This is a genomic window from Arthrobacter sp. UYEF21, from assembly GCF_040546085.1.
Lineage (GTDB): Bacteria > Actinomycetota > Actinomycetes > Actinomycetales > Micrococcaceae > Arthrobacter.
Window position 1 is genome coordinate 1 of sequence record NZ_JBEPNF010000005.1, and the last position, 56001, is coordinate 56001.

At 63.8% G+C, this 56001-nt stretch carries 53 protein-coding genes, 7 tRNA genes and 1 riboswitch (1 of these 61 only partly in view); of the genes, 25 read left to right on the forward strand and 35 right to left on the reverse strand.

Features of this window, described 5'->3' with window-relative positions:
- The first annotated feature begins 897 nt into the window (after positions 1-897).
- The 3 genes from ABIB27_RS07315 to ABIB27_RS07325 all read left to right on the forward strand — a co-directional run bounded on the left by ABIB27_RS07315 (position 898) and on the right by ABIB27_RS07325 (position 3265).
- Entirely contained in the window at positions 898-1251 is a 354-nt protein-coding gene (locus ABIB27_RS07315) for a tetratricopeptide repeat protein (RefSeq protein ID WP_354253778.1), read from the forward strand.
- A 160-nt stretch (positions 1252-1411) separates the two neighbouring features.
- Positions 1412-1606, forward strand: a complete 195-nt coding sequence (locus ABIB27_RS07320; protein ID WP_354217680.1) for a hypothetical protein — start codon at positions 1412-1414, stop codon at positions 1604-1606.
- A 216-nt stretch (positions 1607-1822) separates the two neighbouring features.
- The gene (locus tag ABIB27_RS07325; protein WP_354217679.1) at positions 1823-3265 is read left to right on the forward strand and encodes an IS1380 family transposase; all 1443 of its coding nucleotides are present in this window, start codon (positions 1823-1825) and stop codon (positions 3263-3265) included.
- A gap of 920 nt (positions 3266-4185) precedes the next feature.
- Here the strand turns inward: ABIB27_RS07325 and ABIB27_RS19435 are convergent.
- Positions 4186-4410: a DUF7793 family protein gene (locus tag ABIB27_RS19435; protein ID WP_502909149.1), complete on the reverse strand. Its 225-nt coding sequence runs from the start codon at positions 4408-4410 to the stop codon at positions 4186-4188.
- Positions 4411-4506: 96 nt separating this feature from the next.
- Here ABIB27_RS19435 and ABIB27_RS07330 point away from each other — a divergent pair.
- The 4 genes from ABIB27_RS07330 (at position 4507) to ABIB27_RS07345 (ending at position 9222) form a co-directional block, all read left to right on the forward strand.
- A protein-coding gene (locus ABIB27_RS07330; protein ID WP_354217678.1) for an IS3 family transposase occupies positions 4507-5932 on the forward strand; the annotation gives its coding sequence in 2 pieces (ribosomal slippage) (positions 4507-4859 and positions 4858-5932; 1428 coding nt in all).
- A gap of 509 nt (positions 5933-6441) precedes the next feature.
- Positions 6442-6969 carry a hypothetical protein gene (locus tag ABIB27_RS07335; RefSeq protein WP_354253743.1) on the forward strand — a complete coding sequence of 176 codons (528 nt, stop codon included), beginning with the start codon at positions 6442-6444 and terminating at the stop codon, positions 6967-6969.
- Positions 6970-7203: 234 nt separating this feature from the next.
- On the forward strand, positions 7204-7623 hold the full coding sequence (locus ABIB27_RS07340) for an SRPBCC family protein (protein ID WP_354217676.1): 420 nt from the start codon (positions 7204-7206) through the stop codon (positions 7621-7623).
- Positions 7624-7770: 147 nt separating this feature from the next.
- Positions 7771-9222, forward strand: a complete 1452-nt coding sequence (locus ABIB27_RS07345; protein ID WP_354217675.1) for an amidase — start codon at positions 7771-7773, stop codon at positions 9220-9222.
- A gap of 274 nt (positions 9223-9496) precedes the next feature.
- Here ABIB27_RS07345 and ABIB27_RS07350 read toward each other — a convergent pair whose 3' ends face one another.
- The 3 genes from ABIB27_RS07350 to ABIB27_RS07360 all read right to left on the reverse strand — a co-directional run bounded on the left by ABIB27_RS07350 (position 9497) and on the right by ABIB27_RS07360 (position 12089).
- A complete protein-coding gene (locus ABIB27_RS07350; RefSeq protein ID WP_354253744.1) occupies positions 9497-9919 on the reverse strand; it encodes a hypothetical protein in 423 nt (140 codons plus the stop codon).
- Positions 9920-10246: 327 nt separating this feature from the next.
- Complete coding sequence (locus ABIB27_RS07355) at positions 10247-11065, reverse strand: hypothetical protein (RefSeq protein ID WP_354253745.1); 819 nt, start codon at positions 11063-11065, stop codon at positions 10247-10249.
- Between the two features lie 478 nt (positions 11066-11543).
- Positions 11544-12089 carry a hypothetical protein gene (locus tag ABIB27_RS07360; protein WP_354217673.1) on the reverse strand — a complete coding sequence of 182 codons (546 nt, stop codon included), beginning with the start codon at positions 12087-12089 and terminating at the stop codon, positions 11544-11546.
- Positions 12090-12498: 409 nt separating this feature from the next.
- Between ABIB27_RS07360 and ABIB27_RS07365 the strand changes: the two genes are divergently transcribed.
- Positions 12499-12669, forward strand: a complete 171-nt coding sequence (locus ABIB27_RS07365) for a hypothetical protein (protein WP_354217672.1) — start codon at positions 12499-12501, stop codon at positions 12667-12669.
- Positions 12670-12816: 147 nt separating this feature from the next.
- Here the strand turns inward: ABIB27_RS07365 and ABIB27_RS07370 are convergent, their stop codons facing one another.
- Positions 12817-13095 (reverse strand): putative quinol monooxygenase, encoded by a 279-nt coding sequence (locus ABIB27_RS07370; RefSeq protein ID WP_354253746.1) that lies wholly within the window; start codon positions 13093-13095, stop codon positions 12817-12819.
- A gap of 146 nt (positions 13096-13241) precedes the next feature.
- Entirely contained in the window at positions 13242-14099 is an 858-nt protein-coding gene (locus tag ABIB27_RS07375; protein ID WP_354217670.1) for a hypothetical protein, read from the reverse strand.
- 237 nt (positions 14100-14336) lie between these two features.
- Here ABIB27_RS07375 and ABIB27_RS07380 point away from each other — a divergent pair, with 237 nt between their 5' ends.
- Positions 14337-14708: a recombinase family protein gene (locus ABIB27_RS07380; protein WP_354217669.1), complete on the forward strand. Its 372-nt coding sequence runs from the start codon at positions 14337-14339 to the stop codon at positions 14706-14708.
- An 838-nt stretch (positions 14709-15546) separates the two neighbouring features.
- Here the strand turns inward: ABIB27_RS07380 and ABIB27_RS07385 are convergent.
- Positions 15547-15735: a hypothetical protein gene (locus ABIB27_RS07385; protein ID WP_354217668.1), complete on the reverse strand. Its 189-nt coding sequence runs from the start codon at positions 15733-15735 to the stop codon at positions 15547-15549.
- Between the two features lie 79 nt (positions 15736-15814).
- Positions 15815-16948, reverse strand: coding sequence for an ROK family transcriptional regulator (locus tag ABIB27_RS07390; protein WP_354217683.1), 1134 nt, complete (start codon positions 16946-16948; stop codon positions 15815-15817).
- Between the two features lie 207 nt (positions 16949-17155).
- Between ABIB27_RS07390 and ABIB27_RS07395 the strand changes: the two genes are divergently transcribed.
- The 8 genes from ABIB27_RS07395 to ABIB27_RS07430 all read left to right on the forward strand — a co-directional run bounded on the left by ABIB27_RS07395 (position 17156) and on the right by ABIB27_RS07430 (position 25825).
- Positions 17156-18322 (forward strand): Gfo/Idh/MocA family protein, encoded by a 1167-nt coding sequence (locus tag ABIB27_RS07395; protein ID WP_354217667.1) that lies wholly within the window; start codon positions 17156-17158, stop codon positions 18320-18322.
- Position 18323: 1 nt separating this feature from the next.
- Complete coding sequence (locus ABIB27_RS07400) at positions 18324-19751, forward strand: ABC transporter substrate-binding protein (protein ID WP_354217666.1); 1428 nt, start codon at positions 18324-18326, stop codon at positions 19749-19751.
- 39 nt (positions 19752-19790) lie between these two features.
- Positions 19791-20771, forward strand: coding sequence for a carbohydrate ABC transporter permease (locus ABIB27_RS07405; RefSeq protein ID WP_354217665.1), 981 nt, complete (start codon positions 19791-19793; stop codon positions 20769-20771).
- Positions 20771-21631, forward strand: a complete 861-nt coding sequence (locus ABIB27_RS07410; protein ID WP_354217664.1) for a carbohydrate ABC transporter permease — start codon at positions 20771-20773, stop codon at positions 21629-21631. Before ABIB27_RS07405 ends, ABIB27_RS07410 begins: the two co-directional genes overlap by 1 nt.
- Positions 21632-21652: 21 nt before the next feature.
- Positions 21653-22681 (forward strand): zinc-binding dehydrogenase, encoded by a 1029-nt coding sequence (locus tag ABIB27_RS07415; protein WP_354217663.1) that lies wholly within the window; start codon positions 21653-21655, stop codon positions 22679-22681.
- 37 nt (positions 22682-22718) lie between these two features.
- Positions 22719-23579, forward strand: a complete 861-nt coding sequence (locus tag ABIB27_RS07420; protein ID WP_354253747.1) for a sugar phosphate isomerase/epimerase family protein — start codon at positions 22719-22721, stop codon at positions 23577-23579.
- A 140-nt stretch (positions 23580-23719) separates the two neighbouring features.
- Entirely contained in the window at positions 23720-24715 is a 996-nt protein-coding gene (locus tag ABIB27_RS07425; protein ID WP_354217661.1) for a sugar phosphate isomerase/epimerase family protein, read from the forward strand.
- A 75-nt stretch (positions 24716-24790) separates the two neighbouring features.
- On the forward strand, positions 24791-25825 hold the full coding sequence (locus tag ABIB27_RS07430) for a Gfo/Idh/MocA family protein (protein ID WP_354217660.1): 1035 nt from the start codon (positions 24791-24793) through the stop codon (positions 25823-25825).
- A 391-nt stretch (positions 25826-26216) separates the two neighbouring features.
- Here the strand turns inward: ABIB27_RS07430 and ABIB27_RS07435 are convergent.
- Positions 26217-26298 (reverse strand) — tRNA-Leu (locus ABIB27_RS07435).
- Positions 26299-26502: 204 nt separating this feature from the next.
- Here ABIB27_RS07435 and ABIB27_RS07440 point away from each other — a divergent pair.
- On the forward strand, positions 26503-27108 hold the full coding sequence (locus tag ABIB27_RS07440; protein ID WP_309819760.1) for an ANTAR domain-containing response regulator: 606 nt from the start codon (positions 26503-26505) through the stop codon (positions 27106-27108).
- A gap of 114 nt (positions 27109-27222) precedes the next feature.
- On the opposite strand, the gene pyk is transcribed toward ABIB27_RS07440, so the two are convergent.
- From pyk to hisI, 11 genes are all read right to left on the reverse strand, one after another.
- On the reverse strand, positions 27223-28701 hold the full coding sequence (pyk, locus tag ABIB27_RS07445; RefSeq protein ID WP_354216695.1) for a pyruvate kinase: 1479 nt from the start codon (positions 28699-28701) through the stop codon (positions 27223-27225).
- Positions 28702-28773: 72 nt separating this feature from the next.
- Positions 28774-30231, reverse strand: a complete 1458-nt coding sequence (locus ABIB27_RS07450) for a glutamate synthase subunit beta (protein WP_354216694.1) — start codon at positions 30229-30231, stop codon at positions 28774-28776.
- The gene (gltB, locus tag ABIB27_RS07455) at positions 30224-34834 is read right to left on the reverse strand and encodes a glutamate synthase large subunit (RefSeq protein WP_354216693.1); all 4611 of its coding nucleotides are present in this window, start codon (positions 34832-34834) and stop codon (positions 30224-30226) included. Before gltB ends, ABIB27_RS07450 begins: the two co-directional genes overlap by 8 nt.
- Positions 34835-35098: 264 nt before the next feature.
- A complete protein-coding gene (gene lgt, locus ABIB27_RS07460) occupies positions 35099-36277 on the reverse strand; it encodes a prolipoprotein diacylglyceryl transferase (protein ID WP_354216692.1) in 1179 nt (392 codons plus the stop codon).
- 5 nt (positions 36278-36282) lie between these two features.
- Positions 36283-37089, reverse strand: coding sequence for a tryptophan synthase subunit alpha (gene trpA, locus ABIB27_RS07465; RefSeq protein WP_354216691.1), 807 nt, complete (start codon positions 37087-37089; stop codon positions 36283-36285).
- A complete protein-coding gene (trpB, locus tag ABIB27_RS07470; RefSeq protein WP_354216690.1) occupies positions 37089-38474 on the reverse strand; it encodes a tryptophan synthase subunit beta in 1386 nt (461 codons plus the stop codon). Before trpB ends, trpA begins: the two co-directional genes overlap by 1 nt.
- A 75-nt stretch (positions 38475-38549) precedes the next feature.
- Positions 38550-39371, reverse strand: a complete 822-nt coding sequence (gene trpC, locus ABIB27_RS07475; RefSeq protein WP_354216689.1) for an indole-3-glycerol phosphate synthase TrpC — start codon at positions 39369-39371, stop codon at positions 38550-38552.
- A complete protein-coding gene (locus tag ABIB27_RS07480) occupies positions 39371-39658 on the reverse strand; it encodes an HGxxPAAW family protein (RefSeq protein WP_354216688.1) in 288 nt (95 codons plus the stop codon). The genes trpC and ABIB27_RS07480 overlap by 1 nt, the downstream gene beginning before the upstream one ends.
- 117 nt (positions 39659-39775) lie before the next feature.
- On the reverse strand, positions 39776-40378 hold the full coding sequence (locus ABIB27_RS07485) for a Trp biosynthesis-associated membrane protein (RefSeq protein ID WP_354216687.1): 603 nt from the start codon (positions 40376-40378) through the stop codon (positions 39776-39778).
- A complete protein-coding gene (locus ABIB27_RS07490; protein ID WP_354253748.1) occupies positions 40375-41943 on the reverse strand; it encodes an anthranilate synthase component I in 1569 nt (522 codons plus the stop codon). Before ABIB27_RS07490 ends, ABIB27_RS07485 begins: the two co-directional genes overlap by 4 nt.
- Positions 41944-42053: 110 nt before the next feature.
- Positions 42054-42461: a phosphoribosyl-AMP cyclohydrolase gene (gene hisI, locus ABIB27_RS07495; protein WP_354216685.1), complete on the reverse strand. Its 408-nt coding sequence runs from the start codon at positions 42459-42461 to the stop codon at positions 42054-42056.
- Between the two features lie 134 nt (positions 42462-42595).
- Between hisI and ABIB27_RS07500 the strand changes: the two genes are divergently transcribed.
- On the forward strand, positions 42596-43240 hold the full coding sequence (locus tag ABIB27_RS07500; RefSeq protein WP_354216706.1) for a TIGR03085 family metal-binding protein: 645 nt from the start codon (positions 42596-42598) through the stop codon (positions 43238-43240).
- Between the two features lie 65 nt (positions 43241-43305).
- On the opposite strand, the gene hisF is transcribed toward ABIB27_RS07500, so the two are convergent.
- From hisF to ABIB27_RS07570, 14 genes are all read right to left on the reverse strand, one after another.
- Positions 43306-44082: an imidazole glycerol phosphate synthase subunit HisF gene (hisF, locus tag ABIB27_RS07505; protein WP_164200665.1), complete on the reverse strand. Its 777-nt coding sequence runs from the start codon at positions 44080-44082 to the stop codon at positions 43306-43308.
- Positions 44083-44155: 73 nt separating this feature from the next.
- The gene (hisG, locus tag ABIB27_RS07510; RefSeq protein ID WP_354216684.1) at positions 44156-45016 is read right to left on the reverse strand and encodes an ATP phosphoribosyltransferase; all 861 of its coding nucleotides are present in this window, start codon (positions 45014-45016) and stop codon (positions 44156-44158) included.
- 93 nt (positions 45017-45109) lie between these two features.
- Positions 45110-45373, reverse strand: coding sequence for a phosphoribosyl-ATP diphosphatase (locus tag ABIB27_RS07515; protein ID WP_028270786.1), 264 nt, complete (start codon positions 45371-45373; stop codon positions 45110-45112).
- A 97-nt stretch (positions 45374-45470) separates the two neighbouring features.
- Entirely contained in the window at positions 45471-45956 is a 486-nt protein-coding gene (gene ribH, locus ABIB27_RS07520) for a 6,7-dimethyl-8-ribityllumazine synthase (protein ID WP_354216683.1), read from the reverse strand.
- Positions 45957-45973: 17 nt separating this feature from the next.
- A complete protein-coding gene (gene ribA, locus ABIB27_RS07525; protein ID WP_354154271.1) occupies positions 45974-46705 on the reverse strand; it encodes a GTP cyclohydrolase II in 732 nt (243 codons plus the stop codon).
- A gap of 10 nt (positions 46706-46715) precedes the next feature.
- On the reverse strand, positions 46716-47432 hold the full coding sequence (ribB, locus tag ABIB27_RS07530; RefSeq protein WP_354216682.1) for a 3,4-dihydroxy-2-butanone-4-phosphate synthase: 717 nt from the start codon (positions 47430-47432) through the stop codon (positions 46716-46718).
- On the reverse strand, positions 47429-48064 hold the full coding sequence (locus tag ABIB27_RS07535) for a riboflavin synthase (RefSeq protein WP_354216681.1): 636 nt from the start codon (positions 48062-48064) through the stop codon (positions 47429-47431). The genes ribB and ABIB27_RS07535 overlap by 4 nt, the downstream gene beginning before the upstream one ends.
- The gene (ribD, locus tag ABIB27_RS07540) at positions 48064-49182 is read right to left on the reverse strand and encodes a bifunctional diaminohydroxyphosphoribosylaminopyrimidine deaminase/5-amino-6-(5-phosphoribosylamino)uracil reductase RibD (protein WP_354216680.1); all 1119 of its coding nucleotides are present in this window, start codon (positions 49180-49182) and stop codon (positions 48064-48066) included. Before ribD ends, ABIB27_RS07535 begins: the two co-directional genes overlap by 1 nt.
- A 176-nt stretch (positions 49183-49358) precedes the next feature.
- Positions 49359-49511, reverse strand: a riboswitch (FMN riboswitch).
- A 40-nt stretch (positions 49512-49551) separates the two neighbouring features.
- The gene (gene rpe / locus ABIB27_RS07545; RefSeq protein ID WP_354216705.1) at positions 49552-50232 is read right to left on the reverse strand and encodes a ribulose-phosphate 3-epimerase; all 681 of its coding nucleotides are present in this window, start codon (positions 50230-50232) and stop codon (positions 49552-49554) included.
- A gap of 18 nt (positions 50233-50250) precedes the next feature.
- Positions 50251-51822: an RsmB/NOP family class I SAM-dependent RNA methyltransferase gene (locus tag ABIB27_RS07550; RefSeq protein WP_354253749.1), complete on the reverse strand. Its 1572-nt coding sequence runs from the start codon at positions 51820-51822 to the stop codon at positions 50251-50253.
- Positions 51819-52739 (reverse strand): methionyl-tRNA formyltransferase, encoded by a 921-nt coding sequence (gene fmt / locus ABIB27_RS07555; protein WP_354216678.1) that lies wholly within the window; start codon positions 52737-52739, stop codon positions 51819-51821. Before fmt ends, ABIB27_RS07550 begins: the two co-directional genes overlap by 4 nt.
- Complete coding sequence (def, locus tag ABIB27_RS07560; RefSeq protein ID WP_354253750.1) at positions 52736-53299, reverse strand: peptide deformylase; 564 nt, start codon at positions 53297-53299, stop codon at positions 52736-52738. Before def ends, fmt begins: the two co-directional genes overlap by 4 nt.
- A gap of 94 nt (positions 53300-53393) precedes the next feature.
- Positions 53394-54254 carry a cytochrome gene (locus tag ABIB27_RS07565; RefSeq protein ID WP_354216676.1) on the reverse strand — a complete coding sequence of 287 codons (861 nt, stop codon included), beginning with the start codon at positions 54252-54254 and terminating at the stop codon, positions 53394-53396.
- Positions 54255-54347: 93 nt separating this feature from the next.
- Positions 54348-54419: transfer RNA gene (locus tag ABIB27_RS07570), tRNA-Val, on the reverse strand.
- 228 nt (positions 54420-54647) lie between these two features.
- Here ABIB27_RS07570 and ABIB27_RS07575 point away from each other — a divergent pair.
- The 6 genes from ABIB27_RS07575 to ABIB27_RS07600 all read left to right on the forward strand — a co-directional run bounded on the left by ABIB27_RS07575 (position 54648) and on the right by ABIB27_RS07600 (position 55619).
- A tRNA-Gly gene (locus tag ABIB27_RS07575) sits at positions 54648-54720 on the forward strand.
- A 47-nt stretch (positions 54721-54767) separates the two neighbouring features.
- A tRNA-Cys gene (locus tag ABIB27_RS07580) sits at positions 54768-54838 on the forward strand.
- 39 nt (positions 54839-54877) lie between these two features.
- Positions 54878-54952, forward strand: a tRNA-Val gene (locus ABIB27_RS07585).
- Positions 54953-55007: 55 nt separating this feature from the next.
- A tRNA-Gly gene (locus ABIB27_RS07590) sits at positions 55008-55080 on the forward strand.
- A 43-nt stretch (positions 55081-55123) separates the two neighbouring features.
- Positions 55124-55195 (forward strand) — tRNA-Val (locus tag ABIB27_RS07595).
- Positions 55196-55361: 166 nt separating this feature from the next.
- Positions 55362-55619: an antitoxin gene (locus ABIB27_RS07600; protein WP_354216675.1), complete on the forward strand. Its 258-nt coding sequence runs from the start codon at positions 55362-55364 to the stop codon at positions 55617-55619.
- Between the two features lie 228 nt (positions 55620-55847).
- On the opposite strand, the gene zapE is transcribed toward ABIB27_RS07600, so the two are convergent.
- Positions 55848-56001: the 3' end of a cell division protein ZapE gene (zapE, locus tag ABIB27_RS07605; protein ID WP_354253751.1), read on the reverse strand. The gene runs 884 nt beyond the window's last position; 154 of the gene's 1038 nt are visible here — the last part of the coding sequence; its start codon lies beyond the right edge, outside the window — the gene reads right to left on this strand; the stop codon is at positions 55848-55850.

A 56001-nucleotide genomic window follows, 5' to 3' on the forward strand; every position in this document is an offset into this window, starting at 1 on the left:
CCCCGACGCGGCCTGGATCAACAAACCCGCCGAGAAAACCGACACAAAAGCAGCAGCCTAACTCCCACTGGCCTCATTCACCTTGACAAATTCCGACCCGGCATTGTCGGCGCGAGTAATGAAGTCCGCGTCGATGGGGGTCCACAGGATGGCTGCGGCGCTTGTTGTCGCTAAGGCGCAGAGACTGAGGACAAGGTAAACGACGGACATTACTGGTGGCTTTTCGGTGTGATGTGTCGGACGTTGGCGCAAAGCTTCCCCCGCTTTTTCGGTGACGGCCGGCCGTTGGAGCCGCTGTCGCTATGTTGTCCCTAACCCTGGGCGCCGTCAGCCTGGATATAGTCGGTGACCGTAGGCTTCCAGCGCGTCGTCTCTGATCCATTTCCTAGTCAAGAAGACGTCCAGAACGCAGGAAGCGGCGAAAGTGGCCCAAGACATCCATAAGGGTGCGGAACCCGCAAAGACCAATCCCATGACGGCAAGTACGATGCCGGCCGAGACATAGCCGTACGTTCGGCGGCCGCGGGTTGCACAGCGCGCCTCCTGCATCTCGCGAAAGTAGTTAAGCAACAGTCCCCCAAGGTTCGAATCGGAGCCTACAGCACCGGTTGCGCTAAGCAGCGCTTTTCGTGCTTGGCGAACACCGCAGCATTCCACAGCGCTTGTGGGACCGGGAACACCTGGAGCCCAGGGAGACCCGCTGCGTCGCCCGATAGCCGATCGGCTTGAGGGCACCGAAGGGCATGTGGCCATGGAAGAATCGGCGCATGATGGACAACTGGGAAACCGCGTGCAGGAGTTTGTGGGCGCACGCTGATGACACAGACCCTGCCGAAACCTTTAGGAGCATGAAAGCGCTCATTAATGAACAGCCTGATGGGGACGCCGCGGCTCTGTATGAATGGGCCTTTTGTTCACGACTTCCTGGGCAGCGAGACGGAAGCGATTCCCCTGTACCGCCTTGCACTCGACGCGGGTCTCGACGATAGGAGACGGCCTCAGGCTCTCATTCAACTCGCCAGCTCACTGCACAATGTGGGCGAGTTCGAGGCCGCGATTGAAGTTCTCGAGGATGTGGAGGAAAACGACGTCACCGGGGACGCACATCGTGCCTTTCTCGCCCTTGCACTTTTTGATGCCGGCCAGCCGGATCAGGCTCTCCGTGTTGCACTCGAGGCCCTGGCCACGACCCTTCCCCACTACCGTCGCGCAGTCATAGGGAATGCGGCAGAGCTCCTCCCGAGTCGCTAAAGTTCCCATCGAAAAGTCGGCCCACGAGACATCATCCTCAAAGTACGCCGAGCGTCCGTTCATGGATCCTTCACCGGACGTAGGGTGGACGAGTCGGCTGAGCCGGTCCACTAACGAGACGGCAAACTTAGGCCATCAATGCAGCCCTTAGGCTGATGTCATGAATAACACCATAAGAGCAACGCTCATTTGGTCGCTGGGGGCAGTTATTTTCTCTCTTGTCGGCGTATATATCGCATTGAACTCCAATGGCGTTTGGTACAGCATCGTCTCGGCGGTCATAGTTTTGCTCGCCGGCGTCACCTTCGCCGCCAGGGCCATTCTTTCCCTTCGTTCCTCAGATCCCAATATCTAGCTGAGTAACCAGCGGCACATGCGTGGTCACGTTCTCGGCTCTACTGGACGCGGGCTCTATGGCACGCGCGCTACTGGTAGCCGCAGCTGACAGCTAGCCCGGGGTTTTCATCGGGTTGGGCTGAGGGGTGTGTTTAAGACACGAAAAGGTGCTCTGACAAGGGAAAATAGGGGTGTCTACGCCGTTATTTCCGTGTCTTGAAGGAGCACCTTTTCGATGCATCAGCCTACCAAGGTCTTCCCATCCGTCCCGGTCACTTTCACCGGCCAGTCGCTGGTTTCCCATGCCGGCGCCAGGATCCTGACGTCATTCATCGACGCCCTCGGGTTCCGGGATCTATGCGAGGACCGGCTCGGGCAGTTCGTCCCCGCGATGGCCTCGCACCGGCCCGGGAGGCTGCTCGGGTCGCTGGCGGTGATGCTCGCCGCCGGCGGCGAGCACGCCTCCGACCTGGACATCCTGCGCTCCCAGCCCGGCGTGTTCGGCAACGTGCCCTCGAACGCTACAGTCTCCCGGTTCTTCGAACGCACCGTGAAGAACCCGGACGTTTTCGATTACGGCTTTTCGACCCTGGCCCAGGAACTGCGGACCCGGGCCTGGGAAGCGTCAGGGGACCGCAGCCCGGCGGTGAAGGCCACGGCCGCGGACCCGCTGCTCATCGACCTCGACGCCACACTGGTCACCTCGCACTCCGAGAAGGAACGAGCCACCGGAAACTACAAGGGCGGGTTCGGATTCGCCCCGTTCACCGCCAGCCTCGATTACGGTGCCGGCAACGGCACCGGGGAGGAACTCGCGGTGCTGATGCGCCACGGCGGGGCCACAGCGAACAACGCCGAGGACCACATCCGCATCTTCGAGGCCGCCATCGCCGTCCTGCCCGACTCCCTCTACGGTGAAGACGAGGAACTGGACGGGGAGAAGATCCTGGTGCGCACCGACAGCGCCGGCGCGTCCCGGAAGTTCCTCTGGTACCTGCATTCGCGAGACGTGCAGTTCTCGGTCTCGTACCCGGTGCCGGTCGGCAAGGCCCACATGATCGACTGGATCAACGACAAACAGTACTGGCAGCCGGCCCTGGACCAGGACGGCAACGAACGCGACGATGCCTGGGTCATCAACGCCACGCAGGTGATCCCGCTCGAGGACTACCCACCCGGGACGAAGATCTTCCTACGCGCCGAGCCGCTGCACCCCGGTGCGACACCGACCCTGCTCGACCTCGACGGTCACCGCGTGACAGCGTTCCTGACCAATGCCCCGCGCTGGCACGGGCCGTTCCTGGATGCCCGGCACCGGGCCCGCGGCCGGGCCGAGAACCGCATCAAGACGCTGAAAAACACCGGCCTGGGTAAGCTCCCGTTCTTCGATTTCGCCGCGAACCAGGCCTGGGCGAACCTCGCGGTCCTGGCCGCGAACCTGGTCTCCTGGCTCCAGCTCACCGCCCTGCCCGACGGCCACAAAGCAAGGGGCTGGGACATCAAACGCTGGCGCTACCGGCTCTTCGCTACCGCCGGGACGATCATCACCCGCGCCCGCCGGAACCACCTGCTGCTGCCCGACGCCGCACCGGAGAAGCCCCTCATCGCCGCACTGCTCGAAGCGATCAGCCGAATCGCCGCAGCCGCGAACCGCCCTGCACTCCTGCTGCGGAGCTGACACCGCAGCCCCAGTCAACGAACGAGCAGGAAAGAAGAAAACCAACGGGATCAGTGGAAGCCCGCGCCCCGCCCGGCGACCCGTGGCCTTTCAGCCACGCCCAAAATCCGATTCAGCCCGCCGGGACGGCAAAAACCGGGCCCGGCACCCCGACCACCATCCGATGAAAAATCTGGGCTAGAGGGGTCGCATATGAGGATCCCTCTACGGGACGCCCTCGCCTCACTACGGCGAGTTGGGCGTTATGGGGCCGCGGGCATTGGTTCCGGAGCGGCACTTCTCATACGCTCGGGGGTCCACTCTCGCTGCTCTCCCTCTTTCGGCGTCGTGACCTGCGAATCTGCCGAGTTCCCTTCAGAGTTGGCGGTTGGTTGAAGGGGCATCGGTGCAGGAGTGGCGTTGCGCATCTGTTCCTCGGTCAGCTGGACGAATCGTGTGCCGCAGCTGAATGCAGTCGCAGAACCAGCGGAAGGAGCGGTTGATTCTGTTGAGCTGGTCGGAAGCCGGACTGTCTCCCGGCACTCGCTTGCGTCGGCTATTTCAGTACCCTCACTAACTTCGGGGGAAGGCTCTGCAGATGGCAGTGGAGGCTCCTGGCGCCATTCTCCCTGCACCTCATTACCAACGCTTCCGCAGGCGGAGACGGAGAGAATCAGGACGCATGCAGCAGCGGACCCGCGGATCTCTCTCGAACGTCCCATGCCCTGATTGTCCCGATACGCGGGACACAAAAATAGGGGTCCAGTCTGAACCTCTGGTTTCGATCCGATCAATATTTTGGCTTTGATCTCGGAAAAGCTGGAGCTGATGAACGGCTTCTCCGAGTTCCATTTGCGGAACGCTCAACGGAACGTATTGGTTTTTGGCTAGCATTCGTTAGCCAGGAATGGCGTGACCTCGGATGAGCGTTTGGGGATCCTTCACCGTGCATTTGGCTGAAGGGGCTCCTGGAGAAGCCAGTCCATGGCCTCATTGCGGGAGGTGAAAAACCGAGTTGGACACGGGAGGGTCCGCCGCGCCATCGCGAAGTTAGCAATGACACGACTGACCGGGCTTGAGCCAAGCAGGGCAATCCGTGAGGCAGCGCACCGGACGCTGAAGACGGACTTGGCCCGGCCCTGCGTGTCAGGATCGGGTGAGGCCAGTAGCTAAGAGCAAGTCCGCCGTGTCGTAGGGCGAGAACCAGGAACCGATCCACCATGTCCAGTCCATCGATCAGCGCCGTGCGCGACGATAGTCCTATGAACAACAGCATCCCTGCAGGCCCGAGGTCGGGTGATCCGACGCGGAGGCGTTCGATCACTCCGGCGCAGAAACTCGTCCACCTTGCCGCTTACGAGGTCGCGATCGCCACGAATACGGGCGGGGCGTATCTGCGTCAGCAGGGCATCTATTCCTCCCAGATCACCGAATGGCGAAAGCTCCGTGACGCTGGCGTGCTGGAGGGCAAACAGCCCGGGGAGAAGATCGGGAAACTCACCCCGGAGCAGGCCGAGATCGCCCGGCTCAAACGAAAATTGGAGTTGACGGACCAACGTCTGGCCACGACTGAGGTGGCGTTGGAGATCATGTCAAAAATGCACGAGCTGTTGGAAATCTTTCCAAGGGCTCGCGGGACGAACCACCGCAGACGAGACAGTGCAAAACCCCTATCGTGAGCTGACTGCCCGCGGCATTTCCACCCGCACGGCCGCCACGTTGGTCGGTCTTCCCCGGGCAACCGCCACCCGGAAGCCCCGGGCGACACGTCTGTCGGCGGTCGTGGTGGTGCCGGCGAACAAGCTCAGCGATGCCGAGCGGACCCACATCCTTGACGTGGTGAACTCGCCGGAGTTCGTCGATTTGGCGCCGATCCAGATCTACGCCCAGCTGCTCGACGCGGGCGTGTATTTGGCGTCGATCTCCACCATTTACCGCGTTCTGCGGGACAACCGTCAAGTGAAGGAGCGTCGTGCCCAAGCGCGGCATTCGGCACGAGCCATCCCGGAACTTGTCGCCGTCAAACCAGGAGACGTCATTTCGTGGGATATTACCAAGCTGCCCGGGCCGATCAAAGGCAAGTATTTCGATGCCTACATGATGATCGATATCTTCTCGCGTTACATCGTGGGCTGCGCCGTCCACCCGTCTGAATCCGCGGTGTTAGCGGCGGAGATGATGACGAGAACCTTCGCTCTGCATGGCACCCCGCAGGATGTTCACGCCGACCGGGGAACGTCGATGACGAGCAAGACCGTTGCCGCGCTGTTGTCGGATTTGGAGATCACCCGGTCGCACTCCAGGCCCCGGGTGAGCAATGATAACCCGTTCTCGGAGGGCTGGTTCAAGACCCTGAAATACGCTCCCGTGTTCCCGGAACGCTTCGCCAGCCTCGGCGACGCACGCGCCTTCATGGCCGACTTCGTCGATGGTTACAACCACAATCATCGGCATACCGGCATCGGGTTGAACACCCCCGCGGACGTTCACTACGGTCTCGCGGCCGCCACGGCCCGAGCCCGCACCGCAGTCCTGCAGGCCGCCCGCGCAGCGAACCCGCACCGGTTCTCCACCACAACGGATCCGAAGATCCTCGCCCTGCCGGGCACGACCTGGATCAACAAACCCATGGAGACCACGACCGCCGAAATGAAGGACCGATCAACCGATGTCGAATTAGCTGCCTAAACTCCCGCTGGCCTCATCTGCCTTGACAAATTCCGCGGCGCGTCACCTCTTGGGTGTTCGTTATGTCGATCAACATCGGATACTCGGCACCATCGGCAACCTCATTGACCGTTGCCATCGCCGCATGTACATCAGCGGCCTCCAGAACAGTACCCTGGGTTCCACACAAGCTGAAGAACTCCCTCGGCGTCGAGTCCCACCGTGCCCTTGCCGCTACCAACAATTATCTGTTCCACCTTTTGCTCCCCCAGCATCCTTGTGTAGCTAAGACTAAACTGCCTGCCCGGAGGAGCGCAGCGAAACGGCGAGTCAAACGCTGAGCCTCTTGAGATGATCAACTCCTCGGAGGGCTTCCCGGCTGGGTGGAACGACCGCCCGTTAGCCGGGTGGCTCATCGGGCGCCGATGCGTCCGGTAAGGGATCCCTCACCGGGACACCATAACGTCATTGAACGCGTGGCCGTATGGCGCCCTTTTAGCCCTCAAACGGTTGCGACGTAATCTAATGCCATGGAGCGAGTGCTGTTCGACCAAGTTGTCGAGACCGATTACGGGCAATTCGACCTCACTTGGGCCGGGGACGGCTTCGACGGAGATTTCGATCGCTTCTTCGCCGGTCAGACCAACGGATTGGTCGGCGCCTCCGACCCCAACGGCCTGTATGTGAACTTAGCCCGCCGGTCAGGCGGATCGCCCGTGCGCATCGTTGTGCTGGAAGCCAAGCCCAGAGACGATGCCGATGCCCCATGGAAGGACGTCGTCGAGGTGTCATTTGTCCTCCCCGAAGGACACCAGATGCGGTGGAGTTCCTGGGCAGGAGAGAGCGGTGGCGTACTTGCCGACATACCGCCCGGCAGCTACCGGCTGAGAGCCAGCGCAAAGGGACGAGATCGAGGAAGGGAAGGTGAGTTCTCCGATCACTCTGTCGACTCCTATCTCCTCCAGATGTGGCCGGCACCCCCGCAGCCAGACGCGGTGCTGCGCACCGGGAGCAAGGACGCCAAATACTGGCATCGCGAGGTAGGCCACCGTCGATAATCGCGCAGCCTTACCCAACGCCGATGACTCCCGTACCGCTGCTTCCCTAGCTTCCGACGATCAGCCCATGGAACCTGCAGGACGTCCGCTAAAGGATCCCTTACCGGGCACTCCTTGCCGTGGACACTCTGCGTGCTTGCGCCATCCTGAATTTGGCGCAATTCAAGTCGAGACTGAAAGAACTGCAATACTCTGACGATGGCCGTCTATTTTGAGTGCAGAACGCGGACGAAGATGCCCAAATCGGAGCTATTTGACCTTGCCCGGAGCATCGACGTCCACAAGGACTCCATGGTGCAATCTCATGAAGAGGCCGTAGATGGCGTGACGTCCGGTCTCATCTCCTTGGGCGAGGAAGTGACGTGGCGAGCTTGGCACTTCGGCGTCCCGCTTCAAATGACGAGCCGGATCACCGAGATGCAGATACCCGACTACTTCGTAGATGAGCAGGTTAAAGGTCCGTTCCGACGGTTCCGGCATGTTCATGAGTTCAGCCAGGACTCAGCAGGAACCACGATGGTGGATCGCATCGAGTTCGTGGCTCCGTTCGGGCCCATTGGACGTATGGCCGAGAAACTAGTGCTGGGCCGCTACCTCCAAAGGCTGATCGAGACGCGCAACCGACATCTTGCAGGTGACTCGAATCTCGAATAGATCGTCTCGGTAGCCCATCGGTCGCCGGACGGCGCTCCGCCGGCGTGGCTGCCCTCTCGTGAAGGCCTGCGGCAGTGAACGTCGAGGCCGTCCCGGTGGATGGGGATGTGGGGCCGGGCGCCTGTGGCGGCACTTAGAATCGGATTCATGGAGTGGGCATTTCTTTCGGCCGAAGAACTAGTGTCCGCCTTGCGGACCGGCGAGGTGACCTCGGTGGAGCTGACCGAGGAGGCGATCGCCCGTATCGAGCGGGACGATGAGGCGATTAACGCGATCTGTGTGCCGGACTTCGATCGTGCACGGGCTGCCGCGCGCCGGGCCGACGAGGCGCGCGCCCGCGGCGAGGACCGGCCACTGCTCGGTATTCCTGTGACGGTCAAGGAGTCCTACAACGTTGCCGGGTTGCCCACGACCTGGGGGATGCCGCAGTATGCGCACTATGTGCCCGCTGAGGACGCGGTGGTGGTGTCACGCCTGAAGGCCGCGGGCGCGGTGATTCTCGGCAAGACCAATGTGCCGTTCATGCTGCAGGATTGGCAGAGCTTCAACGAGATCTACGGCACCACCAATAACCCCTGGGACCAGGGTCGAACGCCTCGCGGATCCTCCGGCGGATCAGCGGCGGCGCTGGCATCGGGATTCGGCGCGCTGTCTATCGGCTCCGACCTCGCGGGTTCACTGCGCAACCCGGCGCATTTCTGCGGTATCTACGCACACAAGCCTACGTTCGGGCTGGTGCCGACCCGCGGGATGGTGCCGCCGCCCGCACCGGCGCTGCCGGTCGATGGCGACCTCGGCGTCTGCGGTCCGATGGCGCGCACCGCCCGCGACCTCACATTGTTGCTGAATGTGATGGCGGGACCGGACCCGTTAACGCGCGGCGTCGCCTATGATCTGACTCTGCCGCCCGCGCGTCACCAGAGGCTCTGCGACTTCCGCGTCCTGGTGCTCGACGAGCATCCGCTCATTGAGACCGGGTCGGCAGTGCGGGCCGGGGTGAACCGAGTCGCCGCCGCACTCGTCGACGGCGGGGCCCGCGTCGAGCGGCGCAGTCCGCTCCTCCCCGATCTGACCGAAAACGCGACGCTGTACGCGCGGTTGATGTTATCGAACAGCGGCGCGCGTGTCCCCGCGGAGACTTACGAGCAGCTGCGGACCCTCGCCGCCGACCTGGACGCGGACGATGAGAGCCTTAACGCGTCCCGGCTGCGCGGCATGGTCCTGAGCCATCGCGATTGGATCGACGCCGACATTCGCCGCGAACGTCACCGCCACGCCTGGCGGCACTTCTTTACCGAATTCGATGCCGTGGTGTGTCCGATCATGTCAATTCCCGCGTTCCCGCACGACCACAACCCGGACCGCGGGGAACAGAGGATCGACATCGACGGCGTCGAGTACCCCTCCGTTGATCAATCGATCTGGGCCGGTGTGGCCACCATGCCCGGACTGCCTGCCACCGCCATACCCACCGGCCGGTCCCCGGATGGGCTGCCGGTGGGAGTGCAGCTCATCGGTCCGATGTTCGAGGACCGTTCCCCGCTGCGACTGGCTGAACTGCTCGAGCGGAGGATCGGCGGCTTCGAGCCACCGAGGTAGGGCCCACAGCCGTCCAATAGCCGGTCCCCCACCACGACACCTTCGGGGTACTCCCCCAACGATAAAATGGCGGCGTTTTTGCAGGGCTAATTGTCGCGATCATCGTCCGGAAGCGGATCGGCTTGCGGGCATGGCCTCGGGCCTCCATCTTCCTCAGCCTCGCGGGCTGGACGTCCCCATTTGATTGTCAGAGATACAAACCGGGAAGCCCCCGAGTAGGCTCTAGCCCTTAGTCAAGAGGAGCAGTCGCCCCAATGCGAAGCCACCCTGCGGGCTAACGAGGAGGATTTTCGTTCAGTCGGGCGAGTAGGGACCGGAATGGCCCTGGGTCGAAGTCGACGCGCCGCCGCACTGACCAGGCTTCAGCCACGTCTACGGCATCTCGCATGGCTTGTACTCCATACGCATATGGATCATCCGGCGGGTCAACGGGTACGGCTACCTGAATCTTTAGGAGGTGGTCGGCCTTGCGGAACGCGCCGGTGCGAACTCCTTGGAAATCAGGACTGATGATGTGTCCAGGGATTTGGAACTCGACGTTAATGTTGAAATCCGACTCAAGTTGATCCCGTATTTCTGACACGTCCCTGGATAATCGCGTGAGCGCCTCCCGCCAGACCTTACTCTGGGCGGTAAATCCGCCGACAATGACTCCGACGGAGAGCGCTTTGGGCCTGTCGGGAATTGATTCAATCACGGCACAGCACTTTCGAAGTCTCCCGTCCCACATTCCCGGATGCCGCTCCACGGCCCGATCGCGTTGATTGATGCGTGGCCGCTAGCCTCACAGATCGCGTCAATATGTCCCCCGTCAAACAAGATCGCTTCCGTATCTGCATGCATAGAGCTTACTGAAGGGCTCAGCAGGGTGGTTGAGGTGCCGCGCACTGTGAATCAGACCACGTCACAGCCCCCGCTCAGGGATCCCTTACCGGATACCTCCTATCCCGAGTCCGGGTGGCAGGACCATGCGCCTTCGGCAGTTCCTGCCAGCCGCTGAGGAGGCAGGGCCCGACTTGATTCACTAGCCTTGCCTTTTGCAGGTGCGCCCGCGGCCCAGGAGCCAACTGCCGGTCCAAAGCAGCACCACGAGAGTCAGGATCGCGGTGCCATTGGGAGCCAGGCTGAACACTGCTGGAACGTACGGGAGTACGAAGATGATGGTGGCTGTCCCGGCGCCCGGGGATGAGCCACCCCCGGGCGCTGATCCCCGTTCTCCGCTATTGAGCCCGCTACGCGCTTTCTCCCGCCGCTCGTCGGCTTGGAGGATGCCGTCGCGGACAGCGGCGCGGATGACGCCGTAGAGGACGTAGAAGAAGACTGCCGCGAAGACCACGAGCAGGACCGGGTTGTTGAGTGGATTCATCCCTGCACGTCTTCCTTCAGGCCAGTACTTCTGGACTCCAGCAGCGGCATCTCGAAGCTGAAGGCCGTCGAGGGAGATGGAGCTTTCGGGCATGCCCATGTCCGTCCACTGCGCGACAAGGCGCAGGTCCCCGGCCGGCGGCAGCGGCCAGAGCCAGAGTGCGGCGTTTGCTGACATGTCATCTTCCCCGCCATTACCGCCCTTGGGCCGGTATTCGAAGACCGGGCCATCAGGTTTCTGGTCCAGCGGCTTGTGCCCGTACATCGCCAGGGATGAGCTGCTGGCCTTTGTGCCGTCCGGGAACTGGACTCCGAGCAGGAGGATGGAGTCGGAAGAAATGCCTCCATCGCGCACTTGCGGCGCCGGCCGGTGAGAAACGGCATTGATCTCCGCCCACTTTCGGTCCTCCTGGTCGGTGCGGCGCAGAATCCATTTCACGTCAATGATGCATCCGGTGGAGTAGACCTCAACGGCCATCACAAAGGTCGGGGACTGGTGGACGAACCGATTCACCGGGACGAGGGCGGGCAGTTCGTAGGGGGGTGGCGCCCGCCCAGGGAGGCGGCGTGAACTGCGGCGTCCGTGGGCGGGGAGGCGACGACGGGATCGAGTAGTCCTGGAAGAAGGTCACGGTCGTTCCTACGGTTACGATGGCTGCGACCGACCAGTGGAACAGCGGCGTGCGCCGCTTTGGATCCCCCAATCCGCCCTTACCGGCCCCAGTCTAGCCTCGGACCACAGTCCTAGGGATCGTGACGCCGGAGCGACGGCACGAGCTGCCCGTTAGCCGGTGGCCCACGGGGCTCCAGTGCCCGATTGGGATCCTTTACCGGGCACCTTTCCGTCGAGACGAGCCAGCCACCGCGGACGCTGTGAATCGCCGCGATAGGGCACTCCGTATGGTGGGAACCTGAGTCTGCAGATTTGCGCCTAACAGGTTACCTCGCCAACGCCATCACTGCATGGGGCTTGCTGGGCGCTGCCGTGGGCCAAGCAACACGGACGCTGCGAACCCGGCGCCAAGGACAAGGACACACCCGAACCATCCGAGTACCAGATAAACCCTGATCATTGTGTCTGTGGCCTCGTAAGGGGTGAGCGACTGCCCGGCAACCACGACTTTTCCGGCCGATGAGCGGGCAATGACTGCCATCCGTAGTCCGGGCTCCGGCTGCCACGTCACAGCATCCTCACCTGATCTCCTTGCCGTGTCGAGCACGCCGGATGGGAGGGTTGGAAGTACTCCGTGGAGAGTGGCCGTTCCCGTCTCCGGTTTGTCATCGGTGCCGTACACGATGACAAACACCCCACTATCGGGGGTCAACTCCACCAGTGGGACCGACGCAACGGATGTGCCGAGAAGCTGCATCTGGGCAGCGGCCGCCGCAGAGGGCGCCACATTGGCAGACCTACGGCCGGATTGCTGGAATGCAATGTACAGACTGCCGAATACGACCGTCACGACAGCTGCTGCTGCCAGCCACCCGATAATTCTTTTCATACCGGTCATCATCGGACATCCACCGCCAAGGCGGAAGGGACGGCGCTTGGCCCGGTCGGCAGGGGTTACTTGGCAGACCTGCTGGTGCCAGTCCCGGCCACCCGTTCACAACTAGGAAGGATCCCGGTGACGCGCCGCTCGGAACGTTCCTTGCCGTGGGGATGGTTCCGCCAGTGGCCGCTTGACATAGCGCGATGGCCGTTCCGTTCACGGAACGGCCATCGAAGCCGGGTGCAGGTCGAACAATAGCAGGCGCCCGTACCGCAATCGATACCGTTTGCCGAGGCCGGCTTGGCAACAGAGGTGGAAGCGTGTTTTCGCGTCGGGCTTACCCGGGGCATGCCCGGGTGGTCCGGTGAAGGATCGTCCAGCGGACGATCACATGGCCGTGGGTGTATAGGATTCGGGAATGGCTGAATTCATTGAAGACTGCGAGGTCTATGCCGGGGGCTCCTATCCCGTCGCGATCTCCCACGGTCACCCGATTCTGGGCAAGGTAGGGCTCAAGGCGCGGGTCGACGTCGAAACCGGCGAAGTGACCTTCTACGTCCCGACCGAGAAGATCCACAAGCTGAGGTAGCTAGCCCCCCCAGGTTCACGGCACCAGCAGAAACCTGCGCGGCCGGAGCGGCTCGCTGACCATCTGGGTCTGGCCGCTGCCAGTGGACGGTACCGACCGTCTGGTAACCGATTGGCCGGGCGTGGGCATCCTCGAGAGCGGCCGAAGTCAGAGTCCCTCGATTTTGTAGCGGCGTTCGATTCCGTCGGTGACGCGTCCCCATTTACTGCCGGCGACCCGGGCTTGGTGAGCTCTGAATGCCGTGGCATCGCGGAACAATTCATCAACGTGCCACACCAATGGGTCGTCGGTAGGGCTCACACGGAATGAGACACAGCCAACTTCGGCGCATGTTTGCGCAATGTGGACGGCAAGATGCTGGACGACGACGGCGACGTCGTCGTTGTCGCGGCACACGAGTTGTCCACTGAGATAAACATCAGTCATCGAGCCATCTTCCCGCATCACCAGTGGCCCCTTCAGCCGACGCGCCTTGGTGACGCGCGTGCGGTGAAGGATCCTTTAACGGGCGTATTCGACACGCTATTCGGTCGTCGGGAAGTTGGATAGCGGCCGGGGCTTTCTGCGATTGGTCACTCCGGCTCGAGGCTTGGGTCGCTTCGGAAGCTGGCGACCAGTTGTTCGAACTTGGAAACGTGCTTGTGGATTCTTGCCGCGTCCTGGTCGGAGTTGAGCCAGGGCTTACGCTTCCCAATCAGGAGAACATCGCGCAGCTTGCCGTCGATGTCGAAGGGTGTCGTTAGCGGGAGAAGGGCGTTCAACGCTTCCGATTCCACTGTTTCGTGCAACCGTGCTCGGAGCCAAGCGATCTGCTCTGTTGTGAACAGGTTGCATGGTATTCGTAGATTTTCGAGGTTGGTCAGTGAACCAAGAGGCTGGATCCGACCATCGTCGATGCGTTTCGGAAGCAAGCTTAGAGTCAGTAATCCCGTCAGCGAGGCCAGGGGTTCCAGCGTCTCGAAAGTAGTCTTGCTCCATACCGCGTCACCGAGGATGAGTTCCTTCAGAGCGTGCCCGGTTAGTAGGTCATCCAGCCGGTGGAATCGGGTGAAGTCCTCTACCCGCAACGCAGTCAGATGCGGCGTACGCGAAAGGTTCCATAGTCGTGTGGACCGCTGATTCCAATAGAACGAGACCATCCGGAGCCCTGACAGGTCCTCAAGCGGGGTGAGGTCCTCAATCCTGGGGCACTTCCAGAACTCAATCGCTGTGAACTGCCTTCCGCAGCTGGAGACCAGTCGCTCAAACACGGCCTGGTCCAGCCCGCTGATACGAAGGGCGGTTGAATCAGGGTGCGCCTCGATTTTCGAGAGGTGTCCGGGATCGAATTTCCCGCCGCCGATCTGCGGCTGGACAAGGTCAAGGAACCATAAGGGCTGGGCATCGCCCGCCCGCCTGAGCTCCAACAGGTCCTTGGGGCCTGATTCCATGTTTGCTCCGTCTCCCCGTCAGAAACCCATCAAAACGTTAGTCGCAAACCTATCAATCGGGCGCAGAAGTAAGCATGGCAACCTGAGAATGTCGTCTTGCGATGCGCCCGTAAGCCGGTCGTCCACCGGCCGTCCCGACGCTGCGCTTGGGTCTTCTTCACATCCGAGTGTTTCCGCCATTGCCGGATTCCCGTATACCCTGCCCGAATTAATGCCCGGTACGCTACAGTCCGAAGCATGCTCATCGGCTACGCCCGCTGCTCGACCAGCACCCAGGACCTCACCGCCCAGCACCATGCCCTCCACACCCTCGGCGTCGACGCCGAGATGGTCCACGTCGACCACGGATTCACCGGCACCAAACGCGACCGACCCGGGCTGGGCAAAGCTCTCGCGGCGTGCCGCGGCGGCGACACGTTCGTGATGACCAAACTTGACCGGCTCGCACGGTCCCTACCGGATGCGACGGATATCGCCGACGAGCTCACACGCAAGGGCGTGACCCTCAACATCGGCGGCAGCATCCACAACGGAGAGATCGCCGAACTCTTCGGCGTTGCCCGTTCTACCGTCTTCCGGGCCATCCAGCGCGCCGTGCTGGCCACGTGACCTTCTCCCGCCAGCTGGCCGGCGCATCGTGACCATCTGTTCGGAACCGCATGGGCATTCAATTTAGCGCCGCTGCTACCAAGAGCTGCCCCGCCACCCTCATTCAAGGCCTCCAGGGACGCCGCCAGCCGGGACCCCGGACAATGCCCAGGCGAGCCTCAGTAGCCTGACGTTTTGTGCACGCGACTCCCGACCAAAGTGACGCTTTGTGCAGGGGACTTTGGACACCAGATGTCCATACCCGTCCGCACATCTCCCGTACTTTCAGGGGCAGCTTATGCAGACGACTTCGGAAAGTGAGAATGTGCTCCGCATCGGTGGCCATGTCATGCCGATCCCCCGCACTCCTTCATGAACAGGTATCAGAGCGGAAATTCCGGACCGGCCTCAAGCCTGGGTCGATCTAAAGAATAATCAGCAAATCATGTTGCACGCGACCCTAGCCACCATGAAGTAGTGAACGCTAAAAAGCCGACGGAAGGACGAAGAAGGATGAGCACCCAGAAGGGGCCCCACAGGGCGGCACCCGGTCCGCCGTAGTCCGCCGCTCCCCCACACAAACAAATAGGTCTGTCCGGGACCCGCACACCCGGAACATCAGATTTGAGGCGAGGGTGTGCACAATGTGCACACGAAAAACACCCAAAAAGCCCCTGACCTGCGGAACCACTGTGCCCGAGGTGGGACTCGAACCGGACTCCAGCCCCTGAGTTTCCGCCACTCCCCCGAAAACATCCGCAATCCGGCCCAGTCCGGCACCAGTACGACCCGATCCGAAGCCCAGGGTGTGCACAATGTGCACAGCCCGCTTCGGCCTTCGAACTCCCCCACCGACTGCTCATCGAGAATTCCGAGCCATCAGCCTGAGCCCCCTCCGCAGCACTAGCCGCCGCATCAGGTGCTCCTCGGCCAGGACGGCGCTGCGATTCAAATCGATGTCGCCGGCCGCCACGCCAACCACCAGCCCGAAGCCCTCCGATGCGTTGAAGTAGCGCCGGTGGCCGTGGACCCAGAGCAGCAGAACCATGAGCGTTCAGACGGTGCGTTTGTCGTCCGCAAACAATGCGCACAATCCGATTGGGCGTCCGGGTCCACGAACTGGAGGTCTAGGCTGTTCGGCGGCTGTGGAGGGATTCGAGTCGCTCGGCGGAGAGCGCGTGTTCGATGGCGAGGATACTGGCACCGATGACGCCGGCCTGGGGCCCGGAGCGTGACTGTGCGATGGTCAAGTGGTGTGTGGCTATGGGTGTGGACCGGCTATAAACGGCTTCGCGGATTCCGGCGATTAGGTGTTCGCCGGCTTCGGCCATCGAGCCCCCGATGGTTATGACGGAGGGGTTGATGATGCTGACGCACATGTTCAGGACCTCACCGATGTCCCGGCCCGCCTGTCGGACGGCCTGTATGGCGGGGAGGTCTCCGGCGCGCACCAGTGCAATGACATCCGCCACCGTACGGACATCCGCGCCGTTTTTTCTGAGGCCGGCAGCTACTGCCGGACCGCTGGCGAGGGCTTCGAGGCAGCCCATATTGCCGCAGCTGCAGGGGACGAGGGCGCCACGGGAGATGGGTATATGGCCGATATCCCCGGCGGTTCCGTCGGCCCCGCGTTGAAGCTGTCCGCTGCTGATGATCCCTGCTCCGATGCCGGTGGCGACCTTGACGAAGATCATATGGTCCGTGTCGGGCCATTGGGCTGAGCGTTCACCCAGGGCCATGATGTTCACATCATTGTCGACCAGGACGGGCACCTGGAATTTTTTTCGCATGGCTTCCGGAACGTCGAATCCGTCCCAGCCCGGCATGAGGGGCGGTTTGGAGGGTTTCCCGGTGCCGTGTTCAACCGGGCCGGGCAGTCCGATGCCGATGGCTATAAGTTCGCGGGAATCGCGGTCGATCTGCTTCAGGAGTGCCGTGATGTTCTCGGCCAGGGAGGTGAGCACATCGTCGGGCCTGTCGGCAATTTCAAGTCTCGTATGTGTTTCAGCGATTCTGTTCCCGGCGAGATCGGTGATGGCGATAGCGGCGTGCGTGGCACCGAGGTCAGCGGCCGCGACAATTCCGGCGCCGGCGTTGAAGGCAATTTGAGACGACGGCCGCCCGCCGGTTGAAGAGGCATAAGAGACCGGCTTGACCAGCCCAAGCTCCGAGAGGGTGTCGATCCGCGCGCCGATGGTCGACCGTGAAAGTCCCGTTTGAGCAGTCAGCTCGGCCCGGGTCCTCGGTTTGCCGTCGCGCATGAGTTGAAAGACCTCGAATGCGCCGAATCCGGGCGTTTGGGTGGTCACTGAAACTGTCTCCCTCCGGTAGGACTGCGAAGCCCCGCTTTGTCTCATCTGTTGATTATTACACGCCAATGGGTAGGCGTCGATGATCTAATGGGCATGCTTAGGCATCTTTTGCCTATCTCTTGACATAAGACAGGTGATCAATGTCATACTGATGCAATGAACGAGAACGGAACTGATGCGGTGTCCGCCCCGCTGCGGGCAGGCTTTATTGGGGGCGGGTTCATGGCCGCCGTTCACGGGAGGGCTGTCCGATCTGCCGGTGTCATCCCCGCCGGGGTGGCCTCCTCGACGCTGGCGAGTGCTGTGCGGGCCGGTTCCCGTTTGGGTCTTGGCCGTGCTTATCGTTCTGTCGAGCAGTTACTCGACGATGATTCGATCGATGTGGTGCATGTCTGCACGCCGAACGTCACCCACGCGGAGCTCGCTACGGCGGCGCTGCAGGCTGGCAAACACGTGGTCTGTGAAAAGCCGCTTGCCACCTCCGTGGAGGACGCTGCGGCAGTGACCGCACTGGCCCGCACCACGGGCCGCACCGCTGCCGTGCCCTTTATCTACCGGTTTCATCCCATGGTCCGGGAGGCCCGGGCCAGGGTCCGCCATGGCCAGGTCGGACGTGTCCTGACCATCCAGGGTTCATTTCTTCAGGATTGGCTTCTGTCCAGCGAAGACGACGACTGGAGGGTCGATGAAAGCCTCGGAGGACCCTCACGGGCCTTCGCCGATATCGGCTCCCATCTGTGCGACGTCATCGAATTCATTCTTGATGACCGGATCAGCCGGCTGGCCGCCCTGACCCGGAAGGCCTTCAGCCAACGGGGCGGCCGGGACGTCCGGACCGAAGACATTGTCTCCGTTGTCTTCGAGACCCGCGGCGGCGCCGTAGGGACGCTCCTCATCAGCCAGGTCGCCCCGGGACGTAAGAACCGTCTCGCGCTGGAAATTTCGGGAACGACGGAAACACTGGCCTTTGATCAGGAGCAACCGGAAACTCTGTGGGTCGGGCGCCGCTCGGGCTCCCATCTGATGGTCCGCGATCCGGCCGTCCTTGATCCGTCGGCTGCCCGATACTGCAGCCTGCCGGCAGGCCATCCGCAGGGCTATCAGGATGCCTTTAACTCATTCATATCCGACGTTTACCTCGCGGTGAGATCCGGTATGGCTCCGGATGGCCTGCCCCTGTTCGATGACGGCCTGCGGGCGGCCCGGCTCACCTCCGCTGTTCAACGCTCCGCCCGGGAGGGCGGCTGGCAAGACGTTCCCCCGAACTACCCGACACCGACCGGCCACAAAACCCCTTTATTAACCTTTAAGGAAAGGCAGTAAGATGATCCGATCTCTCGATCGCGTCAAGCGATCCCGCATCGTAGCGGGCTTGGGAGCCGCGCTCACCGTAGCCCTGTTGGCAACCGCATGCACGGGCGGGTCATCAGCACCCAACACCGCCGCGGCCAAACCGGCAGAGCTGCGGATGCTCTACACCACCGATGAGGCCAACAGCGCCGCGGTCGCAGCGCTCGTGCCGCAATTCAAGGAAAAGTTCGGCATCGATCTGAAGATCGACAACCAGCCCTACGACGCGTTGCAGCAGAAGGTCTTCTCCGAGTTCGCTTCGGGCAGCAATTACTACGACATCGTCGTCGTCGACACCCCGTGGGCGCCGGCGTTGGTGCAGAACCTCGAACCCCTGACCCAGTACCTCCAGAACGGCGCCCAAAACCCTGACAGCCCGCAGTCCAACGTGGGCGACTTCATCCCCAAGGTGTTCTACGACACGGCCGTCTATAATGCTGATTCCCCGATCAAACGCTACCCGGATTCCACGGCAAAGCCCGACGCCTCCGCGATCAAGAATGCCGGATTCGACGTGTACGGGATGCCGATCCAGTCGAACGTGGCCGTCATGGCCTACCGCAGCGACCTGTTCAACGACCCGGCCCAGAAGGCGAACTTCAAAGCCAAGTACGGCAAGGACCTTACGGTCCCGAAGACATGGGACGACTACGCCCAGGTGGCAGAGTTCTTCACCCAGCCCGACAAGAAGCTCTACGGCACCACGGTCATGGCAGGGGTAGGCGACTGGGCCACTGATGACTTCAAGACCCTGCTCGCCTCCCAGGGCGGAGACGGGACCCTGGCGGACCAGAACGGCAAGCCCACGTTCAACACCCCCGAAGGAACCCAGGCACTGGACTACTACGCCAAGCTGGCGCAAAGCGGGCACGTGCCCCCGGGCAGCACGTCAGCGGACTGGGGTACAACCGCCGAATCGTTCGGCAGCGGGCTGACCGCCATGACGATCAACTACCACGACCTGAAGCTCGGTGACAACGTCAAGGGCGGCACCATCGGCTACGCCCCGGTGCCCAGCGCGAAGGCCGCCGGACCCCACTTCGGGACCTGGATGCTGAGCGTCAACAAGAATTCCAAGAACAAAGAATGGGCCTACCAGGGGATCAGCTGGCTGACCGCCGCCGAGCAGCAAACGACGATGACCGCCAAGTCCCTGCACCCCAGCCGGACCTCCGTCTTTGCCGGCATCAAGAGCGATAACCCCCTCGCACCCTTCTACGACACCCTCGGAAAATCCCTCGCAGAAGGCGTGGGCCGTGCACGGTTGACCAACTACACCGAAGTCAGCCACGAGGTGGCCGTCGCGGTGAACAACGCCGCAACCGGCGCTTCCTCGCCATCGGACGCCCTCAAGTCCGCGTCGGAGAAGGTCTCGGCCCTCCTTAAATCGGCCGGCTACTAACCCATCGGACCGCTCAAGGTCGCCCAAGGAGTATCGATTATGAAAGCAACCGCCGCACCATTGGATGCGACCTTGACGGTTGACGCTTCGAGCCGCGCGGCCGGCCGTGCCACGGCCGGCCCGCACGGCAGGAAGCCGCTGACCTGGAAAAAACGTTCGACCCCGTGGGTCTACATGGCCCCGGCCATGTTTGTCCTGCTGCTGATGACGGTGGCCCCGGCCATTTTTATCTTCTACTCGGCCTTCCGCAACGACAAGATCCTCGGGGGCGTGGGCAAATTCGTCGGACTGGACAACTTCATCACGGCGGTCACCAATGCCTCGGTCCAGCACGCATTCCTGATCACGTTCGGCTTCGTCGCGGTCGCGGTAATCCTGGAGATGATCCTGGGCTTCGCCCTGGCACTCCCGCTAGCGGCCCAGACCCGCGCCAACAAAGTCGGGGCCGCGCTCATGCTGCTGCCGTTCGCCGTCACGCCGGCGGTCGCGGCCATGGTCTTCAAGCAGCTGCTGAACCCCAACTACGGGTGGGTAGGCTACTACCTCGGCGTCTTCGGATTCCCCAAAGGCATCGACCTGCTGGGGGATCCGACATCGGCATGGATCGTCCTGGTCATTCTCGACATGTGGCAGTGGACCCCGTTCATCGCCCTGATCCTGATGGCGGGGCTTCAGTCCCTGCCCGGGGAACCCCGGGAAGCAGCCATGGTCGACGGAGCGACCCCATGGCAGATGTTCCGGTACATCACCTTTCCGGCAATGGTTCCGTTCATTGCCATCGCGGCCGTGCTGCGGACCATCCAGGCCTTCAAAACCTTCGATTCCTTCAAGATCCTGACCGGCGGCGGTCCCGGGGAATCCACCGAAATCATCAACCTGGGCATATTCCGCGTCGGCCTTCAAAGCTTCAACGTCGGTCTCGCCTGCGCCCTGGGCGTGGTCTTCCTGATCATCCTCTCCCTCCTTATCCCCTTCATGCTGCGCATCATCGGCCGCCGGTCAGACCCTGAGGAAATGTAATGACAACGACATCATCAACCAGCCGCGGCGGTGCCGTGGCACGCGTCATCGTCGGACGCACCTTTCTGTGGGCATGGCTCCTGGTCGGCCTTGTGCCGCTGCTGTTCATGTTCATCACCTCCATCAAGCCGGCCGGGATCGCCAACCAGATCCCCCCGGCATGGATCTTCCAGCCCACTCTGGACAACTACGCCTCCGTACTGTCAGCCGGCGGCGGCAAATCTGAGAGCTTCGGTCAGCTGCTCACCAACAGTGCAATCGTCAGTCTCGGTGCCACCGCGCTGGCCATCGTCGTGGGGGTCCCGGCCGCATATGCCCTGACCATGAGGGATTTCCGCGCCGGCAAGGGGCTCTCATCCTGGATCCTGTCGACCTACATGTTTCCGCCCATCGTCGCCGTCATCCCGGTCTTCGTCTTCGCCGGCAAGCTCGGGCTCATGGACACCTACCCGGCCCTGATCATCCCGTACGCTGCCTTCAACCTGCCCATCGTGGTCTGGATCCTGCGCAGTTCGATCCTGCAGCTGCCCTATGAGATCCAGGAAGCCGCCATGGTCGACGGGGCCTCGACATGGGACGTGCTCCGCCGGATCATCTGGCCCCTGCTCGTGCCGTCCGTCGCGACGGCCGCCGTACTGACCATCGTCCTGTCCTGGAACGAATTCCTGTTCGCCCTGTCCCTGACCCGCAGCGGAGCGAAGACCGCTCCGGTGGGCCTGCAGCAGTTCACCGGTATGTACGGCACGGACTGGGGCAACATCACCGCCGCCGCGACCCTGATCGTCGCGCCCATCCTGGTCCTCATGGTCGTGCTGCGCCGCCAGATGGTCGCAGGGCTCACCTTCGGTGCAGTCAAATAAATGAGTATTGGAGAAGAAAAGATGAAAGCAGTCATCCTCCCCGGTGACAAACGAGTCACCGTCGTAGAACGCGACGTCCCGGAGCCGGGACCGCATGAGGTGCTGGTACGGACCCGTGCCTCCGCGATCTGCCGCAGCGACATGAGCATCTACTACGGCACCCCGATCGTCGGCGGCGAAGGCGCCGGCCACGGTTCGGTGATACCCGGGCACGAGGCAGCCGGCGAAGTCGTCAAGGTCGGAAACGCCGTGACCCACGTCAAAGAAGGCGACCGCGTCGCCGGCTACCTCGCCCTGGGCTGCGGATTCTGCGAATACTGCCTCAGCGGCTACATGATGCTGTGTGATCAGTGGAAATGCTTCGGTTTCGACGTCCACGGCGGTGACGCCGACTACTTCGTGCTGCCCGAACGCAACTGTCTTCAGCTCCCCGACGAACTCAGCTTCCGCGCCGGGGCGGTGATGACCGACATGGTCGGCAGCCAGTACCACGTGCAGAAGCAGCTCGGCGTGGCCGGCGGAAAAACCCTCGCCGTCTTCGGCATGGGACCAATGGGATCCGCCGCAGTACTCATCGGCAAGGCCTTCGGCGCCCGCGTCATCGCGGTCGACGTCATCGACCACCGGCTCGAACAAGCCAGCTCACTCGGCGCGGACGCCGTCATCAACAGCACAACAGCCGACGCCGTCCAGCAGATCCGGGACCTCACCCAGGGCCGCGGAGCGGACGTCTGCATCGATTGTTCCGGCAACCCCGCCGGGCAGAACTCTGCCCTGGACGCCGCCGCCAAGCTCGGAGCCGTCGCGTTCGTCGGTGAGTCGCGGGCCACGCAAATCAACCCCAGCGACCAGCTGCTAAGAAAACTGCTCACCGTCGTCGGCGGCTGGTACTTCCCCATCAGCGACTGGGAAGAAATCGTCCGCCTCGTCATCGACCAGAAAATCCCGGTCGAAAAACTCATCAGTCACGACTTTCCCATCGACCAGGCCGAGGAAGCCTTCCGCGCCTTCGACCAGCGCGAAACCGAAAAAGCCGTCTTCGTCTGGTAGACCTCCAACCCGTCACACCCTCCGAAGGAGAGAACCCATGTTCAGATACGCCGCCGAGCTCGTCCCCTACCACGACCACGGCTTCGAAGACTCGATCCGCGACCTTGCCGACATCGGCTTCAAGGAAGTCAACCTCTGGTCCTCCGCCGCACCGCTGGCCCACCACGTCAACCCGGGAGATGACCCCGGCAAAATCCTCGGAGTGCTGGACAAATACGGGGTCAAACCCTGCGGCCTCACCGTCTACGGAAAGACCCAGGACGAAATCCTCGAACGCGTCGATTTCGCCGCAGACCTCGGAATCGACACCCTCATCTTCGACTGCGAAGCCAACTACCCCGACTTCGTCTCCACCTTCCTGCCACCCATCGTCGAAGCAGGAGCGCGCCGCGGAGTCCGGATCGCGGTCGAAAACCATCTCACCGTGCCGTTCGCCGCCGATTTCGAATCCGGTGCCAACGAAGACCAGCGCTGGGACGAAGGCGTGGACACTCTCGCGCAGATGAAACGGCTCATCCGCGACATCGACGACCCCTACCTCGGCGTCTGCATCGCCCCCCCGCACCTGTGGGTGATGCAGGACACCATCAGCGAAGCGATCACGTTCCTCGCCGAACGCAAACGGCTCTTCTACTACTACATCTGGGACATCGACCGCGCCTACCGCCACGGTACCGACGGGCTGAACTTCGGCCCCGCAGACCAGCAACTTCCTCGCCCTGACGGAACACTTGACCATTCCGTGATGCTGGGAACACTGCGCCGTGTCGGGTACGAAGGCGTCGCCAGCCTCAAATGCCACGGAACGCAGGGATGGAGCTTCGAAAAAATCGGCGAACACCTTCGCGCGTCCGACGTCTACGTCAGGGAGTGCATGAAAAATGCCCAAGCCCTCTGAGCCCCCCGACCTGACGAACGGAAATCCGACATGGCAGCAAGCACTGCCACAGCCGGACCGACAACGTTTGATCCGAACGCACCGGCCCGAAACCGAGGATCCGACCAAAACCGAACAATCCAGTAGCCAAGGAGCCTGACATGCCCCGCCCGTATACCCTCTTCACCGGCCAGTGGGCCGACCTCCCCTTCGAGGAAGTCGCACGCCTGGCCTCCGGCTGGGGCTACGACGGCCTGGAAATCGCTGTCTCCGGCAACCACCTGGACGCATGGCGCTGGGACGAGCCCGGCTATGTCGAGTCCAAACTCGCGGTGCTGGAGAAGTACAACCTCAACGTCTGGGCCATCTCCAACCACCTCAAGGGCCAGGCCGTCTGCGATGACCCCATCGATTTCAGGCACGAGGCCATCGTCGGGTCCAAGGTCTGGGGCGACGGGGACCCCGAAGGTGTCCGCCAGCGGGCCGCGGAGGAAATGAAACACACCGCCCGGCTCGCGCGCGCGTTGGGCGTGGACACCGTGGTCGGATTCACCGGCTCCTCCATCTGGCAGTACGTCGCGATGTTCCCGCCCGTCCCGGAGAAGGTGATCGAGGCCGGCTACCAGGACTTCGCGGACCGGTGGAATCCCATCCTTGACGTCTTCGACGAATGCGGCGTCCGCTTCGCCCACGAAGTCCACCCCTCCGAAATCGCCTACGACTACTGGACCACCGTCCGCACCCTCGAGGCGATCGGCCACCGCGAGGCCTTCGGGCTGAACTGGGACCCGTCCCACTTCATGTGGCAGGGCATCGACCCGGTCTCCTTCATCTGGGACTTCAAGAACCGGATCTACCACGTGGACTGCAAGGACACGAAGCTGCGCCCCACCGGCCGGAACACCGTCATGGGCTCGCACCTGCCCTGGGGCGATCCGCGCCGTGGCTGGGACTTCGTCTCCGCCGGCCGCGGCGACGTGCCCTGGGAATCGTCCTTCCGCGCCCTCAACGCCATCGGCTACGACGGACCCATCTCCGTCGAATGGGAAGACGCCGGCATGGACCGCCTCCACGGCGCCCCCGAGGCCCTCGCCGCGCTCAAAAGGTTCGACTTCCCGGCGTCGAACACCTCCTTCGACGCCGCGTTCAAGCAGTAGCTCGCCGGGCCGGGACGCGCTGTGACCAATACGGCGGGGCGAAGGCGACATCGGAAACCAGAAAGGACTCCGCAGATGGATCCAGAAGAAGCACCGCTGCGCATCGGCATCCTGGGAGCGTCCCGAGTCAGCCCGACATCCATCATTGAACCTGCCAGGCTGACAGGTGCGCGGCTGGTGGCCGTCGCAGCCCGGGACCGGGACCGGGCACAGGACTTTGCCGACCGGTACGGCGTCGAACGGGTACTCGGCTCCTACGAAGATCTTGTCAATGACCCGGAGATCGAAGCGGTCTACAACCCGCTGGCCAACTCGTTGCACGCACGATGGAACCTGGCGGCCATCGCCGCGGGAAAAAACGTCCTGTCAGAGAAACCGTTCGCCGCAAACGCAGCAGAAGCCAGAGAAGTGCGGGACGCAGGCAAGCGCGCGGGCGTCAAGGTCGTCGACGGCTTCCACTATCTTTACCACCCTGTCACGAAGAGACTCCACGAACTGGTCGCCTCCGGGGAACTCGGCGAGCTCCAGCGTGTGGAAACTATGGTGATGATTCCGCCCCCGCCGCCCGAAGACCCCCGGTGGTCACTGCCACTCGCGGGCGGTGCACTCATGGACCTGGGCTGCTACAGCCTCCACGCTATTCGGGCGATGGCCTCCCTGGCAGGCGGGAATCCCACCCTCGTCAACGCCCGGGGAGCCGAACGGACCGGCCTGCCCGGTATGGACGAATGGGTTGACGCTAACCTGGTCTACCCCTCCGGAATCACCGCAACGGCACGATGCAATATGAACGGGACCCACGCCCAAATGAGCTACCGCGCCATCGGAAGCGAGGGACAAGCCACCGTGGCAAATTTCATCCTCCCTCATACCGATGACAGCCTCGAGGTGAGAACAACTGACGGCCAACGGATCGAGCGCATGGGCACAAGATCCTCGTACACCTATCAGCTGGACGCTTTCGCCGCCCTGATCCGGCACGGAATCCCTATGCCCACAGACAGCGACGACGCCGTCCAAACCATGGAACTAATCGACCAATGCTACGAAGCCATCGGGTTGGAACCCCGCGCCGGCGCCCGAAACGAGGCAAACACCCACGAACGCTAGAGAGTACCTTAACGGTCCGCGGCGATCACGCAATTGATGTCGCAAGCGGGAGCTGGCATGACGAGCGATTAACGTCCTCATACATCATGGCGGAAATTTCTGGACGAGCCGCAACCTTGGGCCGATCTACGAATACTCAGCAAGTCGTGTTGTAAGCGGCCCCGGCCATCATGAAGTGGTGACCGCGAAAACCCAACGGAAGGACGAACGAGGATGAACTCCCAGCAGAGACCCCGCGGGGCGGTACCCGGTCCGCCGTAGGCAGCCGCTCCCCTAGACAACCAAATAGGTCTTTCCGGGACCCCACACACCCGCATCGGATCAGAGGCCAGAGTGTGCACAATGTGCACACGGAAAAACACCAATAAACCCCTGACCAGGGGACGCACTGTGCCCGAGGTGGGACTCGAACCCACACACCTTTCGATACCGCATTTTGAGTGCGGCGCGTCTGCCAATTCCGCCACTCGGGCGCGGAATACGTGGTGCTGACCGGTACGCCCACTAATGATTGTGAGCAACGCGATCGCTTCACGTATGCGGAATTACTCTACATGCAGATAGGCTAAATTCCAGAATCGCGCCGCTGATGCCGCAACAGACCATGCAGTTAAAAGTACGGCCGCGGGCGCACCTAAAATGGTGATGTTCCCGCCGTACCATTTCAAGGAGATCCCGTGACTGAACAGACGGAGTCAAAACCCACTTCCCAACCGGCGCGCCGCGTCATTGTAGCCGAGGATGAAACCCTCATCCGCCTCGACATCATCGAGATCCTGCGCGGCGAAGGGTACGACGTTGTGGGCGAAGCAGACAACGGCGAGAAGGCCGTGCAGCTCGCCGAGGAACTCAAGCCCGACCTCGTCCTCATGGACGTCAAGATGCCGGTTATGGATGGCATCACCGCGGCGGAGAAGATCGTCAAGGCCCGAATCGCCCCCGTGGTTCTGCTGACCGCGTTCAGCCAGAAGGAACTCGTGGAGCGTGCCCGCGACGCCGGCGCCATGGCTTATGTGGTCAAGCCTTTCACCCCGGCCGACCTCATCCCTGCCCTGGAAATTGCCCTCTCCCGCCACGAGGAAATCAAGGCCCTCGAAAGTGAGGTATCGGACCTGCAGGAGCAGTTCGCCACCCGCAAGCTCGTGGAGCGCGCGAAGAGCCTCCTCACCACCAAGATGGGCCTGACGGAGCCGGAAGCATTCCGCTGGATCCAGAAGACCTCCATGGACCGACGCCTCAGCATGCGCGAAGTCGCCGAGACCATCATCAACCAGGTCAACTAGGACTCCAGATAAACGGAAGAACCCCTGCCAGTCGGCAGGGGTTCTTCCGTTTAATCCGAAGCCCTGGCGTTGAGCCAGCCGGGCATCAATAGGCTCAACCACCGGGCAGTTTTGTTAGGACGTCGGCCAGGGGCCGAGCTTATCCCGGGGCGCTCCACTTTCGCCGAAGCCTGCAGTGTCGGCGTCGTCGCCCACCCTGTGCGCCTTCAGTATGTTGGTGGAACCGGCCTTTCCGGGAGGGGAACCGGCGGCAATGATCACCATGTCGCCGTCTTCCACCAGTTTCATTTCCAGCAGGCTGCGGTCAACCTGTGCGGTCATCTCGTCAGTGTGGCCCACCATGGGAACCAGCACCGGCTGGATGCCCCACGTCAGCGCCAACTGGTTCCAAACGTGCTCCACCGGGGTGAAGGCGAACACGGGCCTGATGGGGCGCAGGCGCGAAAGACGCCGTGCGGAGTCGCCGGACTGGGTGAAGGTACAAATGTACTTGGCCTCCAGCTGGTCAGCGATTTCGACGGCGGCGCGGGTGATGGCGCCACCACGGGTCTTGGGCTTGGTCCCCAGCGGAGGAACGCGTTCCAGGCCGTGGACTTCGGTGGATTCAATGATCCGGGCCATAACCTTGACGGTTTCGATCGGGTACTTGCCCACGCTGGTCTCGCCTGAGAGCATAACTGCGTCTGCACCGTCAAGGACGGCGTTGGCGCAGTCAGAGGCTTCCGCCCGGGTGGGGCGCGGGTTGTCGATCATCGACTCAAGGACCTGCGTGGCCACGATGACCGGTTTGGCCCAGCGGCGTGCCAGTTCAATGGCGCGTTTCTGTACGATCGGCACCTCCTCGAGGGGAAGTTCCACACCCAGGTCGCCACGGGCAACCATGATCGCGTCGAAGGCATCAATGATTTCGTGGAGCTGCTCCACGGCCTGCGGCTTTTCGATTTTGGCGATAACAGGCACACGGCGGCCCTCTTCGTCCATGATCTCGTGCACACGGGAAATGTCTGATGCGTCGCGGACGAACGACAAGGCAACCATGTCAACGCCGCGGCGCATGGCCCAGCGGAGATCGTCCTCGTCCTTTTCGCTCAGGGCCGGTACGTTGACGGCAACGCCAGGAAGGTTGATGCCCTTGTTGTTGGACACCATCCCGCCGACGGTTACCACGGTAACCACCTTGACGTCGTCCACCTCGATGGCCCGCAGGGCGACCTTGCCGTCGTCGATCAGCAGGGCATCGCCCACGTTGACGTCCTCGGTAAGGCTCTTGAGCGTGGTGGAGCAGATGTCCTTTGTGCCTGGAACATCCTCAGTGGTGATGGTGAAAATGTCACCCGCGGAGAGGGCGTGCGGGCCATCCACAAACCGGCCCAGGCGGATCTTCGGGCCCTGCAGGTCGGCCATGATCGCCACCGGCTTGCTCAGCTGGGCTGCGGCCTTGCGGACATTCTCATAGGTGTTGTCGTGTACGGAATAGTCGCCGTGGCTCATGTTCATGCGGGCCACATCGACGCCCGCTTCCAGCACGGCGAGAGTGTTTTCAAAGCTGGCAATTGCCGGGCCAAACGTGGCCACAATCTTAGCGCGTCTCATATACCTACCCTAATAGTGTGCTGCATTGATTGAGTTGTTGTGGAAGTGAACACGCGGCGAACTGAACGGACGTCATAGGAGAGTGATGGCACGGTCCGTCGGGGCCACGGGCGCCGGCAGGATGGTGCTGCCCATGAGGAACTTGTCCACGGCGGCAGCGCAGGCGCGGCCCTCGGCGATAGCCCACACAATGAGCGACTGTCCGCGGCCGGCGTCACCGGCCACAAAGACTCCCTCGGTGTTGGTCATGTAGTAACCGTCGCGGGCCACGTTGCCGCGGCCGTCGAATTCGGCGCTGACCTGCTCGGTGATCCCGGCAGGTTCGGCTCCGGTGAAACCCAGGGACAGGAAGACCAGGTCCGCCGGGATGACCCGCTCGGTACCGGCTTTGGGGAGCCGCTTGCCATCCACGAATTCCGTCTCGGCAACCTTCACGCCGGTGAGCTTGCCATTTTCGCCCACGAACTCCACGGTGGAGGCGAGGTACGTACGTTCGCCACCCTCCTCGTGCGCGCTTGCCATTTCGAACAGGGTGGGGAACGTCGGCCAGGGCTGGTGCCCGGCACGTTCCGGCGGCGGCTGCTTGCCGATGGCCAGCGTGGTCACCGAAGCGGCTCCATGGCGGTGCGCGGTGCCGAGGCAGTCAGCGCCAGTGTCGCCGCCGCCCAGGATCACCACATGCTTGCCCTTGGCGTGGATCTGGTTCTCCACGGTCTCCCCCGCGACAACGCGGTTGGCAGGCACCAGGTAATCCATGGCGTAGTGCACACCGTCAAGGTCGCGGCCCGGGATGGGCAGGTCCCGCGGCACGGTGGCGCCGGTAGCAACCACGACTGCGTCGTAGCGGCGGCGCAACTGCTCCCACGTCACGTCTGTACCCACGGCGACGCCGGTGCGGAAGCGGGTGCCTTCCGTTTTCATCTGCTCGACCCGGCGGTCAACCTGCTCCTTCTCCATCTTGAAGTCGGGGATGCCGTACCGGAGGAGGCCACCGATCTTGTCGTCGCGCTCGTAGACAGCCACGGTGTGGCCCACCCGGGTGAGCTGCTGCGCGACGGCGAGGCCTGCGGGGCCGGAACCGACGACGGCCACCGTCTTTCCGGTCAGGCGCGTCGGCGGCAACGGATTAACCCAACCGCTGTCCCAGGCTTCGTCGATGATGGACACTTCAACCTGCTTGATGGTCACGGCAGGCTGGTTGATTCCCAGCACGCAGGACGCCTCACACGGTGCCGGGCAGAGCCGGCCGGTCCACTCGGGGAAGTTGTTGGTGGCATGCAACCGCTCAATCGCTTCCTCCCCCTTGTCCCGCCAGGTGAGGTCGTTCCACTCGGGAATAAGGTTGCCCAGCGGGCAGCCCTGGTGGCAGAACGGCACGCCGCAGTCCATGCAACGCCCGGCCTGGGCCTTCAGGACACCCTTTTCCTGAGCCTCGTAAACTTCCTTCCAGTCCATGATGCGGACCGGAACAGGGCGGCGTGGCTGGGTTTCACGCTGGCGTACTTTAAGAAATCCGCGTGGATCAGCCACCGGTTACCTCCAGGATTCGAGCCCAAACTTCTTCGCCATCGGGGTCAAGGCCCTCTTCAATGGCGTCAAGGCGGGTTTGCAGGACTGCCGCGTAATCGCGGGGCAGAACTTTGGTAATACGGGCAGCAGTGTCGTCGAAGTTCTCCAGCAGGCGGGCAGCGTGCAGGGATTCCGTTTCCTCAACATGCTTGACCAGCAGGCCGTGGACAATGTCGCGGTCTTCGGCGTCGAGTTCCATAAGCTGGAGCTCACCGGACTGCAAGGCATCCTTGTTCACCCGGGTGGTCCGCAGGTCCAGAACGTAGGCGGTACCGCCGGACATGCCTGCACCGAAGTTGCGTCCGGTCCGCCCGATGATCAGGGTCTGACCGCCGGTCATGTATTCGCAGCCGTGGTCGCCGATGCCTTCAACAACAGCCGTGGCTCCGGAGTTGCGGACCAGGAAGCGTTCGCCCACCTGGCCGCGAAGGTATATCTCACCGCTGGTGGCGCCGTAGCCAATCACGTTGCCGGCAATGACATTTGCTTCGGCCGTGAACACGTTGGTGCGGTCCGGCCGGACAATAATCCGTCCGCCGGAAAGGCCCTTGCCCACGTAGTCGTTCGAGTCGCCGAACAGGCGCAGCGTGATGCCGGCGGGCAGGAACGCACCCAACGACTGTCCTGCGGTGCCGGTCAGGGTGATATCGATTGTGTCCGGCGCCAGCAGGTCGGTGCTGAACGTCTTGGTCACCGTGTGGCCGAGCATCGTGCCCACCGAGCGGTCAGTGTTGATGACGTCCACGGCGATCTTCACCGGTGTGCGGTCGGTCAGTGCCTCGGTGGCCATGGTGATCAGACGCTGGTCAAAGTGCTTGTCCAGTTCATGGTTCTGCGAGGTGAGGTTGCGCAGCGGGGCGTCGTCGTCGAACTCAAGGCCGTGGAGGATCGGGTCCAGGTCCAGGCCGTCGGCCTTCCAGTGGTTGATCGCTTCGCGGGCGTCCAGAACTTCGGCGTGGCCAATGGCCTCCTCGATGGTCCGGAAGCCGAGTTCCGCGAGGATTTCGCGGACTTCCTCGGCCAGGAATTCGAAGAAGTTGACCACGAATTCGGGCTTGCCGCTGAAGCGGGCACGCAGTTCGGGGTTCTGGGTTGCCACACCCACCGGGCAGGTGTCCAGGTGGCAGACGCGCATCATGATGCAGCCTTCCACCACCAAGGGAGCGGTGGCGAAGCCGAACTCCTCCCCGCCGAGCAGGGCAGCGATAACAACGTCGCGGCCCGTCTTGAGCTGGCCATCCACCTGCACCACGACGCGGTCGCGCAGGCCGTTGAGCATCAGCGTCTGCTGGGTCTCCGCGAGTCCCAGCTCCCACGGCACACCCGCATGCTTGAGCGAGTTGAGCGGGGACGCGCCGGTGCCGCCGTCATGTCCGGAGACTAGTACGACGTCGGCCTTTGCCTTGGTGACACCCGATGCCACCGTGCCGATCCCAACTTCGGAGACGAGCTTGACGTGGACACGGGCCGAGGGGTTGGCGCGCTTCGCATCGTAGATGAGCTGCGCGAGGTCCTCGATGGAGTAGATGTCGTGGTGCGGGGGCGGCGAAATGAGGCCGACGCCGGGCGTGGAGTGGCGTGTCCGGGCAACCCACGGGTACACCTTTTGCGCCATGAGCTGGCCGCCTTCGCCGGGCTTGGCACCCTGCGCCATCTTGATCTGGATGTCGTCGGCGTTGGTCAGGTACAGGCTGGTGACGCCGAACCGGCCGGACGCGATCTGCTTGACCGCAGAGCGCCGTTTCGGATCCAGCAGACGGTCCACGTCCTCGCCGCCTTCGCCGGTGTTGGACTTGCCGCCCAACTGGTTCATGGCGATCGCGAGGGTCTCGTGGGCTTCCTTCGAGATGGACCCGTAGCTCATGGCGCCGGTGGAGAAGCGCTTCACGATGCTGGAGACGGGCTCCACTTCCTCCAACGGCACGGCGGGACGGTTGTCCTTGAACTTAAGCAGCCCACGCAGGGTCATCAGGTTCTCGGACTGGTCATCCACACCCTTGGTGTAGGCCTTGAAAATGTCGTAACGGCGCTCACGCGTGGCGTGCTGCAACCGGAAGACAGTCTCCGGGTTGAAGAGGTGCGGCTCGCCGTCGCGGCGCCACTGGTATTCGCCGCCGCCCAGCAGCGGGCGGTGCGGCTGCTCGATGCCGCCTTCCGGGTAGGCCATCTGGTGCCGCGCCGAAACCTCAGCGGCAATGACATCCAGGCCCACGCCGCCCAGCTGGGAATGCGTGCCGGCGAAGAACTCGTCCACCAGGTCCTGTCCAAGGCCGAGGGCCTCGAACGTCTGCGCGCCAGTGTATGAGGCCACCGTGGAGATGCCCATCTTGGACATGATCTTCAGGACGCCCTTGCCGAGGCCCTTGATAAGGTTGTAGACGCCGTCCTGCGGGGTAACCCCCACCACGTCGCCGGTGGAAATGAGCTGCTCCACGGATTCCATGGCGAGGTATGGGTTGACTGCTGACGCGCCATAGCCGATCAGGACCGCCACATGGTGCGTTTCGCGGACGTCGCCGGCCTCAACCACCAAAGCGGTCTTGGTGCGGTTGGCGCTGCGCAGCAGGTGGTGGTGCACGGCGCTGACCAGCAGCAGCGACGGAATCGGCGCCCACTGGGCGTTGGAGTCGCGGTCGGAAAGCACTACGTACTGCACGCCGCGGTTGATGGCACCGGACACCTGCTCGCAGATTTCGGTGAGCCGGGCACGCAGCGCGGATTCGCCGCCTTCAGGCCGGTACAGCCCTCGGACCTTCATCGCCACCTTGTCGCCGGCGGGCGATTCAATGTTCGCGATCTTGGCCAACTGGTCGTTGTTGATGACGGGGAACGGCAGCGAAATCTGCGGCTGCCGTACCCTCTTGGTGTCCAGGAGGTTGCCGTTGGGACCGATGGCGCAGGTCAGCGACGTGACCAGCTCTTCGCGGATCGCGTCCAGCGGCGGGTTGGTGACCTGGGCGAAGGACTGCACAAAGTAGTCAAAGAGCAGGCGGGGGCGCTTGGACAGCACCGCCACCGGGGTGTCAGAGCCCATCGCGCCCAGCGGTTCGGCGCCGGTGCGGGCCATTGGGCCCAGCAGGATCTTCAGCTCTTCAGTGGTATAGCCGAACGTCCGCTGGCGGATATTCACCGACGCAGCCGTGTGGACCACGTGCTCACGCTCGGGAAGCTCGTTGAGGTCGATCAGGTTGTCCTTGACCCATTCGGCCCACGGGTTCGCCGCGGCCATTTCGGCCTTGACCTCTTCGTCGTCGATGATGCGGCCGGCGTCAGTGTCCACCAGGAACATCTTGCCCGGCGAAACGCGGCCCTTCCTAACCACCTTGGAGGGCTCGACGTCGATCACGCCCACCTCGGAGGCAAAGACGATCAGGCCATCCTCGGTGATCCAGTAGCGTCCGGGGCGCAGGCCATTGCGGTCTAGGGTGGCGCCCACCAGGTTGCCGTCGGTGAACGATACGGCGGCGGGGCCGTCCCACGGCTCCATGAGCATGGAGTGGTATTCGTAAAAGGCACGCCGTGCCGGATCCATGGTGGCGTGGTTTTCCCAGGCCTCGGGGATCATCATCATGATCGAGTGCGTGATGGGCCGGCCGGAGAGCCAGAGCAGTTCAGCTACCTCATCAAAGGACGCGGAGTCGGACGCGCCGGGCGTGCAGATGGGGTAAAGCTCTTCGGGGGAATCCCCCAGCAGCGGGTTGGCGAGCTGGGACTGGCGGGCACGCATCCAGTTCCGGTTGCCTTTGACCGTGTTGATTTCACCGTTGTGGGCGATGGTGCGGAAAGGCTGGGCCAGCGGCCAGGACGGGAACGTGTTGGTGGAGAAGCGCGAGTGGACAATGGCCAGCTTGGTCTTAAAGCGCTTATCGGAGAGGTCCGGGTAGAACGGCTCCAGCTGGGCGGTGGTGAGCATGCCCTTGTAGACAATGGTGCGGGAAGACAGGGACGGGAAGTAGACACCGAACTTGTTCTGGGCACGCTTGCGGATCCGCCAGGCACGGGCGTCGAGCTCATTGCGGTCCATCTTCTCGCCGGTTGCCGAGGCGAGGAAAGGCTGGGAGAAATACGGCATGCAGGCGCGGGCCATGGCGCCCACCAGGTCTGCCACGATGGGCACTTCGCGCCAGCCCAGGACGGTGAGGCCCTCATCGGCGGCCAGGCCTTCAATGCCTGCCTTGGCGGCGTCGGCCTCTAGCTGCTCTGCCGGCAGGAAGGCGGTTCCCGCCACGAACTGGCCGGGCGCAGGAAGTTCGAATTCGGTGACGGCACGGAAGAACTCATCCGGGATCTGCATCAGGAGTCCGGCACCGTCACCGGTGCCTTCGTCTGCGCCGACAGCACCACGGTGCTCGAGATTGCGCAGGGCCGTAAGCGCGGCGTCCACGATGTCGTAGCCCGGCTCGCCGCGGAGCGTGGCGATGATCGCAAGGCCACACGCATCTTTTTCGTTTTCTGGGTTGTATAGACCCCGGGCCTCCGGCAGCGCAGCGAAGCGCTTAAACGGAGAGACGGGGCCGTCAGATCCTATTTTTTCGGACCAGCGTGGGCTATGAAGATGGGTCATTGAAGACGTCCTTCCTCGAGATCGTACGTATGGAAGGGACACCGTTGGCCCCACTTCTCAGCGCCTGTGTGATGGGCACAACAAAGTGTTTATTTATTGGAAATTGTAGGCCAGACAGGCCTGCTGAACGAACAGTTACGCAGGCCCCTGACCCGGGCTTGACCGGTCAGCAGCTCTATGCTGCCCAGTCGGGCCCTGTTGCCACGACGCTGTGGTGTGTGGGCGCTCCGAGCGGTGACTCTGCTGCCCTGCCGTGCTGGCGTACTACTTGCTTGTGCCAGCCTCCGGCGCGGATTCCGTTGCCTTGTGGCGGGAATTTCCGGTCTCCGGCGATTCGGTGACGGGCTTGTTGCCGCCCTTGGACGCCGGTTCCTCTTCCGTTGGGGTGGAAGGATTTCCGGAACCATTTTGGTTATCAGGCAGATTATCACGCGATTCACTATCTGAGACATGGTCATCCGAATCGTGGACAGCAATGGCAGCGGCCGCGCGGGGCGGTTCCCCGTCGTCGTCATGTTGCACTGGAGCCACGTCGGCAACCGGAATATGTCCGTCCAAGTAGGGGGTGTCCGGCACCGGCCGCCCCTTTCGGCCCAACACGATGAAGATGATGAGGGCGGCGACCAACACAAAGATGCTGGTCCAGACGTTGAGCCTGGTAGTGATGCCAAAGAGGTTGATCTGCTCAGCCTCGTCGATGCGCATCGCTTCGATCCATACCCGACCCAGGGTGTAGTACATGGCGTAGAGCCAGAAGAGCCGGGCACGCCGGAAGTTGAACCGACGGTCCAGGGCGAGCAGGATCAGCACACCTGCAATGTTCCAGAGCGACTCATACAGGAACGTGGGGTGGAACAGGGTATCCGCTGGCGTGCCGGCGGGGAAGTTGGGGTTGTCCGGATCGATCTGAAGTCCCCAAGGCAGTGTGGTGGGGCCGCCGAAGAGCTCCTGGTTGAAGTAGTTGCCCCACCGGCCCACGGCCTGTGCCAGCAGGAGGCCGGGTGCCGCGGCATCCAGGAAGGCCGCGAGCTTCACACCGGCACGCCGGCAGCCGATCCAGGCGCCGAGGACACCCAGGACTACGGCACCCCAGATGCCCAGGCCGCCCCGCTGGATCTGCGGGATCAGCCAGAGGTCGCCTGTCCCGTCGAAGCCGGGCCCGAAGTACTGGTCCGGTGACGAGACCACGTGGTACAGGCGTCCGCCGATGATGCCAAACGGGATCGCCCAGATGACGATGTCCCAGACGCTGCCGTCGGGCGCGCCGCGCCGGGCCCACCGGACAGAGGTAAGCCACAGGCCCACGAAAATTCCGGCCAGGATGCACAGGGCATAGGCATGGATCCGCAGGGTCCCCCATGGCAACGGGATATCGAAGCCGGACCAGTCCGGGCTGGGGATACTGGCCGGCACCAGCGCGGCGGCCTGAAGGAGGATCTTCATGGTGGCTAAGCTACTTCCCTGGCGAGTCCGACGCTGAGGTCACGCGTGAGATCTGCGACGGCGGGGACACCGCCGTCGCGGATGGCGGCAACCAGCGCCGTGCCCACGATGACGCCGTCAGCGTAGGCCGCAATCTCGCGGACATGCCCGGCGTTGGACACTCCGAGGCCCACGCACACGCGTTCGGCACCGGCAGCATGAGTGTCGGCAACGAGCTGTTCAGCGCTGCTGCTGACATCCTGGCGGGTGCCCGTGACGCCCATGACGGAGACGGCGTACACAAAGCCCCGGCTTGACTTCACCGTCATGGCCAGGCGCTCCGGTGTGGACGACGGTGCCACGAGGAACACGCGGTCCAGCCCGTACTTGTCCGACGCGGCGAACCACTCTGACGCTTCATCCGGGATGAGATCCGGCGTAATGAGCCCCGCTCCCCCGGCCTCGGCCAGCCTACGCGAAAACTCGTCCACGCCCATCCGGAGGACAGGGTTCCAGTAGGTCATCACGAGCACCGCAACATCCGTGGCTGCGGTAATGCCGGCTACAACGTCGAACACGCTCTCGACGCGGAATCCGTTGGCAATGGCCTCGGTGGTGGCCGCCTGGATGACTGGACCGTCCATGACCGGGTCCGAGTAGGGAATTCCGATTTCGATCAGGTCCGCGCCATTCTTCGCCATGGCAATGCCGGCGTCGATAGTGGCCTGGACGTCCGGGTACCCTGCCGGCAGGTAGCAGACCAGGGCTGAGCGCCCGGCGTCGCGGGCGCGGTCGATGGCGGCGGCGGACTTGCTGGCCGTCTGTTCAGTCATCAGTGGTCCTCTGTTTTGTCTGCAACGGCAGCAGGAACGGCTTCAGTTTCCGCCCGGTCGGCGGGGCCCTTGGGCTTGCGGGTGGAGAGGTTGGTGCCCTTGACCTTGCCCTCCTCATCGAGCATGTCGAACCATTCCGCGGCGGTCTCCACGTCTTTGTCTCCACGTCCGGAAAGATTGACGATGATCACCGTTTCGGACGGATCGGCCTTCCCTTCGGTCAGGCGCTTGCCTACCTTGATGGCCCCCGCGAGGGCGTGGGAGGACTCGATGGCGGGGATGATTCCCTCAGTCCTGCACAGGAGCTTGAACGCATCCATCGCTTCACTGTCGGTGATGGGCTCGTAGCTGACCCGCCCGATATCGGCCAGGTAGGCATGCTCCGGGCCGACGCCCGGGTAGTCCAGGCCTGCGGAGATGGAATGGGACTCGATTGTCTGGCCGTCGTCGTCCTGCATGAGGTAGGAGCGAGCACCGTGGAGGACGCCGGGCTTGCCGAGCGTGATGGTGGCTGCGTGCCGACCGGTGTCGACGCCGTCGCCACCTGCCTCGAAGCCGTAGATCTTCACATCGGGGTCATCGAGGAAGCCGTGGAAGATGCCGATCGCGTTGGACCCGCCGCCGATGCAGGCGCATACGGCGTCGGGAAGCTTACCGGTCTGCTCCAGGATCTGGGCACGGGCTTCCTCACCGATGACTTCGTGGAAGAACCGGACCATGGCGGGGAACGGGTGCGCCCCGGCGGCAGTGCCCAGCAGGTAGTGGGTGGTGTCAACGTTGCTGACCCAGTCCCGGAGGGCGTCGTTGATAGCGTCCTTGAGGGTCTGGGAACCGTTGGTCACAGGTACCACCGTGGCACCGAGCAGCTGCATGCGGGCGACATTCAGTGCCTGGCGGCGGCAGTCTTCGGCGCCCATGTAGACAACACATTCGAGGCCGAGAAGTGCGGCGGCCGTGGCGCTGGCCACGCCGTGCTGCCCTGCACCGGTTTCCGCGATGACGCGGGTCTTGCCCATGCGCTTGGCCAGCAACGCCTGCCCCAGCACGTTGTTGATCTTGTGCGAGCCGGTGTGGTTAAGGTCCTCCCGCTTGAGGAAGATCCTGGCTCCGCCGGCGTGTGCGGAAAACCGCTTGGCCTCCGTCAGCAGTGAGGGACGGCCGGAGTAGTTCTTGTTCAGCTCCGCAATCTGGGCGAGGAAGTCAGGATCGGCCTTGGCCTTTTCAAAGGTGTCCTCAAGCTCATCAAGGGCGGCGATGAGGGATTCTGGCATCCAGCGTCCGCCATAGCCACCGAAGTATGGCCCCGGGGCGTGCTTCAGCGAGCCGCCCTGCAGGAATGCCTCCGCGGCGTTGTTATCAGCGTTCTCTGAGGGTGCGTCAACCATCAGTCTCACCGTCCTGTTCCAGTTGATCGTGCAAAAGTGTTGTGCCGCCGGCACCAGGGCCGGCGGTTGCCGGGACTAGACCCGGGCGGCGATGGCGGCAGCGCCGGCGGCCGTGAACTGGGCGATCCGCTCGCGGGGAGTGGAATCGCTCACCAGGGCTTCACCCACCAGGATGGCGTTCGCGCCGCTCGCCGCGTAGTGCGTCACGTCGTCCACACCGCGGACGCCGGATTCGGCGACGACCAGCGCTTCGGCGGGAATCAGGCCGGCGAGGGACGCGAAAACGGAACGGTCGACGTCGAGCGTTTTGAGGTTGCGGACGTTCACGCCGATGATGCGCGCCTCCGCCGCAACAGCACGTTTGATTTCCTCGACCGTGTGCGTCTCAACCAGGACGTTCATGCCCATTTCCCGGCTGAGGGCGCTGAACTCCCGGAGCTGGTTGTCGGAAAGTGCCGCCACGATAAGCAGGATCAGGTCCGCGCCGTGGGCACGGGCCTCCCAGATCTGGTATTCGTCGAGCGTGAAGTCCTTGCGCAGCAGGGGAATCTCCACCCGGGCGCGGACTGCGTCCAGGTCAGCGAGCGAGCCATTGAACCGCCGCTGTTCGGTGAGGACACTGATGACGGCGGCACCGCCGTCGGCGTACTGCGCCGCGAGTGAGGCCGGGTCCACGATGGTAGCCAGGTCCCCCTTGGAGGGACTGCGCCGCTTGATTTCGGCGATGACTTTGAGCTCGCCGCGCGGTGTGGATAGGCCGCCAAGGGCTGCCCAGGCGTCACGTGCCGGCGCTGCGGCGGCGGCCAGATCCTTCAGTTCCGCGAGGGAAACGAGGCGCTTCCTGGACTCCATATCCTCCCTGACACCGGCATTGATGTCATCGAGAACTGTTGCCATCAGTGGCCGGTACTCTTCAGCTTGCTGCCTTCGACGCCGTAGCCCGCCTTGCGCATGACGTAGCCAAGGATCAAGCCAATGACCATAACGGCGGCACCGGCGATGAAGATGGGGGTGTTGGCGATAACGAAGGCAATGGCGCAGACCAGCGCGCCAACCAGCATCACGATCACGCAGGTCCACGCTGCAGGGCTGTTGCCGTGGCCCAGATCCTGGCTGTGGTCAACGCCGTGGTGCACGGCGGATTCCGTGGCGGATTTCGACGCGGGTGCGGGTGCTTTGCTCATGTGAATCTCCTCAGGATCAATACTGCTTACATTCTGCCATTTTTTGGCCGCGACCTGCCCATCGGCGGTCCGGGCGCCGCTCGAAGCGGGTCGCGCCGTTCGGCTGCCGGGGGCGGCCTAAGTGGGATCGTCGCCGCGCGAAAGCGTGTCCCAGCCGTCGATTTCGTCCACCGGACCTGCCACCGCGGCGGAACTGCCAGCAGACGCGCCATAGGTGGACGCGTCATATTTGGTACGCGACTTCCAATACCGGCCCGCCGGGACGATCAGCAACGCGCCCAGCGCCAACAGGATACCGGCGACGACGGCGAGGGCCGGGAAGGCCGTCACTTCCGCTCCGGCACTGCTTCCGGTGACCCCGGTGGCGGCAGCAATGGAGCCCTGCGCGGCGGTCAGCGGATCAGCCAGCACCGTGGCGGCTGCGGCGATGATGCCGGCCGCGGCGAGGACCACAAGGACGGTGATGATCCACCGCGCGACCTTTCCGGCAATGGACGCGGCCAGTCCCCCGGCCAGCGCCACCAGCGCCAAGGCGGTCACCGCGGTGGCTGCCTTGCTGCCCTGGACCGGGAGGGTGTTCTGGCCTCCCGCCGTCTGCCCCACCTGGTCCGGGTCCAGGGTGATTGAGATCCAGGTCTGGGTAGTGGTGCCAAAGACAGCCAGCGCCAGCACGGCGATCAGCAGGACCAGCGTGGACTTGCGGGCCCAGACCGGCGTCATTCGACGGCCTTCCCGGGCTCAGGCAGCGACTCGGCAGCGATGTTGCGCAGCGAGGCGGCAGTGTGCACTGCCCGGAGTGGAGCGGCCGCCTTGTTCACGGTCTCCATCGCTTCAGTGGGGTTCACCGAGTCCGCCACGATGCCGCCGCCGGCCTGGACGTAGGCCCGTCCTTCGCGCAGCAGGGCGGAACGGATGGCGATGGCCATGTCCATGTCGCCGGCAAAGTCGAGGTATCCCACTACTCCGCCATAGATTCCGCGCCGGTGGGGTTCAAGCTGGTCCAGCAGACGGAGGGCCCGCGGCTTCGGGGCACCGGACAGGGTCCCGGCGGGGAAGGTCGCTTTCAGGACATCGTAGGCTTTGGCCTGCGGGGACAGCTTTCCCACCACAGTGGAGACCAAGTGCATGATGTGGCTGAACCGCTCTACCTCCATGAACTGCGTGACATCCACGGTGCCGGCCACGCAGACCTTGGACAGGTCGTTGCGGGAGAGGTCCACCAGCATCAGGTGCTCGGCGCGTTCCTTCTGGTCGGCCAGGAGTTCCTCGGCCAAGGCCTTGTCGCCTTCAACCGTCTTGCCGCGGGGCCGCGAACCGGCGATCGGGTGCGTAATGACCTCATCACCCGTTACGGTCACCAGGGCCTCCGGCGATGACCCGACGATCGTGTACTCCCGGCCGTCGGCGTCTTCGAGGCTGAAGAGGTACATATACGGGCTGGGGTTGGTGTTGCGCAGGACCCGGTAGACGTCCAGGGGCGAAGCTCCGCACTCCATTTCGAAGCGGCGGGAAATCACCACCTGGAAGACTTCACCGTCCACGATGGCTTCCTTGCCCCGGTCCAGTGCCTCCAGGTAAGCGGGTTCGGCCCAGCGCTCCTGGACGCTGGAGGCGAAGTCCAGGGCAGCGGGCTCCAGGACCGAGACCGGCTGTGCTACCGGCGTACTGACCTTGGTGAGGAGTGCCTTCACCCGGGCAACGGCGTCGTGCCAGGCTTCGTCCACGCGCTCTGAGCTGTTGTCGAAGTTGATGGCGTTGGCAATGAGCAGCACGCTGCCGTCGTGGTTGTCATGGACGGCCATGTCCGTCACCAGGTTCAGGGCGAGCTCGGGAAGGTGGAGGTCGTCTTCGGGCGGGCTGGTGAGCCGCTCCCAGTGCCGGACGGTCTCCCAGCCGAGGAACCCCACAAGGCCCGACGTGAACGGCGGAAGGCCCTCGAACCTGCTGGTCCGCAGCGCTTTGATGGTGTCACGGATGGCGTCCACCGGGTTGCCGTCCAAGGGCACACCGGCAGGGGGCTCGCCGAGCCAGTGGGCCTGGCCGTCCTTGGTAGTCAGCGTGGCCCGGGATTTGGCACCGATGAAGGAGTACCGCGACCACGTGCCGCCAACGGCAGCAGACTCCATGAGGAACGTTCCCGGCTGGCCATTCGCCAACTTACGGTACAGGCCGATGGGCGTCTCGGCATCCGCCAACACCTTGAGAGTAACGGGGATGACCCGGCTGGTGCCGGCGAGTTCGCGGAACTCCTCGAGGCCCGGGCTGATGATTCCAAGGTCCTGCATGGCTATGCTTCTCCGCCTGTTCTTGTGTCCCGCCGCGGTGGGGCGGCGTCAGTCTTATGCTGCCAAAAGTTTGGAGGCCTGGGGGCGGATTCCGCGCCAAGCCGGGTGGGTCAGAGGGCCCCGCCGGTCCGGACTTCCAACTCCCTGCCGTCGAAGCAGGTCCGGGTGCCGGTGTGGCACGCGGCGCCCACCTGGTCCACCCGTATCAGGAGGGCATCGCCATCGCAGTCCATGGCCACCGATTTGACCCATTGGACGTGGCCGGAGGTGTCACCCTTGCGCCAGTATTCCTGCCGGGAGCGGGAGTAGAACGTGACCCGGCCACTGGTCATGGTGCGGTGGAGCGCCTCATCATCCATCCACCCCAGCATCAGCACGTCGTTGGTGTCGAATTGCTGGACTACAGCAGCAATCAGCCCGGCACTGTCCCGCTTGAGTGCGGCGGCAAGGGCCGGCGAAAGCGGGCTGGTGGCGGGGGCCGGGAAAGGCTCGGGGGCGGGGGCAGGCTGTTCAGACATCAGGTCAAGTCTAGTGCCTGATCAGCGCACGCCGAATATGCACCAACCGGCATACAGGCCATGTGAACAAGGGCACCTGTCCCCTGGCGGTTCTGCTGCCCAACTTCCCCGCTCTCGTGCTAGTTTCACAAGTGATGCATTTCGTCGACCCGTCCCGAGAAGTCCTAGCCGAAACCCTGCTGGCGGCCGGCCCTGATGCCCCTACCCTCTGCCGGGGCTGGCGCACCAGGGATCTTGCCGCGCACCTCTACCTGCGCGAACGTAAGGCCGCTGTGGGTCTGGGCCTCATACTCAAGAGCCTGTCCAAGGCCTCCGATAAGGCAACTGCCAAGCTCGCCGGGAAGTTGAAGACCTCGGACGACTACTCGAGGCTCGTCAAGACATTCCGCGCCGGGCCCCCCGCCCTGTCGCCCATGAACATCAAGGCACTGGACGAGAGCTCCAACCTGATCGAGTACTTCGTCCACACCGAGGACGTCCGCCGGGCCGTTGACCGCTGGGCTCCGCGGGCATTGGATGAGGCCTACTCGGATGCCTTGTGGGACGAGCTCATCAAACGGGCCGCCATCCTGTACCGCGGCGTCGACCTTGGCATCGTGCTGGTGCGCCCCTCGGGCCCCCGGCACGTGGCCAAGCGGGCACCCGTTTCGGTGGCAATCGTCGGCGAGCCTGGCGAACTTCTGATGCACGCCCACGGCCGGACCCAGCACGCCCTGGTCACCTTCGAGGGCCAGCCGGACGCCGTCGCCCTGCTTCAGTCAGCCGAAGTCGGCCTCTAGGTTTCGGCAAGCTCAACCACGGATCCCGGGTGATTGAGCTTGTCGAAATCCAGGCTAAACCCCCGCTAGCGGACTTCGAAGCCTGCTTCGCGGATGGCCTGCTTGACCTGGGACATCATGTTGTCCGGCCCCCAGTGGAAGATCGAGGCGGCCAGGACCGCGTCGGCCCCCGCAGCTACCGCCGGTGGGAAGTGGGCCGGCTCCCCTGCCCCGCCTGAGGCGATGATCGGCACTTTTACAGCGGCCCTGACCAGGCGGATGAGCTCCAGGTCGAAACCGTCCTTGGTGCCGTCAGCGTCGATGGAGTTCAGCAGGATTTCCCCGATGCCGCGGTCTGCCGCTTCCTTGGCCCACTCGATGGCGTCGATTCCCGTGCCGGTGCGCCCACCGTGGGTGGTCACTTCAAAGCCCGACGGCGTGGGCTCGGAGCCGGGACGGGTCCGGCGTGCGTCGACGGACAGGACCAGCACCTGCGAACCGAAGTGCCGGCTGATCTCGTTGATGACGTCCGGACGTGCGACGGCGGCCGTGTTGATGGACGCCTTGTCCGCGCCGTAGCGAAGAAGCTTGTCCACCTCGGCGACGCCACGGACACCCCCACCCACGGTCAGCGGGATGAAGACTTCCTCGGCGGTGCGCCGGACGACGTCGAATGTGGTTTCGCGGTTGCCGGAGGATGCGGTGACGTCCAGGAACGTCAGCTCATCGGCACCAGCGTTGTCGTACCGGTGGGCGAGCTCCACAGGGTCGCCGGCGTCACGGAGGCCCTCGAAGTTGATGCCCTTCACGACGCGTCCGGCGTCGACGTCGAGGCACGGGATGACTCGTACAGCTACAGCCATGGGTACTCCTGGAATTCTCGGGTGGATACTGCGGCGCCGCGCGGCCTGGGTGGAAGGCTCAGACGCGAAGGGCTCAGATGCGGCAGGCGTGGATGCTGCTGACCAGGATGGCGCGGGCGCCGAGGTCGTAGAGCTCATCCATGATCCGGTTGGTTTCCTTCTTCGGAACCATGGACCGCACAGCCACCCACTCGGAGTCGCGCAACGGCGAGACGGTGGGAGATTCCAGGCCGGGAGTCAAGGCAGCTGCCTGCTCCACCAGTTCCTTGCGGATATCGTAGTCCATGAGGACATACTGGCGTGCCACCAGGACACCCTGGAGGCGCCGGATGAGTACGTCAATTTCCTTGGCGGTGCCGTTCGCGGCGCCGCCTTCTCCGGTGCGGCGGATCAGGACGGCCTCGGACTTGAGAATCGGATCGCCGAAGATCTCCATACCGGCAGCCTTGAGCGTGTTGCCGGTTTCGACGACGTCGGCAATGGCGTCCGCGACGCCCAGCCGGACGGAGGACTCGACGGCGCCATCAAGCCGGACCACTTTAGCGTTCACACCGCGTTCAGCGAGGTAGCCGCGAAGCAGGCCGTCGTAGCTGGTGGCAAGGCGCTTGCCTTCCAGCTCTTCCACTGCGGCGAAGTCGCCCACCGGTCCCGCAAAACGGAACGTGGAGGCAGCGAAGCCCAAGGGCAGCAGTTCTTCGGCTTCCACCTCAGCGTCCAGCAGCAGGTCGCGGCCGGTGATGCCGACGTCGAGCGTTCCCCGGCCGACGTAGACGGCGATGTCGCGCGGACGGAGGAAGAAGAACTCAATGTCGTTGTCCGGGTCCATCATGACCAGCTCCCGGGTGTCGCGGCGCTGGCGGTAGCCGGCTTCGGACAGCATGGCGGAGGCGGCTTCGGACAGGGAACCTTTGTTGGGGACGGCTACTCGCAGCATGGGGGTCTTTCTTGGTGGGGAGGTCTAGTTGATCAGGCAAACGGGCCACGCAGGGCACGGGCAGGCCGGGAATGACGCACCGTGCCGCAGTGGCTACAGATGCTTGTAGACGTCTTCCAGGGTCAGGCCTTTGGCGAGCATCAGAACCTGCAGGTGGTAGAGCAGCTGGGAGATTTCCTCGGCCGCGGCCTCGTCGGATTCGTACTCAGCGGCCATCCAGACTTCGGCTGCTTCCTCCACGACTTTCTTGCCGATGCCGTGGACACCGGACTCCAATTCAGCGACGGTGCGGGAGCCTGCCGGCCGGGTGGCTGCCTTCTCACTCAGTTCAGCGAACAGCGTCTCGAAATTCTTCACGCCCTACAGCCTACTTGCTGCGGGCCTGACGGCGCCTGTCGGTCCGCCGCATGACGGGCACGATGTGAGTGAAGACACAGCGCGCCCGCCCGCATTGCTACTTGTATTGCTTCAGGAGGACGGCCGTGGCCAAGGCGGCCGTCACTGCTTCGTGGCCCTTGTCCTCAGTGGAACCGGGCAAGCCTGCGCGGTCCAGGCCCTGCTGCTCCGTATCGCAGGTCAGCACGCCGAAGCCCACTGGCACTCCGGTGGACACGCTCACGTCGGTCAGCCCCGACGTCGCAGCCTGGCAGACGTACTCGAAGTGTGGCGTGCCGCCGCGGACCACGACGCCGAGGGCCACCACTGCGTCAAAGTGCGGTGCCAGCCGCGCGGCAGCGACCGGAAGCTCGAAGGCTCCCGGAACGCGCAGGACGATGGGCTCGCTGATGCCGGCGTCCTTGGCGGCGCGCAGGGCCCCGTCGAGGAGGCCATCCATGATCTGGGTATGCCAGCTGGCAGCCACAATGGCCAGCCGCAGCTGCGACGTTTCCGCAGGGTTGAGGGTGGTGAGGTCAATATCTGGTGCGCCGTGTCCGCTCATGCGTGAATCTGGTCCGTTCAGTTTTGGTCGTGGTCGAAATCGTCGGCGGCGCCGCTTGGCACCGTGACAATGTGTGTGTCCAGCGTCAGCCGGTGCTCCATGCGGTCCTTTTTGGTCTGCAGGTAGCGGATGTTCTGGTCACGGGACGGCACCTCGGTGGGCACCATTTCCACTACCTTCACGCCGGCTTTGGCGAGCCTGTTCTTTTTGTCCGGGTTGTTGCTCAGGAGCCGGATCTCGTGGAGGCCCATCTCGGCCAGGATCTGGGCGGCCGCCTTGTAGCAGCGGGCGTCCACCGGCAGTCCCAGCTGTTCGTTGGCCTCCACGGTGTCAAAGCCCGCTTCCTGGAGGGCGTAGGCCTTGATTTTGTTGGCCAGGCCTATCCCCCGGCCTTCCTGCCCGCGCAGGTACAGCAGCGTGCCGCCGAACTCGTTGATCAGCTCCAGGGCATAGGCCAGCTGTTCGCCGCAGTCACAACGGTAGGAGCCGAAAACATCGCCGGTCAGGCACTCGGAATGTAGCCTGACCAGCGGAGCAACGCCATCCTTGGGCGGGTTGGGCGAGCTCACCGCCAGGTGCTCGACGCCCGTGACCAGGTCTGTCCACGCTTGGGTGATGAAATCGCCAAAGGCCGTGGGCAGCTGCACAATCGGACCGCCGCTCACGGGGTGGTGGGTCCGGCCATTGCCGGCCGCCCCCTGATGGTGGCCGTTCTGGTGGCTGTCGTCCGAAACTCCGGAAGCCGTCATCATTACTCCTCTACTCCGCCCGGGCGTCCGGCCCGGTGTCACTGTCGGCGGAAGACCCGGCCCCTGATTCAAGGTAAGCCACCAGATCCTCAATCGAGATCAGGGGGCACCCATGTTCAGCGGCAAATCCGCGCAGCCCGTCGAGCCGCATCATTTCACCGTCGTCGTACACAACCTCGGCGATCACGCCCACGGGCTCCAATCCGGCGAGCCGGCAGAGCTCCACGGCCGCTTCGGTATGGCCAGGGCGTTCCCGCACTCCTCCGTTAACTGCCCGGAGCGGGAAAATATGCCCGGGCCGGGTCACGGCCGACGGCCCGGCGCCGGGGTCTGCGAGGACGCGGGCCGTGAGGGCCCGGTCCGTGGCGGAGATTCCGGTGCTGACACCCACCGCCGCGTCGCAGGAAACGGTGTATGCGGTGCCTTTCGCGTCCTGGTTCACCGCCACCATCGGCGGCAGCGCCAGGGCGTCGGCGCGGTCGCCGGTGAGCGGGACGCAGATGACGCCTGAGCTGTACCGGATGGTCCAGCCCATCAGTGCCGGCGTTGCGTGCTGCGCCGCGAAGATGATGTCGCCTTCGTTTTCGCGGTCCTCGTTGTCCACCACCAGCACGGGCCGGCCGGCGGCCATGGCACGGATGGCGTCTTCCACGGGGTCCAGGCCCGGCGTGGGGCCAGGTACGGCCGTTGCCTCGGTTGCCGGCTCGAGCCGGATGGTCGCGTTCATCGGGTGCCTCCGTTTGCTGCGCTGGTGCTGAATGCCAGCAGGCGTTCGGTGTATTTGGCCAGCACATCCACTTCGAGGTTGACCCTGCTGCCGGTGATCTTGGCCCCCAGGCCAGTCTCGGCCAGAGTGGTGGGGATCAGTCCCACTTCGAACCAGGGCTCTGGCTCCGCCGCCGGACTGACCGCAGTCACCGTGAGGGAGACGCCGTCGATCGCGATGGAGCCCTTTTCCGCGATGTAGCGGGCCAGGTTGGCCGGCACACCGAACCGGAGGCGTTCCCAGTTACCCAGGGCCTCGCGCTCCAGAAGCTGTCCGACGCCGTCCACGTGGCCTTGGACTACGTGGCCGTCCAGCCTGCCGCCGGCCGGGACGCAACGCTCAAGGTTGACCGAATCGCCGGCGGCGAGCTCGCCGATGGTGCTGCGCACCAGGGTTTCGCCCATCACGTCAACGCTGAATTCCTTGCCGTCAATCTCGGTGGCAGTCAGGCAGACGCCGTTGACGGCAATGGACCCGCCAAGGGCCAGCCCGTTGGTGGTGCCGGGGGCGCTCAGGCGGAGGGTCGCGCTGGCATCGCTGTCCCGCTCAACAGACAGCACGTGCCCTTGTTCGGCAATAATTCCGGTAAACATCAGTAGCCTCCCATGGCTGGTTCCGCGGCAGTGCGGGATGGTTGTGGTTCCAAAGCTTCGACTGGTAATGGGCGGAGATGCAGCCGGAGGTCACAGCCCAAAGTCTGCACCGCGCCGCCGTCGGACGCGTCCCATTCCCAGTGCCTGGCGTCGGCCAGTGTGTTGATTCCGAGGCCGTTCAGGGCGGGCGTTCCGGAGCCCAGCAGGGTGGGCGCCAGGTAGACAATGAGTTCGTCCACGAGCCCGGCGGCCAGGAATGAGCTGAGGATGCGCGAGCCGCCTTCCACCATGACATGGCGGATTCCCTCCGCGTACAGGGACGACAACGCCTCCTGTGGATCCCGGGTGGACAGGTGGAGAACGTGGCCGTCGTCGCCGCGGATCGCAGCCTCCACGGGGATCTCCCGCAGGCCCATCACCGCGCGCAGCGGCTGCTTGCCGGACGTGGCTCCCGCCGCGTCACGCGCAGTGAGCCGGGGATTGTCCACCAGCACGGTCTGGGTGCCCACCAGGATGGCGTCGATCCGCCGCCGCAGCCCGTGGTTGTCAGCGAGCGACTCCGGGGACGAGATCCATTGGCTCGTCCCGTCCTCCGCCGCGATTCTACTGTCCAGGGTCTGTGCGATGTGGAGGGTCACGAACGGCCGGCGTGCCGCCACGGCCAGGAACCACTGGCGGTTCAGCTCCAGGGCCTCGACTGCGGCGAGCCCGCTGCGGACCCGGACACCAGCTTCACGAAGGGTTGAGGCACCGCCTGCCGCAGGGTCATGCGGATCGTCGACGGCGTACACCACGTCTTCGATTCCGGCGCCGATGATCGCCTGGGTGCATGGCCCGGTGCGGCCACGGTGGTCGCAGGGCTCCAAGGTGATCACCATCGTGCAACCGCTCAGATCCATGCCGGCTGCGGCGGCCTGCGAGATCGCGTCCGCTTCAGCGTGGGGGGTCCCGGCGCCCCGGTGGTACCCGGTCACCAACTGCTGCCCGGACGCGCCAATGACGACGGCGCCCACCAGCGGATTCGCGCCGCGCGGCCCCTGCAGGGCTGCTTCGAGCGCAGTGTCCATGGCGGCGGTTTCGGCGCTGCTGAACGCCGCGACGTTCTCGGGCGGGGTCATGGGGCGGCCACCGGGTAGGTGGCTTTGGCGTCCGTTTCATGGGACAGCCTGGCTTCAAAGAGCCATCGCAAAGGGTTCATGTTTGTGTGTCGTTCCTTCCCTCTAGAACCGCGATGGCTCCGGGGGTATACGACAGCAGAAGGCTGCGGCATCGCCAGGACGCCGCAGATACAGCTGTACGTGCTTCTCTCATCCAGACTTTAACTGTCGGTACCGGAATTTCACCGGTTCAACCGTCCGCCGGTCCCTCCCTGGTGGGGAAAGCGCCGGCTCGCGGGTCGCGGACTATCACCGCCGGTTCGGACTTACACCGACCCCGGAGCACGTAATGTGTGTTGCTATCCTCCCACAACCCATAGGCAGTTCAGACTATTCCCCGGACCCCGCACGTAACTTAAGGCTTCCTGCCTCCCGAAGGCGTGCGATGGCTGCCCCGGGGTCCGCTGCACCGTAGACAGCCGAGCCGGCCACGAAGACGTTTGCCCCGGCTTCTGCTGCCCTAAGGATCGTGTCCTCGGTAATGCCACCGTCCACCTGGAGGGCAACGTCCAGCCCGGAGCCGTCAATGGCCGCACGGGCGCGGCGGATCTTGGGCAGGGTCAGGTCAAGGAACGCTTGGCCGCCGAAGCCCGGCTCCACCGTCATGATCAGGAGCATGTCCAGTTCTTCGAGCATGTCCAGATACGGTTCCACCGCGGTGGCCGGCCGCAGGGCCATGCCGGCCTTGGAACCCCTGGCCCGTAGTTCCCGGGCCAGCTTCACGGGGGCAATGGAGGCTTCAGCGTGAAAAGTCACCGAGGCCAGCCCCGCGTCGGCAAACCCCGGCGCCCAGCGGTCAGCGTCGGAGATCATCAGGTGCGCATCCAGCGGAACCGGGCTGACGGCCTGAATCCGCTGGACCACCGGCAGGCCGAGGGTGAGGTTTGGCACAAAATGGTTGTCCATGACGTCAACGTGGACGGCGTCGGCGTTGCTTATCCGCCGCAGTTCGGCTTCAAGGTTAACGAAGTCGGCGGACAGAATGCTCGGGTTGATGCAGCATTGCGGCATCGGTGAACCTTTCACGGGTCAGGCCTTCTTGCGGATGAGGGCCAGGAACATGGCGTCGGTGCTGTGGATGTGCGGCCAGAGCTGCGCCGTCGAATCGTGGCCGGCCCCCAAGTTTCCGGTGAGGCTTACGCCGTCCAGCACTGCGCCGGCGTCCAACAGCTCCAGGTCCTCGCGTTTCCGGAGGGCGTCCGTGACGACGGCCGTGGTTTCGGCAGGGTGCGGCGAACAGGTCACGTAGGCAACCACTCCGCCGGGGCGGACGGCATCCAGTGCGGACTTGAGGAGGGCGCGTTGCAGCGGGCCCAGGTCTGCCAGGTCCTTGGGCGTGCGGCGCCAGCGGGACTCCGGTCGGCGGCGAAGCGCGCCGAGGCCGCTGCAGGGGACGTCCACGAGGACCCGGTCGAAGGATTCGGGCTGTTCAGTACCCAGGTCACGGCCGTCGCCGGTCCTGACGCGCCATACGTCCCTCGGCACCGCGGACAGTGCCTGGCTCACCAGCTTGGCACGGTGCGGGGCCGGCTCGTTGGCGAGCAGCGTTGCACCTTGTTCGTTGGCCAGGGCACCGAGCAGGGCCGCCTTGCCGCCCGGACCGGCGCACATATCCAGCCAGGCTTCGTCGGCGGCTCCTGTCCCGTCCGCACCGTGGCTGCGGGGACCCAGGTCCACTGCCGCCATGGCCCGGGCCACCAGCTGCGAGCCGACGTCCTGGACCCTGGTGCTGCCTTCGCGCACCGAGGCGAGCCGGCCCAGGTCGCCGCCGCTGGAGAGCGCTGAGCCTTCAACGAGTTCGCCGGGGGTAGCCCCGTTGTCCAGGGCCTCATCGAGACTTCCCAGACCCGGCAATGCGACGAGGTTGACCACCGGAGCAGCGTTGTCAGCCTCCAGCAGGTCATTGATCTCCGTGGCGGAACGCCCGTGGGCCACCAGTGACTGGCGCATGGCCCGGACAATCCACTCGGGGTGGGCGTAGCGGATGGACGCTACCTTGGTTTCATCGGTTTCGCCGGCCACGAGGAGCTCAAGCCATTCCTCCAGGGTGTGTGCCGCAACCTTCCGCAGCACAGCGTTGATCAGGGCCGACGGGCCGGCGCCGATCACAGCGCGGGCCAGGCCAACGGTCTGGTCCAGGGCAGCGTGCGCAGGAACGCGCATGGCCAGCAGCTGATGCGTGCCGATCCGCAGGGCATCAAGGATGGCGGGGTCGAGCTGGTCCAGCGGGCGGTCCACACACCGGGCCAGGACTGCATCGTAGGTGCCTTGGCTGCGCAGGGCCCCATAGCTCAGCTCAGTGGCGAAGCCGGCGTCGCGCTTGTCCAGGCCATGATGGCGGATGCGGGACGGCAGCACCAGGTTGGCGTAGGCATCCTCGGCGGCTACCGCACGCAGGACTTCAAAAGCCACCAGGCGCGCCGGATCCGCCCGGCGGGTACGCTGTCCGGGAGCATTCTCGGTAAAGCTCTTTTGGGAGCTTCGATTCCGCTCGCGGCCCTGGGCGTTGCGCGTGCTGGAATCGCGCGGCCCGCCCTTGCCCCGGCCGCTTCCGCTGCCACCCCTGCCACGGCCGCCTTCATTCCCGCCGGACTCGCTCATACGAACACCACGCTTTCAAGTGACGCCATGCCACGGGCCCAATCGGCCGCGGCCATCATTTTTTTACCTGAGGGCTGGATCCGCGTCAGCTCCACCGCGTGGGACCCGGTCCCCACCAGGACACCTTTCCCCTCGAGGAAGACTGCGCCAGGCTCCAGGCCAGAGCTATCAGGCCGGAGCCGGACCGGTTCAATTTTGACCCGGTGACCGTCCAGCGTGGTCCAGGCGCCGGGCTCAGGGGTTACGCCCCGCGCCCGCCTCCCGACGGCCAGGGCCGGCTGCTTCCAGTCAAGCCTGCCGTCGTCGATGGTCAGCTTGGGTGCCAGCGAAACGTCGCCGGCCTGTGGCTGCGGAGCTGCCTTCCCTGCTTCCACTGCGGACAGTGTCTGTGCGAGCAGGACAGCCCCGCCGTGGGAAAGCCGCTCCAGCAGGGCCCCCGCGGTGTCGTCCGGACCAACTCTTTCGGTCAGCGTCCCGAAAACGGGGCCGGTGTCCAGTCCTTCCTCCAGCAGGAAGGTGACGGCGCCGGTGACATCGTCGCCGGCAATGACAGCCCGCTGTACGGGGGCAGCCCCGCGCCATGCGGGCAGGAGGGAGAAGTGCAGGTTAATCCAGCCATGCGGCGGAACATCGAGGGCGGCGCGGGGAATCAGGCCACCGTAGGCCACGATGACTGCCACGTCCGGCCTGGCTGCGGCAATCTGCGCGGTCACAGCGTCATCAACCCGGGTGGCGTGGATGACGTCGATCCCCAGCTCGGCGGCGCGGGCGGCAACGGACGAAGGCGTCAGCAAACGCTTGCGGCCAACCGGCGCGTCCGGGCGGGTCAGGACTGCAACGACATCAAAGCCAGCAGCGACCAAGGCGTCCAGCGACGGGACCGCGACGGCCGGGGTGCCGGCGAAAAGTACCCTCATGCGGTGGGGCCACCGCCGAAGCTGGATCCCACTGTTTTGGCACGTTTCGCCGTCGTGCGTTCCGTAATGGCGTCATAGTTCGCATTGCGGATGGAACGGAGCGCACTCTTCCGGTCGTCGCCTTTCAGGCGGTCAGTGTAAAGGATGCCGTCCAGGTGGTCGGTCTCGTGCTGGAAGCAGCGGGCCAGCATGCCCTCGCCTTCGACGGTGACAGGATCGCCATTGAGGTCAACGCCGGTAACCTTGGTGGCCCGGAACCGTCGGACCGGAAATCCCAGCCCGGGGATGGAGAGGCAGCCTTCCACCTGGTCGGGCTGGTAGTCGTCGCTGTTTTCCAGGACCGGGTTGATGACGTGGCCGTCTCTGCCGCCCACGCGGTAGGTGAAGACGCGCTGGCTGACACCGATCTGGGGAGCGGCGAGGCCGGCTCCCTCCACGTCCTCCATGGTTTCCGTCATGTCTGCAACGAGCTTGGCGAGCTCAGGCCCGAATTCCGTCACAGGATCGGCCACTGTGCGGAGCACGGGATCTCCAATGATGCGGATATTCAGAATGGCCATGTGCTGTTTTTCCTCACGGTGGGGTTGGTGAACCTATCCAGTTTAGGTGCAGCACCATCTCTGTCTGGACTGCACCGGCGCTCATCCGGCACTGCTAGGCAGTGCGGACTTGTGCTGACGGAGGCGGAGCCACCGGAAGGAGGGCCGTGCCGGCGGCCAGGGTATCGGCGGACAGTTCCCAAACGCGCCGCAGGGCGCAGAACTTCCACCAGTGGTGCTTGAGGACGTCCGGGTTGGCCCGGACGGGACGGACTTCGGTCTCACCAATGGCCACGGCAAGGAGCAACGGGTTTTCGCCGTACTTCCATGGCTCCCATTCGCCGGTGATCGGGTCCACCAGGCTTTCCTCAGCCTTCATGCCGGCAACGAGCTGCATGACCACCTTGTCATCCAGCGGCTTGACGGTACCGTCCCGTGTGGTGCCTTTGGTCTTGTAGTCGATGAGGCAGATCCGGCCGTTGATGCGGGCCACGAGGTCAAGCGTCCCGGCATAGCCCACCGACTTGTTCCAGACGGTGATTTCAGGCGAGATGGGTTCCACATCGTAGAGTTCCCACCACTCATCAAACCGGAGGGCAAAGGCTTCTTCCCCGTTGGCAGCGAGTGCCTCGCGGGTTTCCTTCATGGCATGCGGCCGCCCCAGGGCCCGGAGCGATACCTGCTCGCAGTAGTTGTGGACCCGGTCACCGCGCTTGGCGGCGTCGTCCCTATACGTCTCGGCCGCCTTCGAGGCCCGGTTCACAGCCTGCCGGATTTTCGCCGGGCTGCCCAGGCAGTCCGCAAGCAGCGGATCCTTCGCCAGGCTGCTGGCGCCCATATAACCAAACCAGCCATCCAGCCCGTGCGGCTGCTGGCCGATCACGGTGGTGATGGACGGAACGGCAAACTGGTCGGAAGTGGACCGCGCGTACATGCGGCCGTATTCCGTGGCGTGGGCAAGGAGTGGATCAGTCATGCAACGACTCTTTCACAGGGGGCTGACAAAGTGGGGGGCACAAAAAAGGTCCGCCTCCGCTCGGCTTGAGCGGAAACGGACCTGATTCCTCGGTGGGCGATACTGGGTTCGAACCAGTGACCTCTTCGGTGTGAACGAAGCGCGCTACCACTGCGCCAATCGCCCCGATGCCTTTGAATGCTAGCCGACCAGGCGGGGTTTATGGAAATCGAGATGGGGCGGACCGCGAATTACAGGCCTGTAATTCGCAAAATCCCCTAGATTGCAGGGATCCAGGGGTCCCGCCAAGATCGAAGGACGCGCGATTTGGAGATTCTCAGAACCTCCTATAGAGTTCTTACTCGTTGGAACGCGAGGAAATGCCCGAAACGGTATGGAATCCACACTCCAAATGCGGACGTAGCTCAGCTGGTAGAGCACCACCTTGCCAAGGTGGATGTCGCGAGTTCGAATCTCGTCGTCCGCTCGCAGGACACTGTCAAGGCAATGGATCTTCGGAACCGGCGCTTGCACGGTGGGTTGGCCGAGAGGCGAGGCAGCGGCCTGCAAAGCCGTACACACGGGTTCGAATCCCGTACCCACCTCGGTGAAAACCATGGTTTCCGGTTCACGCCGGACGAAATGGGCGATTGGCGCAGCGGTAGCGCGCTTCCCTGACACGGAAGAGGTCACTGGTTCGATCCCAGTATCGCCCACCAAGCAAGGCAACTTGCTTAATGCAGTGCATCCGGCGCGCCGGACAGTGCTTCATACGCGGACGTAGCTCAGCTGGTAGAGCACCACCTTGCCAAGGTGGATGTCGCGAGTTCGAATCTCGTCGTCCGCTCTCTTCTCCCTGATACACCCCACTAAACCGGTCGCCCGGTTCCGGGCGATTGGCGCAGCGGTAGCGCGCTTCCCTGACACGGAAGAGGTCACTGGTTCGATCCCAGTATCGCCCACAGCAGCAGCTCCCCCGTGAGCTGCTTTTTCTTGCCCTTTTGCTCCATCCCCCGATCCGCTGCCAGCGAACGGCCAGTACGCCCGATTTCCTTGGCACGCCCAGGAGTCAGGGCTAGGATCGATTTCGGAGGAGCGACCTGGCTCCGCGATTGAAGGGAGGTGCTCGTGGGACTAATTGACGATCTCAAGGGCAAGGCTCAGGGTCTGATCCATGGCAACGAGCAAGCCATCAAGGACGGCATCACCAAGGCCGGGGATTTTGTGGACACCAAGACCGGCGGCAAGTACGCCGGGCACGTAAACAAGTTCCAGGATGGCGCTTCCAAACTCGTCGACAAAAATGACGGAACCCCCGGCGAGACCCCTGCCAGCGAGCAGGTTCCGCCAGTCAACCCGGTTCCGCCGGTTGACAGGGCTCCGTAACAAGGATTCGGCCGGGGTTTTGCCCTGGTACGTCAAGGAGGTGCGGGTCCCGCCGGGAGGCGGCACCCGCACCTTCGGCGTTTAAGTGGGAGCGGGTTTACCGAATAACCATCGTGGGCTCCCCGGGGCTTTCCCCGTGAGATGGTCCATTCCCGAGGGGAACGCCACGGGAAATAGTCCATCCGGCGGGGAAGGCCGTGCCCTGCCAACAGGGCGGCCGCACCAAGCCTAGGACGGTTCGTGGTTCTGGCCCTCGCGTGCGAGGGCCGTCAGGCGCGACACGGCACGGTAATACTTTTTGGTGTACCCGCCCTGCATCATTTCCTCGGTGAACAGCTGGTCGAAGGGAACCCCGCTGGCCAGGATCGGCACATCCTTGTCG

What these genes read in the sequence shown, in the direction of transcription:
- ABIB27_RS07315 (WP_354253778.1), top strand. Translation starts at nt 898, where the DNA reads ATGAATGGGCCTTTTGTTCACGACTTCCTGGGCAGCGAGACGGAAGCG.
- ABIB27_RS07320 (WP_354217680.1), top strand. Translation starts at nt 1,412, where the DNA reads ATGAATAACACCATAAGAGCAACGCTCATTTGGTCGCTGGGGGCAGTT.
- ABIB27_RS07325 (WP_354217679.1), top strand. Translation starts at nt 1,823, where the DNA reads ATGCATCAGCCTACCAAGGTCTTCCCATCCGTCCCGGTCACTTTCACC.
- ABIB27_RS07335 (WP_354253743.1), top strand. Translation starts at nt 6,442, where the DNA reads ATGGAGCGAGTGCTGTTCGACCAAGTTGTCGAGACCGATTACGGGCAA.
- ABIB27_RS07340 (WP_354217676.1), top strand. Translation starts at nt 7,204, where the DNA reads ATGCCCAAATCGGAGCTATTTGACCTTGCCCGGAGCATCGACGTCCAC.
- ABIB27_RS07345 (WP_354217675.1), top strand. Translation starts at nt 7,771, where the DNA reads ATGGAGTGGGCATTTCTTTCGGCCGAAGAACTAGTGTCCGCCTTGCGG.
- ABIB27_RS07355 (WP_354253745.1), bottom strand. Translation starts at nt 11,065, where the DNA reads ATGGCCGTTGAGGTCTACTCCACCGGATGCATCATTGACGTGAAATGG.
- ABIB27_RS07360 (WP_354217673.1), bottom strand. Translation starts at nt 12,089, where the DNA reads ATGAAAAGAATTATCGGGTGGCTGGCAGCAGCAGCTGTCGTGACGGTC.
- ABIB27_RS07365 (WP_354217672.1), top strand. Translation starts at nt 12,499, where the DNA reads ATGGCTGAATTCATTGAAGACTGCGAGGTCTATGCCGGGGGCTCCTAT.
- ABIB27_RS07370 (WP_354253746.1), bottom strand. Translation starts at nt 13,095, where the DNA reads ATGACTGATGTTTATCTCAGTGGACAACTCGTGTGCCGCGACAACGAC.
- ABIB27_RS07375 (WP_354217670.1), bottom strand. Translation starts at nt 14,099, where the DNA reads ATGGAATCAGGCCCCAAGGACCTGTTGGAGCTCAGGCGGGCGGGCGAT.
- ABIB27_RS07380 (WP_354217669.1), top strand. Translation starts at nt 14,337, where the DNA reads ATGCTCATCGGCTACGCCCGCTGCTCGACCAGCACCCAGGACCTCACC.
- ABIB27_RS07385 (WP_354217668.1), bottom strand. Translation starts at nt 15,735, where the DNA reads ATGGTTCTGCTGCTCTGGGTCCACGGCCACCGGCGCTACTTCAACGCA.
- ABIB27_RS07390 (WP_354217683.1), bottom strand. Translation starts at nt 16,948, where the DNA reads ATGCGCGACGGCAAACCGAGGACCCGGGCCGAGCTGACTGCTCAAACG.
- ABIB27_RS07395 (WP_354217667.1), top strand. Translation starts at nt 17,156, where the DNA reads ATGAACGAGAACGGAACTGATGCGGTGTCCGCCCCGCTGCGGGCAGGC.
- ABIB27_RS07400 (WP_354217666.1), top strand. Translation starts at nt 18,324, where the DNA reads ATGATCCGATCTCTCGATCGCGTCAAGCGATCCCGCATCGTAGCGGGC.
- ABIB27_RS07405 (WP_354217665.1), top strand. Translation starts at nt 19,791, where the DNA reads ATGAAAGCAACCGCCGCACCATTGGATGCGACCTTGACGGTTGACGCT.
- ABIB27_RS07410 (WP_354217664.1), top strand. Translation starts at nt 20,771, where the DNA reads ATGACAACGACATCATCAACCAGCCGCGGCGGTGCCGTGGCACGCGTC.
- ABIB27_RS07415 (WP_354217663.1), top strand. Translation starts at nt 21,653, where the DNA reads ATGAAAGCAGTCATCCTCCCCGGTGACAAACGAGTCACCGTCGTAGAA.
- ABIB27_RS07420 (WP_354253747.1), top strand. Translation starts at nt 22,719, where the DNA reads ATGTTCAGATACGCCGCCGAGCTCGTCCCCTACCACGACCACGGCTTC.
- ABIB27_RS07425 (WP_354217661.1), top strand. Translation starts at nt 23,720, where the DNA reads ATGCCCCGCCCGTATACCCTCTTCACCGGCCAGTGGGCCGACCTCCCC.
- ABIB27_RS07430 (WP_354217660.1), top strand. Translation starts at nt 24,791, where the DNA reads ATGGATCCAGAAGAAGCACCGCTGCGCATCGGCATCCTGGGAGCGTCC.
- pyk (WP_354216695.1), bottom strand. Translation starts at nt 28,701, where the DNA reads ATGAGACGCGCTAAGATTGTGGCCACGTTTGGCCCGGCAATTGCCAGC.
- gltB (WP_354216693.1), bottom strand. Translation starts at nt 34,834, where the DNA reads ATGACCCATCTTCATAGCCCACGCTGGTCCGAAAAAATAGGATCTGAC.
- lgt (WP_354216692.1), bottom strand. Translation starts at nt 36,277, where the DNA reads ATGAAGATCCTCCTTCAGGCCGCCGCGCTGGTGCCGGCCAGTATCCCC.
- trpA (WP_354216691.1), bottom strand. Translation starts at nt 37,089, where the DNA reads ATGACTGAACAGACGGCCAGCAAGTCCGCCGCCGCCATCGACCGCGCC.
- trpB (WP_354216690.1), bottom strand. Translation starts at nt 38,474, where the DNA reads ATGGTTGACGCACCCTCAGAGAACGCTGATAACAACGCCGCGGAGGCA.
- trpC (WP_354216689.1), bottom strand. Translation starts at nt 39,371, where the DNA reads ATGGCAACAGTTCTCGATGACATCAATGCCGGTGTCAGGGAGGATATG.
- ABIB27_RS07480 (WP_354216688.1), bottom strand. Translation starts at nt 39,658, where the DNA reads ATGAGCAAAGCACCCGCACCCGCGTCGAAATCCGCCACGGAATCCGCC.
- ABIB27_RS07485 (WP_354216687.1), bottom strand. Translation starts at nt 40,378, where the DNA reads ATGACGCCGGTCTGGGCCCGCAAGTCCACGCTGGTCCTGCTGATCGCC.
- ABIB27_RS07490 (WP_354253748.1), bottom strand. Translation starts at nt 41,943, where the DNA reads ATGCAGGACCTTGGAATCATCAGCCCGGGCCTCGAGGAGTTCCGCGAA.
- hisI (WP_354216685.1), bottom strand. Translation starts at nt 42,461, where the DNA reads ATGTCTGAACAGCCTGCCCCCGCCCCCGAGCCTTTCCCGGCCCCCGCC.
- ABIB27_RS07500 (WP_354216706.1), top strand. Translation starts at nt 42,596, where the DNA reads ATGCATTTCGTCGACCCGTCCCGAGAAGTCCTAGCCGAAACCCTGCTG.
- hisF (WP_164200665.1), bottom strand. Translation starts at nt 44,082, where the DNA reads ATGGCTGTAGCTGTACGAGTCATCCCGTGCCTCGACGTCGACGCCGGA.
- hisG (WP_354216684.1), bottom strand. Translation starts at nt 45,016, where the DNA reads ATGCTGCGAGTAGCCGTCCCCAACAAAGGTTCCCTGTCCGAAGCCGCC.
- ribH (WP_354216683.1), bottom strand. Translation starts at nt 45,956, where the DNA reads ATGAGCGGACACGGCGCACCAGATATTGACCTCACCACCCTCAACCCT.
- ribA (WP_354154271.1), bottom strand. Translation starts at nt 46,705, where the DNA reads ATGACGGCTTCCGGAGTTTCGGACGACAGCCACCAGAACGGCCACCAT.
- ribB (WP_354216682.1), bottom strand. Translation starts at nt 47,432, where the DNA reads ATGAACGCGACCATCCGGCTCGAGCCGGCAACCGAGGCAACGGCCGTA.
- ABIB27_RS07535 (WP_354216681.1), bottom strand. Translation starts at nt 48,064, where the DNA reads ATGTTTACCGGAATTATTGCCGAACAAGGGCACGTGCTGTCTGTTGAG.
- ribD (WP_354216680.1), bottom strand. Translation starts at nt 49,182, where the DNA reads ATGACCCCGCCCGAGAACGTCGCGGCGTTCAGCAGCGCCGAAACCGCC.
- rpe (WP_354216705.1), bottom strand. Translation starts at nt 50,232, where the DNA reads ATGCCGCAATGCTGCATCAACCCGAGCATTCTGTCCGCCGACTTCGTT.
- ABIB27_RS07550 (WP_354253749.1), bottom strand. Translation starts at nt 51,822, where the DNA reads ATGAGCGAGTCCGGCGGGAATGAAGGCGGCCGTGGCAGGGGTGGCAGC.
- fmt (WP_354216678.1), bottom strand. Translation starts at nt 52,739, where the DNA reads ATGAGGGTACTTTTCGCCGGCACCCCGGCCGTCGCGGTCCCGTCGCTG.
- def (WP_354253750.1), bottom strand. Translation starts at nt 53,299, where the DNA reads ATGGCCATTCTGAATATCCGCATCATTGGAGATCCCGTGCTCCGCACA.
- ABIB27_RS07565 (WP_354216676.1), bottom strand. Translation starts at nt 54,254, where the DNA reads ATGACTGATCCACTCCTTGCCCACGCCACGGAATACGGCCGCATGTAC.